At 61.5% G+C, this 57,671-nt stretch carries 43 protein-coding genes and 1 pseudogene (1 of these 44 running past the window's edge); 13 read left to right on the forward strand and 31 right to left on the reverse strand.

Annotated elements, in window-relative coordinates; translation table 11 throughout:
• Positions 1-332: 332 nt before the first annotated feature.
• The 7 genes from AVO45_RS10730 to hsdR all read right to left on the reverse strand — a co-directional run bounded on the left by AVO45_RS10730 (position 333) and on the right by hsdR (position 9,213).
• Complete coding sequence (locus AVO45_RS10730; RefSeq protein ID WP_068346808.1) at positions 333-1,277, reverse strand: hypothetical protein; 945 nt, start codon at positions 1,275-1,277, stop codon at positions 333-335.
• A gap of 119 nt (positions 1,278-1,396) precedes the next feature.
• Positions 1,397-1,924 carry a hypothetical protein gene (locus tag AVO45_RS10735; protein ID WP_068346810.1) on the reverse strand — a complete coding sequence of 176 codons (528 nt, stop codon included), beginning with the start codon at positions 1,922-1,924 and terminating at the stop codon, positions 1,397-1,399.
• Positions 1,925-1,962: 38 nt separating this feature from the next.
• Complete coding sequence (locus AVO45_RS10740) at positions 1,963-3,699, reverse strand: restriction endonuclease subunit S (protein ID WP_068346812.1); 1,737 nt, start codon at positions 3,697-3,699, stop codon at positions 1,963-1,965.
• Entirely contained in the window at positions 3,696-4,775 is a 1,080-nt protein-coding gene (locus tag AVO45_RS10745; protein ID WP_082688754.1) for an endonuclease NucS domain-containing protein, read from the reverse strand. The genes AVO45_RS10740 and AVO45_RS10745 overlap by 4 nt, the downstream gene beginning before the upstream one ends.
• A complete protein-coding gene (locus tag AVO45_RS10750) occupies positions 4,772-6,211 on the reverse strand; it encodes a class I SAM-dependent DNA methyltransferase (RefSeq protein ID WP_240482121.1) in 1,440 nt (479 codons plus the stop codon). The genes AVO45_RS10745 and AVO45_RS10750 overlap by 4 nt, the downstream gene beginning before the upstream one ends.
• Before the next feature lie 9 nt (positions 6,212-6,220).
• On the reverse strand, positions 6,221-6,754 hold the full coding sequence (locus AVO45_RS10755; protein WP_157770139.1) for a hypothetical protein: 534 nt from the start codon (positions 6,752-6,754) through the stop codon (positions 6,221-6,223).
• Positions 6,754-9,213 (reverse strand): EcoAI/FtnUII family type I restriction enzme subunit R, encoded by a 2,460-nt coding sequence (hsdR, locus tag AVO45_RS10760; RefSeq protein ID WP_068346820.1) that lies wholly within the window; start codon positions 9,211-9,213, stop codon positions 6,754-6,756. Before hsdR ends, AVO45_RS10755 begins: the two co-directional genes overlap by 1 nt.
• A 418-nt stretch (positions 9,214-9,631) precedes the next feature.
• On the opposite strand from hsdR, the gene AVO45_RS10770 reads away from it, so the two are divergent.
• On the forward strand, positions 9,632-11,431 hold the full coding sequence (locus tag AVO45_RS10770; RefSeq protein WP_157770140.1) for an SUMF1/EgtB/PvdO family nonheme iron enzyme: 1,800 nt from the start codon (positions 9,632-9,634) through the stop codon (positions 11,429-11,431).
• A 363-nt stretch (positions 11,432-11,794) separates the two neighbouring features.
• Here AVO45_RS10770 and AVO45_RS10775 read toward each other — a convergent pair whose 3' ends face one another.
• Positions 11,795-12,625 carry a hypothetical protein gene (locus tag AVO45_RS10775; RefSeq protein WP_157770141.1) on the reverse strand — a complete coding sequence of 277 codons (831 nt, stop codon included), beginning with the start codon at positions 12,623-12,625 and terminating at the stop codon, positions 11,795-11,797.
• 154 nt (positions 12,626-12,779) lie between these two features.
• On the opposite strand from AVO45_RS10775, the gene AVO45_RS19720 reads away from it, so the two are divergent.
• Genes AVO45_RS19720 through AVO45_RS10795 form a run of 4 tightly spaced genes read left to right on the forward strand, consistent with a single transcriptional unit; the run spans position 12,780 to position 18,124 of the window.
• Positions 12,780-13,430, forward strand: a complete 651-nt coding sequence (locus AVO45_RS19720; RefSeq protein ID WP_068346826.1) for a hypothetical protein — start codon at positions 12,780-12,782, stop codon at positions 13,428-13,430.
• Positions 13,427-15,367, forward strand: coding sequence for a Mu transposase C-terminal domain-containing protein (locus AVO45_RS10785; RefSeq protein ID WP_068346828.1), 1,941 nt, complete (start codon positions 13,427-13,429; stop codon positions 15,365-15,367). The genes AVO45_RS19720 and AVO45_RS10785 overlap by 4 nt, the downstream gene beginning before the upstream one ends.
• Positions 15,364-16,347: a TniB family NTP-binding protein gene (locus AVO45_RS10790; protein ID WP_068346830.1), complete on the forward strand. Its 984-nt coding sequence runs from the start codon at positions 15,364-15,366 to the stop codon at positions 16,345-16,347. Before AVO45_RS10785 ends, AVO45_RS10790 begins: the two co-directional genes overlap by 4 nt.
• Positions 16,340-18,124 (forward strand): TniQ family protein, encoded by a 1,785-nt coding sequence (locus tag AVO45_RS10795; RefSeq protein ID WP_068346832.1) that lies wholly within the window; start codon positions 16,340-16,342, stop codon positions 18,122-18,124. Before AVO45_RS10790 ends, AVO45_RS10795 begins: the two co-directional genes overlap by 8 nt.
• A gap of 246 nt (positions 18,125-18,370) precedes the next feature.
• On the opposite strand, the gene AVO45_RS10800 is transcribed toward AVO45_RS10795, so the two are convergent.
• From AVO45_RS10800 to AVO45_RS10865, 15 genes are all read right to left on the reverse strand, one after another.
• Positions 18,371-20,740: a hypothetical protein gene (locus tag AVO45_RS10800; RefSeq protein ID WP_068346834.1), complete on the reverse strand. Its 2,370-nt coding sequence runs from the start codon at positions 20,738-20,740 to the stop codon at positions 18,371-18,373.
• Positions 20,737-22,236 (reverse strand): hypothetical protein, encoded by a 1,500-nt coding sequence (locus AVO45_RS10805; protein WP_068346836.1) that lies wholly within the window; start codon positions 22,234-22,236, stop codon positions 20,737-20,739. The genes AVO45_RS10800 and AVO45_RS10805 overlap by 4 nt, the downstream gene beginning before the upstream one ends.
• Positions 22,233-24,233, reverse strand: coding sequence for an McrB family protein (locus AVO45_RS10810; RefSeq protein WP_068346838.1), 2,001 nt, complete (start codon positions 24,231-24,233; stop codon positions 22,233-22,235). The genes AVO45_RS10805 and AVO45_RS10810 overlap by 4 nt, the downstream gene beginning before the upstream one ends.
• Positions 24,233-25,831, reverse strand: coding sequence for a coiled-coil domain-containing protein (locus AVO45_RS10815; RefSeq protein ID WP_068346840.1), 1,599 nt, complete (start codon positions 25,829-25,831; stop codon positions 24,233-24,235). The genes AVO45_RS10810 and AVO45_RS10815 overlap by 1 nt, the downstream gene beginning before the upstream one ends.
• Positions 25,800-28,946, reverse strand: coding sequence for an AAA domain-containing protein (locus tag AVO45_RS10820; protein ID WP_068346842.1), 3,147 nt, complete (start codon positions 28,944-28,946; stop codon positions 25,800-25,802). The genes AVO45_RS10815 and AVO45_RS10820 overlap by 32 nt, the downstream gene beginning before the upstream one ends.
• A gap of 267 nt (positions 28,947-29,213) precedes the next feature.
• Positions 29,214-29,831 carry a hypothetical protein gene (locus AVO45_RS10825; RefSeq protein WP_068346843.1) on the reverse strand — a complete coding sequence of 206 codons (618 nt, stop codon included), beginning with the start codon at positions 29,829-29,831 and terminating at the stop codon, positions 29,214-29,216.
• Between the two features lie 51 nt (positions 29,832-29,882).
• Positions 29,883-30,005 (reverse strand): hypothetical protein, encoded by a 123-nt coding sequence (locus AVO45_RS20125; RefSeq protein WP_276202406.1) that lies wholly within the window; start codon positions 30,003-30,005, stop codon positions 29,883-29,885.
• Between the two features lie 56 nt (positions 30,006-30,061).
• Positions 30,062-30,652, reverse strand: coding sequence for a hypothetical protein (locus tag AVO45_RS10830; protein WP_068346846.1), 591 nt, complete (start codon positions 30,650-30,652; stop codon positions 30,062-30,064).
• A gap of 234 nt (positions 30,653-30,886) precedes the next feature.
• On the reverse strand, positions 30,887-31,411 hold the full coding sequence (locus AVO45_RS10835; protein WP_068346848.1) for a hypothetical protein: 525 nt from the start codon (positions 31,409-31,411) through the stop codon (positions 30,887-30,889).
• Positions 31,404-32,696 carry an McrC family protein gene (locus AVO45_RS10840; protein WP_068346850.1) on the reverse strand — a complete coding sequence of 431 codons (1,293 nt, stop codon included), beginning with the start codon at positions 32,694-32,696 and terminating at the stop codon, positions 31,404-31,406. Before AVO45_RS10840 ends, AVO45_RS10835 begins: the two co-directional genes overlap by 8 nt.
• Complete coding sequence (locus AVO45_RS20045; RefSeq protein WP_082688758.1) at positions 32,693-35,347, reverse strand: AAA family ATPase; 2,655 nt, start codon at positions 35,345-35,347, stop codon at positions 32,693-32,695. Before AVO45_RS20045 ends, AVO45_RS10840 begins: the two co-directional genes overlap by 4 nt.
• Positions 35,340-38,657 carry a TM0106 family RecB-like putative nuclease gene (locus AVO45_RS10850; protein ID WP_068346854.1) on the reverse strand — a complete coding sequence of 1,106 codons (3,318 nt, stop codon included), beginning with the start codon at positions 38,655-38,657 and terminating at the stop codon, positions 35,340-35,342. Before AVO45_RS10850 ends, AVO45_RS20045 begins: the two co-directional genes overlap by 8 nt.
• The gene (locus AVO45_RS10855; protein WP_068346857.1) at positions 38,654-41,260 is read right to left on the reverse strand and encodes an AAA family ATPase; all 2,607 of its coding nucleotides are present in this window, start codon (positions 41,258-41,260) and stop codon (positions 38,654-38,656) included. The genes AVO45_RS10850 and AVO45_RS10855 overlap by 4 nt, the downstream gene beginning before the upstream one ends.
• Before the next feature lie 3 nt (positions 41,261-41,263).
• Positions 41,264-42,391 carry a metallophosphoesterase family protein gene (locus AVO45_RS10860; protein ID WP_068346858.1) on the reverse strand — a complete coding sequence of 376 codons (1,128 nt, stop codon included), beginning with the start codon at positions 42,389-42,391 and terminating at the stop codon, positions 41,264-41,266.
• 147 nt (positions 42,392-42,538) lie between these two features.
• Entirely contained in the window at positions 42,539-43,516 is a 978-nt protein-coding gene (locus AVO45_RS10865; RefSeq protein WP_068346860.1) for a helix-turn-helix transcriptional regulator, read from the reverse strand.
• Between the two features lie 103 nt (positions 43,517-43,619).
• Between AVO45_RS10865 and AVO45_RS10870 the strand changes: the two genes are divergently transcribed.
• Positions 43,620-44,267 carry a HEPN domain-containing protein gene (locus AVO45_RS10870; RefSeq protein WP_068346862.1) on the forward strand — a complete coding sequence of 216 codons (648 nt, stop codon included), beginning with the start codon at positions 43,620-43,622 and terminating at the stop codon, positions 44,265-44,267.
• A gap of 184 nt (positions 44,268-44,451) precedes the next feature.
• Here AVO45_RS10870 and AVO45_RS10875 read toward each other — a convergent pair whose 3' ends face one another.
• Positions 44,452-45,234, reverse strand: coding sequence for a 3'-5' exonuclease (locus tag AVO45_RS10875; protein WP_068346864.1), 783 nt, complete (start codon positions 45,232-45,234; stop codon positions 44,452-44,454).
• Between the two features lie 167 nt (positions 45,235-45,401).
• On the opposite strand from AVO45_RS10875, the gene AVO45_RS19420 reads away from it, so the two are divergent.
• Together AVO45_RS19420 and AVO45_RS10885 are read left to right on the forward strand one after the other, a co-directional pair.
• On the forward strand, positions 45,402-45,620 hold the full coding sequence (locus AVO45_RS19420) for a type II toxin-antitoxin system CcdA family antitoxin (protein ID WP_082688759.1): 219 nt from the start codon (positions 45,402-45,404) through the stop codon (positions 45,618-45,620).
• 261 nt (positions 45,621-45,881) lie between these two features.
• A pseudogene (locus tag AVO45_RS10885) lies at positions 45,882-46,229 on the forward strand (transposase); the annotation flags it as partial.
• Positions 46,230-46,808: 579 nt separating this feature from the next.
• Here the strand turns inward: AVO45_RS10885 and AVO45_RS10890 are convergent.
• The 3 genes from AVO45_RS10890 to AVO45_RS10900 are packed head-to-tail and all read right to left on the reverse strand — an operon-like array spanning position 46,809 to position 49,114.
• Positions 46,809-47,921 (reverse strand): CaiB/BaiF CoA transferase family protein, encoded by a 1,113-nt coding sequence (locus tag AVO45_RS10890; protein WP_068346868.1) that lies wholly within the window; start codon positions 47,919-47,921, stop codon positions 46,809-46,811.
• Positions 47,921-48,595 (reverse strand): DsbA family protein, encoded by a 675-nt coding sequence (locus AVO45_RS10895; protein ID WP_068346870.1) that lies wholly within the window; start codon positions 48,593-48,595, stop codon positions 47,921-47,923. Before AVO45_RS10895 ends, AVO45_RS10890 begins: the two co-directional genes overlap by 1 nt.
• 12 nt (positions 48,596-48,607) lie before the next feature.
• Positions 48,608-49,114, reverse strand: a complete 507-nt coding sequence (locus tag AVO45_RS10900) for a DUF721 domain-containing protein (RefSeq protein ID WP_068346872.1) — start codon at positions 49,112-49,114, stop codon at positions 48,608-48,610.
• A gap of 81 nt (positions 49,115-49,195) precedes the next feature.
• On the opposite strand from AVO45_RS10900, the gene mutY reads away from it, so the two are divergent.
• Both mutY and AVO45_RS10910 read left to right on the forward strand, forming a co-directional pair.
• Entirely contained in the window at positions 49,196-50,251 is a 1,056-nt protein-coding gene (gene mutY / locus AVO45_RS10905) for an A/G-specific adenine glycosylase (protein WP_068346874.1), read from the forward strand.
• A gap of 61 nt (positions 50,252-50,312) precedes the next feature.
• Positions 50,313-51,446 carry an alkane 1-monooxygenase gene (locus tag AVO45_RS10910; RefSeq protein WP_068347381.1) on the forward strand — a complete coding sequence of 378 codons (1,134 nt, stop codon included), beginning with the start codon at positions 50,313-50,315 and terminating at the stop codon, positions 51,444-51,446.
• Positions 51,447-51,455: 9 nt separating this feature from the next.
• On the opposite strand, the gene AVO45_RS10915 is transcribed toward AVO45_RS10910, so the two are convergent.
• The 4 genes from AVO45_RS10915 to AVO45_RS10930 all read right to left on the reverse strand — a co-directional run bounded on the left by AVO45_RS10915 (position 51,456) and on the right by AVO45_RS10930 (position 55,408).
• Entirely contained in the window at positions 51,456-52,838 is a 1,383-nt protein-coding gene (locus AVO45_RS10915) for an adenylate/guanylate cyclase domain-containing protein (protein ID WP_068346876.1), read from the reverse strand.
• Between the two features lie 150 nt (positions 52,839-52,988).
• Positions 52,989-54,092: a site-specific DNA-methyltransferase gene (locus tag AVO45_RS10920; RefSeq protein ID WP_068346878.1), complete on the reverse strand. Its 1,104-nt coding sequence runs from the start codon at positions 54,090-54,092 to the stop codon at positions 52,989-52,991.
• 106 nt (positions 54,093-54,198) lie between these two features.
• Complete coding sequence (locus AVO45_RS10925; protein WP_068347383.1) at positions 54,199-54,816, reverse strand: ribonuclease HII; 618 nt, start codon at positions 54,814-54,816, stop codon at positions 54,199-54,201.
• A 106-nt stretch (positions 54,817-54,922) separates the two neighbouring features.
• On the reverse strand, positions 54,923-55,408 hold the full coding sequence (locus AVO45_RS10930; protein WP_068346880.1) for a hypothetical protein: 486 nt from the start codon (positions 55,406-55,408) through the stop codon (positions 54,923-54,925).
• Between the two features lie 175 nt (positions 55,409-55,583).
• Between AVO45_RS10930 and AVO45_RS10935 the strand changes: the two genes are divergently transcribed.
• From AVO45_RS10935 to AVO45_RS10950, 3 genes are all read left to right on the forward strand, one after another.
• Positions 55,584-55,871, forward strand: coding sequence for a hypothetical protein (locus AVO45_RS10935; protein ID WP_205627879.1), 288 nt, complete (start codon positions 55,584-55,586; stop codon positions 55,869-55,871).
• Positions 55,843-56,544 carry a winged helix-turn-helix domain-containing protein gene (locus AVO45_RS10940; RefSeq protein WP_068346883.1) on the forward strand — a complete coding sequence of 234 codons (702 nt, stop codon included), beginning with the start codon at positions 55,843-55,845 and terminating at the stop codon, positions 56,542-56,544. The genes AVO45_RS10935 and AVO45_RS10940 overlap by 29 nt, the downstream gene beginning before the upstream one ends.
• 374 nt (positions 56,545-56,918) lie before the next feature.
• Positions 56,919-57,671 carry the beginning of a DUF427 domain-containing protein gene (locus AVO45_RS10950; protein WP_068346887.1) on the forward strand. Its footprint extends 852 nt past the window's final position, so the window shows 753 of its 1,605 coding nt (coding positions 1-753); the start codon lies at positions 56,919-56,921; its stop codon lies off the right edge, out of view.

The raw sequence follows: 57,671 nt of genomic DNA on the forward strand, positions 1-57,671 counted from the left end.
ATGAGGAACTTCACCATCGCAGCGAAAATTAGCGCTTCCGGATTGGGTTCGGAGCCGCCATGCGGCAGTACAGTAGATTCTGAGGATTTGACGCAATCTTATTGTCCACTCACGCCATTCTGCATCGATCAGGACGCACCCGCAGTGAATGTCTGCAGTCCGCCCTTTGTTGACGGATACTAATCACTCCGTTTCTCCAGATTGAAACGCATCTGTGAAAGTCGATTAGAAGTTTATTCAGTGAGAGCTGTTCCTGACGTGCGATAAACTTCCATTGTGATTTTCCGAACTGCCGGAGGGCAAAAACTGGGTTAACTGTGGATCTTTCGTGTTCAAAAGCGGGACATGCCAGGCAAGGACCAGCAAAGGCTCTCGGCTTCATCAAGTGCACCCCAAAAGAACTCTTTGCCAAGACTCTCGAGGCGCCCGGAAGATCGTTGCTTGAAGAGTTCTTCGACTTCTTCTGCGGACTTCTTGTCAGGGAAAGCCTGCGAAATCAGACGCAATGCCCACTTCCCGCAAGCCGCCGGGGGAATCCCTGCGCTCAGTTCTTCACACCGGCGCTTTGGTGCAATGGATACGCCAATTTTCATGGCAACCGACTTGTCGCCAAAGGCTTTCTTCCTGCCGATGAACGCGTGGCCGTCCCCATCATAGACGGCGAGATAAAGGTAGGTGTCGCCGTCCTCATAGACGGCGGTCCTTTCGCCTGCGCTGCCTGGAAAAGCACGCGAAGGCTTGAAAACCTCAGCGAACGGCTTCACCGACTCCGCCTCCGACTGCACGGGAGGTTCGCCAAAGACATTGACCTCTCGAACCCGGATTTTCAGAGCTTGGGCAATTTCGTCCGGATCGAGGTCGGTTCCATGAACCGCAAGGGCTTGGCCGGCTTCCGGCCGGTAGGAATTGAAGGCAATCGTGCTGATCATGACCTTTTCTTCCGCGCGCCAGGCCCGGCGAACGGGGAGCCCGTAGGTCCATTTGTCCGCCCACCCCTTCTCCTTCTTGCGCTTCAGGCCAAGCTCAGACGCTTTCTCGTAATCCATGATGGGCGTTGCATCGATCTGCACGAAACCGAGCACATAAGAGCGGAGGGACTGCTCGGTTTCCTTCGCGTTTGCTCCGTAGATCATGATGAGATCGCCATCATTCAGCTTGCCCAGATAGCTGTCTCTGGCGCTTTCCTGGGACCAGCCGATATAGCCGTCTTCCTCGGGGTTGAAGCCATAGAGGGAACGGATCCAGATTTGTTTTCCGTCGGGCAGCCCTGTATTCATTCCGGTTTTCCCAAATCAAAGTTGTTTCAAGCTTCTCAGCCATGGGGTTTGCAACGCGATTTGGACGTGTGAACTTGCTACCACCAAGGCTCAATGCCGTCGGAAATAACGGCAATAATTCATCGGGTTGCAGGAAGCCAATTTCGGTGCTTGCGATAGTTCGAGACTTTGCGCGTCAGCCTGTCGAACGCATCACGCGCGATCAGTTCAGCTTCTTCCGCTGGACGTCCCCTTCTGCCTGTCTGAATGGCTTCTCTGACCACATCCCACGGCAATATCTGGCGCATCATCCTGCCATGCGGATCTCCATCCATTGGATTGAGCCGCGCCGCTGCCGCCGCCTGTTTCTCGGCCTGTTCAAGAATATCGTTGGGCACGCCGGCACTCTCGGCCAGCCAGAACATTGCGGGGCTGCATTTCAACCGCCCCCACATGCCCCTGGCATCAACCGTCATCGGGTCCTTGCCTTTCATCCGAGCCTGACATTCCTGAACCACCATCCATCCCAGCATATGCTCGCGCTGAGATCGGTACCACTTGTCGTGAAACCCTGTTCCAATGCGAATGCGTTGTTCCAGAGCAGTCGTGCGTGGGGGGTGTTCCGGGTATGCGGCCATATATGCCTTGAGTTCCGTGATGCTTATCATGTCGAGATCTAATTTTTGGATTGGGACAAAATGCAGTTCTACTCCGCCGCCGCCAGCACGTTGGCGGAGGGCTCCAGCGCCTCGTGGAGGAGGGCTTCGAGGAGGCAGGTGCGGGTGGTGTCGGCGGTGGTCAGGGCGGCCTCCAGCCGGTCGCAGAGGGCCATGAGGGCATCGACCTTCGCCACGATGCGGTGTTGTTCGGCGAGAGGGGGAAGGGGAATTAGGACTGTCTCGAGTATGCCGAGATTGATGTTCTTTTGCGCAGTCGCTGGGGCGAACTCGAACAAGTTCGCTTTTGCTGTTCGAATGAAATACTCAAAATACTTCGCACTATCGAACATTGAAGCAGGAACAAGACCGACAACGCTGTCGGGAAAACAAGCGTCGAAGTCAAGAATCCCACTATCGGCAATATTGGCAGCAATAGTGATGCACATTGTGCCACGGGGCCAAAGCATACTTTGAGCTAAACCCACATCATTATAGAAACTGGTGCTGGATGTGATTAAGCCTTTGGATCGTGCGACATCGCCTGTCTGAACAAATGGAATTTTCCCATCACTGTAAAGCGCAGGGTCATTTCTCGGACGGTGCTTGGATTTGCCACGCCCAAAAATTCCGAGTTCTGGGAACCTCGCCCAAACCCAACCCACTGGCAACTCGAACGGCACCAACTCTGAATCAATCGCTGGTAAGCGCTTTGGTTTCTTCATCTTGCCGGCTTTCGCCAACACCGCTTGCTCAACTTTAATTTGCTGCAACAACTCCGACGCCGGTTCATCCTCCGGATCCTGCTCGACCAGCTTCCCGCGGACGGCGAGGTTGAGGATGGTTTGGCGGAGGGTTTTGATCTGGTCGGGGCGCTTGGTGAGGGCGGGCAGCGCTTCGAGGGCGAAGCGGGCGTGGGCGGGGAAGTCCTCGGGCGTGGTGTCGGGGGCGGTCAGGCGGGCGAGGCTGGCGGCGGTGAGCTTGTCGCGCGTCTCCTCGCGGGTCTTGCGGGCCTCCTCCAGCCGATCACAGAGCGCCATGAGCTCATCGACCTTTGCAACGATCCGGTGCTGTTCGGCGAGAGGGGGGAGGGGAACAGTTAGCTGCCTTACCTTGTCTGCATTTAGGTTCTGAACAACAGCGCCAGATGCGGCCTCCGCAAACGAGCGCTTTGCGTGTTCCGACAGGAACAATGTATAGAGGAATAATTTGCTGATAAGTTTCTCGGGCGTCCGAATGACCAGCCATCCATCGTGGATGCAGCCTTCGACATTCGTGATGTACGGGAAGCCAAAGCTCATTGAGTTTGATAACAGCAAGTCCCCTGGAACCACGAGCCGAGATTTCGCAAGGCCCTCTGCCTTAATGCGCTCTGCGGTGTTATCGATGTAGATGCTGCCGCGAGTTGAATCGCCGATTTTAATCCATGGAATTCCATTTGGTTCGTCCGTTAAGTACGATTTAATTGGGCGGGGCGAACCACCTCGTGCAATAGCTGCTACATCATCCAAATAGCACCAATGCCAGTTTGTGGGGAGCTGGAAAGCAAACGCTTCCTGATTCCTTTCGAATTTCCCCTCATACCGCTTGAACTTGCCGTCACCGACAATTTGCGCTTTCTCTACCTCGATCCGCTTCAATAGCTGCGATGCAGGCTCATCCCCCGGATCCTGCTCCACCAGCTTCCCCCGCACGGCCAGATCCAGCACAAACCGCCGCAGCCGCACGATGGCGTCCGGCGCTTCGCTGATCTGCTCATACAATTCCAAAAAACGGTCGGCATTCATGGCTTAGAGAACTCCTCAAAGGTCGGGCCGTTCTTGAGGCGGAATTCGACCTCGTAGGATTTGAACGTCACTGAGGGCACGACCGTGAGCGCGTAGTGCAGTTGCGGGTCGCCTTCGGTGGCGACGACGAGGCCCTCGACCGTTTCGCCACCTTCAACCAGATGTTTCTGCACCCAGCCCATATAGCGGAGCACCTGACCGACCACCGCGTCCGATGATTTCTCGCGCTTGAGTTCGATCACCAGCCAGCTCGGTTTGCGTTTATGCTTGGCCAGCAAGTCGATGCGCCCGATGGGGGTGCGGAATTCGTAGCCGGCCTCGGGCTCTCCGTCGCGGGTGTAGATATCCCACTCCTGCGCAAGGTCCAGCATGTCCCAATTGTCGAACATGTAGTCATGCAGGTGGCGTTCGAGGGCAAAGCGGGTGGTCTTGGTGGCTGGAAGAGCGTTCTGAGTTCCCAGTGGGGGAACTGCAGGCTGATCGACGTTCTCTTCGTCATTGTCATCTTCAAGATACCACCAGATCGAATCAAGGGTCCAAAGGTCGACATCAAGTTCATCCGCCAGAGCGACGAGGACTTCGTTCACTGCGGCATAGCGTTCGCCGAAACTGGCACCCCGAGGTGGATGAGGGAGCAGGCCGAGAGCGTCCAGACCATCATTCGATGTGTTGTTCCACACGCCGTATTTTTTGGGATAAGCGACATGAAGGATTGCGGAGATGATCCCTTTCCCCATGCCTTTTATCTCAGTAACAGGTTGCATCCGGTCTGCTATTGGACGCGTCTCATTAACTAACTCAGCGAGTGCTGCACGGGTTGCGGTCATGTCGGCGCATACACGGTTTACCTGACGATGCAGACCGGACCAGTGGTGATTGTTTTCAATACGCAGAAATGATCGAAGGACGTCTTCTTCGAGGTTTTTAATGCGATCGGGTTGGAACGCGGGGCTATACCGCGCAAGGACCTCATCCTGGGATTCGAGGATTTTAGCGATCTCAAGATCCTCGACCATCGCGGCCTTGGCCGCCCGCAGTTGCCCCAAGGCATAGTCAGAAAAGCTGTGAGTGTTCATCGTGCCAGAGCCTCAGTCAGAATGGCTTTCAGCTCGGTGCGCAGGCTTTCGACTGAGGCCTCAGCCTTGGTCAGATCGTTCAGCAGTTCTTCTGGATCGCCATGATCATCCTCGACGATATGTGGGTTCTTGATGTCGAGGTTGAAGTTCCGCTCGCGGATCTCGTCGATCGAGACTTTCCAGGCGCGGTCGTTTTCCTGCCGCCCTTCACGCTCGGCTCCGCCCCACCATGCGGCGCAGTCGTCCAGATGTTCCAACCGGATCGGCTTGGTCATGGAATAGGCCTTCTGCCCCTCGGGCACGCGGTGCTCCCAATACCAGACCTCTTTCGTTGGTGAGCCCTTTTCAAAAAACAGCAGATTGGTGCCGATCGAGGCGTAGGGTTTGAAGACCGAGTTCGGCAGCCGCACGATGGTGTGCAGGTTGCATTCGGTCAGCAGGTGTTCCTTGAGCCGGGTCTTGATCCCCTCGCCAAAAAGCGAGCCGTCGGGCAGCACCACCGCGGCGCGGCCGCCCTTTTTCAGCAGGCGGATGATCAGGGCGAGGAAGAGGTCGGCGGTTTCGCGGGTCTTGAAGGCGGGGAAGTTGTTCTCGATCCCGTCCTCTTCCTTGCCACCAAAGGGCGGGTTGGTGAGGATGATGTCGACGCGCTCGTCCTTGGTCCAGCTGATCAGCGGGCGGGCCAGCGTGTTGTCGTGTTTGACCCAGGATGGTTCCTCGACATTGTGCAGCAGCATGTTGGTGGTGCAGAGCATGTGCGGCAGCGGCTTTTTCTCCACCGCGCGCAGCGAGGCCTGCATCAGTGTCTCGTCCTCTGGGCGCTTGACGTAACGCTCGCGCATGTGGCGCATGGCGCAGGTGAGGAAGCCGCCGGTGCCGCAGGCGGGATCCATCAGGATTTCGCCGGGCTTGGGGTCGACCTGTTGCACCATGAACGAGGTGACCGCGCGGGGCGTGTAGTATTCGCCGGCGTTGCCTGCGTTCTGCAGGTCGTTCAGCAGCTGTTCGTAAATATCGCCGAAATGCTGGCGTTCGGTGAGCGAGTTGAAGTCGACTTCGTTGATCTTGTTGATCACCTGCCGCATCAGGTGGCCGGACTTCATGTAGTTGTAGGCGTCCTCAAAGACCGATTGCACGACGCGGGCGCGCGGCGTGGTGGCCGGCAGTTCCTTGAGGGTCGGGAAGAGTTCGCTGTTGACGAAGTCGAGCAAGGCGTCGCCGGTGATGCCCTCGGGGTCGGCCGCCCATGCCCGCCATTGCAGGTTGGCGGGGATCGGCGAGACGTAATCGTCCTTCATGACCTCAAGCGCTTCGTCCTGGTCGTCGATGATCTTGAGGAAGAACATCCAGACGAGCTGCGACAGGCGCTGCGCATCACCGTCGACGCCAACGTCCTTGCGCATGGTGTCCTGGATGGATTTGATGAGGTTTCTCATGGACATAGCTCAGGCGACCTTTTCAATGATTATGACTTCCTTGCGAACAACGCAGTAAGTTTGACCGTTAGTTCGACGATCTCCCGCATAGATATCCTCTCTGGGCACCTTTGTGTTGGAGGACAAACGGTCTGAATCAATGAACTCGATCTTGCTTCGCTTCGGAAGCGCCACCAACCAGTGCAGGTCCGGTTTTGTCAGTCCGACTATTGCGCTTTTCCCTTCGCGGTTTTCCGCGAACAATCTATCGAATGCTTGCCAAAACTCGTCGTTGGACTTGGGTTGGTTCGCGCGGAAGGGATACGAAACATGAAATCTGTCTAATCCCTCAACTTCACCCAGGCAGAACTTAATCATGGTCTCAAGATCGCGAAGTGATGTGCCTTCCCAAAGGGTGCTCGGCCAGCGTGAGCGCGACAGTGCACGACAGCAAGCTTGAAAAATTTCGTTTTCGTATCCGGCGTTGAGTTTCAGAAAAGAGTTCACAACTGCATATACACCGCACAAGCCATCCAAATGGCCTTGCTGTTTTGCTCCCGACATCAACTAACCTTTTTGTAGATGGCGTCCTGCAGGTCTTGAACCGCCTTCTGATAGGCTGCTTTTCCCCCAAATGCGCGGACAAGTTCAAGCGGTGTTCCCATGTGCGCGAAAGGATCAATCTTGAGCACATTGGTGTCGTCGAGATTGAGCACGCCGTCATCAGCGTATTTGTCGAGAAGCGCCTCGAGCACGGCCCGCGCCGTGTCCCCATATCTTCCGAAGGCATCCTGTTTCTTGACGTTGTTGGCCCGCTCCTTTCGGGTCAGAGGCTTGGCGTCGAAGGCGACATGGCAGATCAGGTCGAAGGGATCGAGATCCTTGCCGAGTTCAGAGCCGATGATTTTGAGATCGAGGCCCTCTTCGGCAAGTTCTTCAATAATGGCCTGTTTGCGCTCCTCCTCGTTCCAGCGCCGAAGGAAGTCGTCCATCGTGGCGAAGCGCTTGGTCAGGTGCTTGCGCGTGAAGTCCTTGAGGCTTTCAGTGACGAGCTTGCCGTTGGAGTCGAGATATTCGACCCGTTCGGCGAGGATGGTGGCGCCGATGCCATCGACATAGATCTTCTTCTGCGGGCCGGTTGGTGGGCTCGTGTCCTGACCAGGATCGATCCATGAGCCCTCCGGGTCCACTGGATCGATCAGGTCTTCACCACCATCCGACCCACCTTCATCCTCGCCTGGACCGGGAGCCGGTTCATCAGGCGGCATCATCGGATCATCCGGGCCCGGCTGGTAGATCTGAACCGGATCACCGTCGAAGTCAGGATCGGCGAAGTGGTTCGTCGCACCGCGGAAATCCATCAGAGTGAAGTAGTATTTTCCTGTATCGGTATGGACCCGGGTGCCCCGGCCGACAATCTGCTTGAACTCGGTCATCGAGCCAACTTCCCGGTCCAGCACGATCAGCCTGCAGGTCTGCGCGTCCACGCCAGTGCTGAGCAGGCGCGAAGTTGTTACGATGACCGGGTAGTCGACCTCAGGATCGATAAAGTTGCTGAGTTCGTTAAGTCCTTCCTTGTCGTTCCCAGTGATCCGCATCACATAGCGCGGGTCTTTGGCGACGAGGTCTTGGTTCTCGTTGACGAGGGCTTGGCGCATCCGCGCCGCGTGTTCCTGGTCGACGCAGAAGACGATTGTTTTCTGGTAACGATCACCACTTTCCTTCAGGAACTGGGTGACGCGCTGGGCCACGAGTTTCGTGCGGTCATCGATGACGAGCGTTCGGTCGAAATCCTTGGCGTTGTAGATCCGGTCCTCCACCTCGTTGCCGTCGCGATCGAGTTGCCCCGGATCTGGGCGGTAGCCTTGAACGTCCCGATCTATGTGGCACTTGATAACCTTGTAGGGCGCGAGGAAACCGTCATCGATTCCCTCTCTCAGGGAGTAGGAATAGATCGGCGCACCAAAGTAGTTGATGTTCGAAACATACTCCGTTTCCTTCGGGGTCGCGGTCATGCCGATCTGGGTGGCACTGGAGAAGTATTCGAGGATTTCCCGCCATGCGGAGTCGTCGGCAGCGCTGCCGCGGTGACACTCGTCGACGACAATCAGGTCGAAGAAATCCGGAGACAATTCCTTGTAGATTTTCTGCGCCTCAGTGGGGCCGGTCAGGGCTTGGTAAAGACCGAGGTAGATTTCGTAGGCGGTGTTGATCCGGCGTTTCTTGTCGATAGCCAGATCCAGGGTCTCCACGCTTCCGTCCGCACGTTCGATGGTCTTGGAATGCGTCGAGAGCTTGGCCATCGCCCCCTCGAAGGGCCTGAAGTCGTTTACCATGGTCTGATCGACGAGAACGTTCCGGTCGGCCAGGAACAGGATCCGTTTCTTGGCACCCGATTTCCACAGCCGCCAAATGATCTGGAAAGCCGTGAAAGTCTTGCCTGTCCCAGTCGCCATGACGAGGAGAAGCCGGCTCTGCCCTTGCGCGATTGCCTCGACCGCGGCGTTGACGGCGTTCATCTGGTAATAACGCGGCGTCTTTCCGGTGTCATGGTAACCGTGGAACGCCACCCCCGCCTGGGCCTCATTCATGCCTTTCCAGGCTTCATAACGGCGGAGCAAACTCTCCGGAGACGGAAACTCGTTGAGACCAATCTGCGTTTCCATGGCGGCCGAAAATCCGGTCTTGTCGTGGAAGACAAATCCATCGCCATTTGACGAGAAGGCAAACGGGACACGCAGCATTTTTGCGTAGGTCAGTGCTTGCTGCATTCCATCGCCGATGGCGTGCTTGTTATCCTTTGCCTCGATGACAGCGATCGGGATGTTCGGCTTCAGGTAGAGGACATAGTCGGCCCGTTTCTGCTTGCCGCGCGCCACCAGCTTTCCGCGGACGATAATGCGCCCATCCGTGAGGGTCTTCTCCTCAGAAATCTGCGTTTGCAGGTCCCAGCCCGCGCTCTGGAGCGCAGGCGTGATATACTTGCTGCAGATGTCTCTTTCGGAAAGAAGTTGTTTGTCCATGCTTCACACTCGTCACGTTCTGTAGGCAAGGTAACGAAGGCACAGATTGATACAAGCACTGGTTGCTTTTTCAGTTGGAGCAAGCACTGATTGTCACAGATTTCAGAGATTCTTCCAGCGTCATGGCTGGATAGCCGGACAGAACAGGCATGTGAGAAGCGCACCGCTTTGGGTTTTTTTTATGGCGCTTTGAAATGACACCCAAGAGAATTTTCAGAAAACGAAAAACCGTGACCGTAGAGGGTATCCACTCTGCTTGCACGTGTGGGTTGACAACGTCGATTAGCACTCATATGTGTCAACGCAGGCTATGGTCGGCCTGGGGCAGCTACGAAGTTCGGTGTGGCTGACAAAGAGACCTACAGCTGTCGCTGAGCCAACATGTTTTGCCACTCCCACCGAACGCGGAGAGGCTAATATGCTTTCAACAACATCAAACTTTGCACCGAAATTCCTTCCGTTCGACAACTTTCACGTCGCGGAACTAACTGGAATTGAGCCGGATTTTCTGCGCGGTTCAGCGCGTCGTCTCGCGAAAGACCGAGAGGATATCAAACACACTACCGTCCTCAACTATATCTGCAGAGAACTCGGTTTTCGGGGTGGCTTCGCGGGCTTCAAAGAGACACAAGTGGCCAAACTTGAGGAGTTCAAAAAGCGCCATAACTTGCAGATCGCTGGCCTGCGCGATCCGAATACTCTGGACAGGCCAATCGAAGTAGACTTGGCCCAAATTTCGGATCGGTGTTTCGGGTCAGGAAGACAGTGTCCTACTCGTGTCTTCACGGGTGCAGGTGTAGACTGGTTTGACTTGCTCGAGGCGGCCGTGGGCATTCCTGGATTTGAGGTCAGGAACCGGTTTACCGGAGCGACAATTCGCGACACCTCAGAAATACCTATAGCTCGGCGCGACATACCCATGAATTGGATCATCCAACATGAGGATCGGATTCTTTCGTTAGATGCTTGTTGGATGCTGAGCACGCTGCTTGGTGACCAGTTGCTTCAATACGCACGCGATCCCGGCGAAACGGAAACGACTTTTGTCGCGAAGGTCTACTTTCCCAATTACATGGGGGCCGAGGAAATTGAACTGGAAGAAAAACGCTACCGTGGAGCGGCCGAAATTCTGACCCGAGTAATACCAAAACTGAAGCGGGGATGGGTGGACGTATTGCCGTTCAATGAGAAGCTGATCTTTCTTCGCGATTGGGCTGGGGGATATGATTTTGTTTTTCCAAAACTCAGAAAAACCAAGTTCAACCACAACATTCACCTTCCCTATTTGAAGAACGCCGATGTCCCGAAATCGGATGATCTCTATCATTTTCGGAGATGGGCCTATTTCGAGAACGATGGATGGTTGGAACTGGATCAGCACAACGCTGAGCAGCATTACTATGCGAATGGGAACCAACCGCGAAGTCACCCCGGCGAGGAGCAAGTTCTCCGAACCTATCTCATTGAGAAGGGGCGTTACATAGCGCCTGCAAGAGGCGCACCTTTGGCCGATGGGTTCAACGAGGTCATCATTGAGGGCAAGCGTCTCGCGGTTTCGGATCCAATCTCGATCAAAGAGTTTCGGCACTTCATGATGCATGAGAACGAACTCTACACCCGCTACCGTCCTTTTCCACCCGAGCAAGATGATTGGCGTCAATGCAATCTTGACGATGACATCCAATCCGCTCCGGCATCAGTCACGTGGTATGACGCTGCGGCGTTTGCCGCGACTGTCAGCAAGGTTCGAAAACTGCCGGTCAGACTTCCGACCGAAAAAGAATGGCTCGCAATCACAAAAGAGTTTCGCTCCAAACTTCGGGCGGTCCAGGTTGATTTCGAGTATCTCAACGCGGGCCGTATCGTTGAGACCGGCAACAGGGATGAAAAGCATCAGTTTTTCGGGACCAAGTATAGATGCAATGAATCCAAGCTTCCCTGGGAACGAACAGATGATGGTGTGCGTTTCCTGCGAGCAATTGACTTCGGTGAATGGCTTTCGCTTCATGGGGCGGCGATCAACAGCTTGCACGCTGGGGCTATGAATTCGGCGCCACTGCATCTCGCGGCGATCCCTGATTCAATGTCCGAGGAAGGAACCGAGTCCCCTCGCTGGGGAGACAGAGTTTCAGCCGAGCGAGACAGGATGGCTCCACATTCAACTGGTGCCTACAAGAGAATGCGTATCGGATTCAGGCTTGTCTACGAACTTGAGTGAAAATCCACCCGGTAAAGATCCAAAGCACTCAACGGGCGGGGCCTTGCCGCCCCCCCAAAAAAAACACTCAGACAGATGCCGTGCGGATCTGACCAATCGGCAAGAAATGCGAAGGCAGCAATCAATCAAACTTTCAGAGGAGAAAATACAATGGGAAAAGGTCAAGGAAATGGTGGTGGCTGGCCGAGCACAACTGGCAACCCCTCCGGCGGCGGGCGTTCGAACGGCCCCGCGGGAGGTGGAAAAGCGAAGTAGATCGAAAGGCGGGGGCTTCAAGCCCTCGCCACTTTCTCAAGGCCGGTTTTGGCTTCCTGCAGGGACCGACAGAGCATCTACTCCGACTTCGTGGACGGTCTCGGTTTCCTAATCCTTCGTAACAGTAGATTCCCACGGCTTGGCCTTACCGTCGCCAACCAGGAAAATCTCCAATGGAGTGACGCCGCACTTGATTGCCATGGATTGGAACTTGTCAATTCGTGGGGCGGCATCAGACGGGAAAAACAGCCAGGGGGAAAATCCCTGATTTTGCCAGAGCGCGCAGTTTCCCAGTAGAGAAACCAGATTGGTGGTCGGCTCCTTGGAGGAAAAGTTTTTCACTTCTGCAACGATTGTCGGTTTTCCATCCACGCTCACCACGAAGTCACATGGAGGAACAACAGCGCGTCCACTCGATACTTCGGGTCTTGATGGAAAATTTTCGCCCTCGAGCAATTGCGCAAGCAAGTTGCTGACTTCCTCCTCCAGTGCTTCAGCTTTTCTTCTCTTGATTTCAATTGGGCTGAGTTTGTCAGGTGCTACTGGCTTTGGACGGTATTTTTTGTTTAGCTCGACGACTATGTCCGCGAGTTGCGGGCCGCTAAATTTTCCTTCGAAAACATCACTGGAAATTTCCTTTCCGACTGATGGATCGAGCCTATGGATTGTCCGCAGTTGAAGCGCTTGCGTTAAGGGAAAAAGTTCGGGCGGATTTTCAATGAGCTTCGGGTAAAATCCCTTCACCCAAGTTGTGGCATCTATGATTTTCCGGATGGTGTGAATGCTCTTCCCATACCGCGCGGCGCACTTTTCCATGATGCCCGCCTCTGTCATGCCACCCGAATCATCTCGGGCCTCCATCGCGCCCAGTATCTCTTTTCCGACCTGAAGCCAGTGTTTGCCATCGTGGGCGGATGATATTTTTCTCTTTCTTTTCAATGATTCAAACCTGAGCCACAAATGACTTGATTACACGGTGTAATGATGTGTAAAGTCCCGCCATATCCAAACACCCTCCCCAACATCATTGAGACCTATGAAGCTCCACCCACATGCAGAGCCTGTGGCTCGTCGTATTCATACAAGAGGAAAAATGCAGAAAGCCAGTTTCCTGTCTGGCAGCAAATTTCCCGGGATTGTCCAAACCGAAAGCAGCATGGAAGCAACAACTGCCATGCTTGCTGAACTTGATCCTCGCGTCAGGAAAATACAACCGCAACCCTGCACGATCGATCTTCTTTCAGGGGAAGTTTTTTCCTCGAAGACCGCTTGCCTCGATCGGTTCTCGGGAACTGGTCACATTCCCAAGCCCTTCACGCCGGATTTCCGAATTACCAAGATTTCCGGTGCAACAGTTTTCCTCGAAACCAAGCACTGCCACTGGATCAAGGTCAATCCAGAATACCAAGACCTTCCGGTTTTGCTGGGCACGATCGGTCTCGATCTGCAACTGGTCACCGACGAACTTCTGTTCGGTCCCATACAGTGGAATGCTCGAGTCCTGGCGCGCTATGTCCGAGGTCAGAAACCTCCCCAAGAAGCTTGTGAACTCCTTGCAGCTGCAACAGAGCGCGGAACCGTGCTCGGAGCACTTTTAGACGACGGATTCGACAAGAAGACCGTCTATGCGGCCATCGCTCAGGGCTACCTCGCCTGCAACATCGTCAATTCCAGATTTTCTTCCAACACCGCGGTTCAATGGGCCGACGGCGACCTGAGCTACCTGGAGGTTCTACCGCTATGAAAAAGGACTTCAGAGACTACATCGGCGCAACAGTCATCCTCGACGATCAGCAATATTCGGTTGGTAGCCTGTTCTCCGATAGAGGCATCGTCGAGCTTCAAAGCGAAAAGGGAGGCGACGCGGAGATTTCGCTTGAGAGATTCCGTGTGCTGATTGCCAACGAGAAGGTGCTCTTCGACAACAACAGGCACGAGCACGCCAACCGGATCTATTCACCAGCGCAGCGCGAAAAGGCCCGCTGTATACGCAGATTGCTCAATCGGGACGACCAACTGCTCGCGCAAGGCCTGCCTTGGGCAATGCGGCACCGGAAACTGACCGAGGAATTCGCCAATGATCCCAAGTTTCTGGCAGCAGGAATCGGGGTTCCCAGCATTCGAAGCATCCAGAATTATCGCAAGATCCGAAGGGATCTTGGTGACGCCGGCTTGGTCCCGAAGGATCACCTGAAGGGGAATCGCACAGCGCGGCATGATCTGTTGTTCGAAGAGATCGTTCTGGATCTCTTGGAGGAATTCTATCTCACTTCTGACAGACTTTCGATTTCAGAGATCGTGGCCGTAGCTGGTAGGCGCTATCGCGATGCCTGCAATGAAAAGCGGAAAACGCCCAAATGTTGCGGGTACAAGGCAGTCAAGTCGATTACCGACAATCTTCCGTGGTTGCGAGTGACCAAGCAACGTCTCGGCGGTGATGAGGCGAGGCAGCGGACCGTGTTCGCGCAGGACATCCTGAAGGTCGAACAACCTTTCGATAGGGTAGAGATCGACTGCACGACAGCTGATATCTTTGTCGTAGATGACGAAGGCAACGTGGTGGGACGCCCGACGATCTGCGCGGCCATTGATTCCGCGACGGGCGTCATACTCGCAATGCAGCTGTCCCTCAGTGCTCCCTCGCAATCGCTTGTTGCCCGAACCCTGAAGGAAATGTTGGTGCCGAAAGACGACTCGTTTTTTGACCGGCACGGAATTTCCAACAGATTTCAGGCGTATGGCCGCCCACTGACAATCGTGACCGATCAAGGGTCCGAGAATGGAGGCGATATGATCGAAGCCTTTGTCACTGCCGGCTCGACGGAATGGCAGAAGAACCTGCCAAAGCACCCGTGGAAAAAGCCCTTCATCGAACGGTTGTTCCGGGAAATAAGTGCATTCCTGCAAAAGCTGCCCGGCGCAACTTGCACGGCGGAGATCAAAAGGCAGGATCGCACCGAAAAGGCCATGAAAGAGGCTTCGCTTACCCTCGATGACCTTGAAACCATGCTTCAGGTCTGGCGCTACGACAGCTATGGGATGAAACCTCGAAGGCGCGTCATGAACCCGCTGCGTTCACAAGAAAGCCCCACCAAATGCTGGCGGCGTCTTGAAACAACTGGGTTTCTCGACGCGCCCTATACCGCCAGTGAGGTACGGAACATGTTCATGGTCCGGAGCGAAGCCCGAACGCTGTTCCGTTACGGGATCAACTTCAAGAGGTTGATCTACGCTGGTCCGGAACTATCCAGCATCATTGCAAAGATCGGAACCGGCCGAAAAGTCGAGGTCTGTTTCGATCCGCATGACATCCGAGAAATCGCCGTTCTGGACCCCGACACCGGCCGCCATGTTCCAGTCCGGACAAAGGATCCTGAGATGCCGGCCATCTCGTTTGCGGAACTCACCGAGATTCTCGAAAAGACCAAACCGGACCCTGAAGAAGAAATCGCCGCCCGCCTGGTACTCGCGGAGCTTGCCATGGCAGCGGACAAAGCCGGCAAATCCAACAAGGGGCTGAGATCCAGGCGCAAAGCCGAGATCGGGCGCAGGAAGGCAAGAGAAGTCAACGCCCGCTCTCTGCACGACAAGAAGGTCGAAATGCCGTTGGTCGATGAAGCCCATGCTATTCCCAAGCCATTGAAGCGACCGGAGAGTTACACGCGGATGGTGCCCCGATGACAAACACACTTGCCGAAACCATTGCAAAGGACCTGCGCAAAACGGTTCTTCACGACAAGTATATCAAGGCAAAGAATGAAGTCCTGGCGCTGGCGGGGCTTAATGACGAGCATTCGGGGCTCATCATACCGCTCCTTGGCCCCACTCGATGCGGAAAGACAGAGCTCCTTCAGGATCTGAAGACCACGCTCGAAACCAGGCAGCAATCTTCACGGCTGTTTGCGGAAAGCGATTTTGTTCTTGGACGTGTGCCGCCGATCCCGAATGGCAAGAGTCTCAATGGCGCGATCCTGGCCGCCTTGGGTTTCAGGGTCCGCCAGAAGGAACCGACCAGCAGCGTTCGGGACCGGGTCATTTCGACGATCCAATCCGATGGAATCCGCTTCGTCGCACTCGATGAGTGCAATCACCTCGTCGAACGCGGGTCCGACCTTTCGCTGCGAACGGCGGCTGACCAGTTCAAGGCGCTGGTTGATGCGACCGGAATCACACTGATTCTTAGTGGCCTACCTCGCTTTCAGAAAATAATCGACGCCAATGAGCAGCTCCGGGACCGTGCCACCCGAACGGTGAACTTCCTTCCCTACAATTGGAGCATCGAGGAAGATCGAAATGAGTTTTTCCGCGCGTTTCTGACTGTGCTCGACGTCTTCGCGGTGCATGGTGTGCGCATCGAGCTCGATGACGAGGATTGCGCGCGCAGGACTTACGGCGTGACGTCTGGCCGTGTGGGCATGATGCTGCGCCTGTTCTCAAGTATTGCGAGAAACCTCCGCGAGCCTGTTCTGGATCTTGCAGCGGTGTCCGAAGTGTCCCAGAGCCTGCTTCAGACGTCGAGGCAGCCAGAAATCTATTTCGGCGAGCAGCCGCCCACAGATGCCACTCTCGTCCGTTCATACACTTCTCTTCTCACGGAAGCCGGCGTGAAGTTCACGCCTGCCAATCTTCTCGAGTTTTCTGCGGCGGTAGAACATGCGTAACGGCAGATGGCGACTGGTTGACCCTGAGCAGGACGAGAGCCTGAACGGATATCTTCACAGGCTGGCCGCGGCCAACGGGTTTCCCGAGACGGCCGAGTTCATCGCCTGCTTCGGGCTTCGATATGGACGCCAGATGATGGAACGGATCGAAGATCTGGCCCGAGAACTCGGCCAAGATCTCTCCCTGATGCAGAACCTGGCGCCGAGGGCAAGGCCAGAGGACATCCGGCTCGAATGGCATTTTCACAGGACGAATATCGCTCCCGTTTGTCCGGATTGCATCGCAAATGGCCATGTGCATGATCGGGCTTGGCAGCATGTATTTGTAACCGCCTGTCCTGCCCACGGCACGCGCCTCATCGAAACCTGCGACCGGTGCCAAGAACCGCTTCGCCCGTTGACGGGTTCCTTCGATAGCTGCTCCTGTGGATGGCCATATCGGTCGTCTTATCGTCACGGGGCGACCGAGTGGGAACTGCAGATCAGCAAAGTGCTTTGCCGTTCTGACCAGTCTGAAACCGTCCTTTTTGAGCGCACACCGGCGCGGATTGCGGCCTTCCTGCAATTTCTCGGAAGTCACGCGAAGTCACACCAAACGGGAAAGCCGGGGAAAACGCCCCTCCCAAAAACCGTGGGGTCTGCAGCCGCCTTTCTGGCGCCTGTCGGTGAAATGCTGACCCGGTTCCCGGAAGGGTTCGATGACCACATTCGGGAACGGTTCGAGACCGCCCCGCCCGAAGCGACCACGATCCCGATGGCGCTCGGAAAATGGTATCAGCGCCTCATGTCATTCAGAGAAGCGGAGTTCAGGACGTTTCAGGAACGTGTGCCAATCGTAGCGAGATCTTTTCCGGTCCTGAGCGGAGAAAACTGCGATGATGGAGATTGGCTATCTGTGAAAGCCGCGGCAAGCTTGATCGGTGTTGGTGTGACACGCCTCACCAAGGCCATTGATGATGGAAAGCTTCGCGCCAGGACTTCAACTTCCCAATCAGGCCATCGCCAATACCTGGTTTCACGCGAGGTTGCGAATCGTGCGGCCGGGGTGCGTAGCGATACGATCGGATCAACCGAGCTTCGCGCGATCTGGGGGATCTCCAAAGCACAACTTCACCTGCTCGACGAGGCCGGCGTTCTCGATAAAATCACGGCCGGCGACGGATATGGAGTCGCCGACGGAAAATTCTCCAAATCCCGAGCGGAAGAGGTGGCTTCGGCCCTGCGCATTTGCCTCTCTGAGCCGACAGGTGACATAATCAGGTTTGGCGAAATCAACCTGCGCAAAACAACTGATCGCATGGCGGTCGCGCAGGTGTTCCGGGCGATCTTTGATGGTATCCTAAATCCGATCTATGCGCCGGAATCCGCGCGTTTGAACGACTTCGCATTCTGCAAAAGGGAAGTCGAACATGCGATGGCGACCAGTTCGAAACCTCTCGGCATGACGATCGAGGAAGTCGCAAGCATCCTCGGACAGAAGCCTCAATGCGTCGGCTGGTGGGCCAAAACTGGCCTGCTGAAGTCTACTCAGGCTCCGCATGCAGGGAAGGAGCGGCGGGTGGTATCCCGAGAAGCCCTTTCCGCGTTTCAGGCCGAGTTCATACCGGTTTCAATGCTGGCCAGACGCACCGGCCGTAGTTCGCGCAAGATCTTGAAAACTCTGAAGACACGCGGGATCGAGACACACGGTTCGTTTGCCGAAGGCAATACCACAAGAGGGCACCTTGTGAGGGTAGGGGATCTGTTGGATGCATTATTCGAGCCACAAGCTCGCTGAATTTCAACGGCATGTTCGGAAAGCCGTCATTCGTCAGGATTGGCGAAAAGCCTCTCAAAGAGTTGTCAATCTGAGGACCTTCCAGCGGACGAAGGGTGACTGAAGTCTTAATGATCCTTCAAAATAGTTCCGTAGGGGTCGGTGGATAGAGAACAGAGAAATCAAACTCTGGATAAACTGGGTTGGTTCAACCCAAAACACTTCCCAACCGAGAGCCTGTGTCCATTTTTTGCTACGCCCAGACCTTCAGGCGTCGTCCTTGGCACTGCTGCGCGTAAAGCTTTCCAGATCGACCAGAAGATTGGGGTTGGTGCCCTTGCCTTCCAACTCTTTGCAGACGTCGTTCAACACCTTCACATAGCGTTCGAGATGCGATTTTCCGTCCACCTTTCTGGCCAGATCGTCTGCCAGAGTTCGGGTGGCAGCCAGCAGCCGGTCGGCGGTTTCGTCGCGGCCGGCGACCAGCGCCCAAGGCTCATTCAATCGCCAGCGCAGCAATCCCACCAGAAGATAGGGGCCATAGGAATAGCGCGTGGTGAAATCGCGGCCCACTGCGTCGTGCACCTTGGCTTCGGCGATGTCGGCGAGTTGTTCCACCTCGTCCCGCGTCAACAACATGGGCGCGGTTTCGGTGCGCGACAGCAGGAAGGCGGCGCAGGCCATCTGATCCTTTTTCCAGCCGTCTTCGGGCAGGCTGAACAGGTGATCGAAGGCGCGCCGTTGGTCCCGTTCGTCGCGGGCCGTGCGCCCGACCCCCTGCAACAGAAGCGTGCGGGACTGGTGGTGTGCAAAGAACACATGGCGTCCGTGCCCCGCCTCGAGCGCATCCAGCATGGCCGGAACCACCCATTCGGGACATCTGGCAAACAGCCAGGTCAGGAATTTCAGCGAATGGTTGTCGCGGCTACCGCCTCCGTCCAGCCGGGCCCGCACATCCGCCTCGGCCAGTTCGGTCGCCCGGTCCAGCAGCTGCCGCCCCTCGTCCGGCAGATCGTCGGGCAGCTCGCCGTCGCTCGAGACCGCATAGCGGCCTTCGGGCCGGTTCGACAGTTTGCTGGCCAGCAGGTTCCAGTCGGGCCACAGCGCGGGCACCTCCTGCTGCAGCAGTTCCAGCAGACCGGGACGGTTCCGGCGCGGATACCAGTTGTCGGTGCCGCAGGGCAGGACCAGCCGGTGCGGGATGGTGGGCATCTCGGGGGTCAGACTGTCGATCAGCTCCGGCCAGCTCTGGCTCAGCTCTTCGGCGCTGTCCCAATCCACCACCACCGGCCCGGAAAAGGCCGGCGACATCAGGGTCAGCCGTGCGGCCCCGGCGGCGGGGGTCTGCTGGACGTGCAACTCGACCCGCTCGGCCGAGGTCTGAGGCACCGGCAGCCTCACCTCGGCACGGCGCGGGGCAGGTGCGGTTTCCTTCTTCAGATGCACCTTGATTTCGGACGTGCCCGGTTGCAGCCCCAGAACCGCCGGTCGGGTGCTGCGATAGGGTTGGCCGGCCGGCAGCAGCGCGTCCTTGGGGATCAGGTCGTAATTCTTCGCCGTGTCGCCATCCTGGACGATGGTCGAGATCTGCGGAAGAAAGTCGAAATAGACCGGTTGGTTGGCGGACAGGCGGCGGGCGGCCTCGAGCGCCCCCAGCGCGACCGCATCGGGCGCAAGCGCGTAGATGTCGCGCCCCGCCGCCGCAACGAGCGCTTCGTGGATCTGCCGACGGATCGCGCCCCGCGTCGGCGTTTCGAACAGGATCAGATCGCAGCCCTGCACGCTTTGGGCCACGCTGTCGGGAATGGCGCAGGGCGCGGGGCGGAAATCCGGGGGCGGCACGATCAGCTCCCAGCTGGCGTTCCATTTCCGCAACGGTTCGGGCGGACAGTCGAAGCCCAGGGCCAGCCTGTGCGGCAGATCCGAGGCGATCAAGTGATCCGCGCGATCGGGGTTGGCGCAGCAGGCCCGCAGGGCGGTGACGGCCTGATCCAGCAGCGGTTTCAGGCCAAGGCCGCAAGGGTGCAGCCGGCCCGTGTCGCGGCGTTCGGGCGCGATCAGCGCGCCGTGCCGCAGGCGCAGGGTCTGCGTGACGAAGCCGCCCGCATCATGGCCGATGATGCCGATGTTGCGCACGTCGGACCAGCCGATCCGATCCAGCCGTTGCAGGGCCGCCAACACCGCCAGAACCGGTCGCCAGACCAGAACCGTGCGCCCCGGCCGCAACTGGCGCAGGGCCTTCAGCAGGGCCTCTTGACGGTGTTCGTCCAGATCCGGCAGATCGGGGATGGCCAGCGCGACCGTGGCCTTGCGGGCACCCGCCATCGCCTTCAGCGCGGCGGCGATCGCATCACTCTGCGACGCGGGGTCGGTCAGAATATCGCTCACCCGGAGGCGCGGTTGCGTCCCGATGTCGCCCCAGCCGCCGCCGCGGCCATGCGGAGCGCGCGCCGCCTGCATGCCACCGATCAGATCGGTTTCGGCACCGGAGTCCTTCAGCCGCACGACCACGCCGCCCGCGCCGCCATTCACGACCTGGTCCCTGTCTTCGACGGGCTCCTGCCCCGGAATTTCCAGCCAGTTCCGGGCGGCGAAGTCGCTCCAGCCGTTCAGATCATAGCCGACCAGACGTTTCATGCGGCCTCCGCCGTGAACAGAGAGCGGACGAAACCCGCCAGCGCCTGCTTACCCTGCCGCAGCGCCGCGCCGCGCGCATCGAAGACGATGCCGCGGACCCGGCTGCCGCCGCTGGTGGTCTCGTGGCTGTCGAAGGTCGCATCGGCCGGGGCAAGGATCACCCCCTCGCGCATCACCTCATGGGTGGCGTGGCGGCGCAGCATCTCGATCAAGGTTGCCGCCTGCTGCGTTTCGGTGCGCAGATCCATCGGTTCAAAGCTGTGCGGCGTCCAGACCGGCACCCGTCGTTCGATTGCGTCCGAATTCAGATCGGTCACCCGCAGCCAGACATGCGCCCGCGCGGCGAACTGGATGCGGGAAACCCGTTCAGGGCGGGCCTGGACCTCGACGATCAGGCCGCTGTCGCGCAGCCAGAACACCGCCAGAGGCCGGTCATGCAGGAACCGGCGCCCCTGGATGGCCTCGTCCAGCCAGATCAGAGGGGCCTGCGCCAGAAGCTGGGCCTCGTCCAGACCGTGCAGGGCCAGCGTGACCGCCAGAACGCAGAAATCGGTCCAGCTCTGGGCCTGCCACGCCCACAGCTCGTCCTCGGCCTTGTTCTGCCGCAGCAGTTTGTCCCAGGCTTGGCGGATCGCGCGATAGGCGCGGTCCTCCATCAGCACGTAATTGTCGGTCACGTCCGGGTCCGCCACGCCGACATTCAGCTCGCGCAGCTGGCGCGAAAGGCGGCGGCACAGGCGCTGATAGGATTCGACATTGCGATAGCGCTGACTGCTCTGAGCCGTCTTGTGTTCGCGCAGCCATTGCCTTGCAAACCGCTCGGCCAGCCGCAGATAGGCGTGGAACACGCGGTTCTCGAGCGTGTTGAAGTTCTCGTGCCGGGCAATCGCAAGAACCCGCTGGTCGGCGCCGGCCCGTTCGGCGATGCTGCGGCCCGGCTGGCGCACCATCCACAGCATCGAGGCCCGGTCCATTTCCTGCACCCGGTCCAGCGGCACCATCTCGCGGTTGCGGCGCAGCACCCGGCGAATGCGTGATTCCAGTTGCAGAACATGGGGCCGGGTCTGCTGCGACTGGCGCACGATCTCGGCCATGCGCGGATCGGCTTCGTTTTCGGCCCGGTCCCACGCCGCCTGCAGGCGCGGCCACAGGTTTTCGGGGTCGTCCAGCGCGCCCTCGACCTCGTGGATGCGCGCCAGCACCCGGTGCATCCGCGCCGAAGCGGCAAGGGCCACCCTTTCGTCCTCGGTGCGCGGCTCGAGCCCGATCTTGGGGCGCGCGGGCAGGCCGGTGATCTGGCACGGGGCATTTGACCGGCCCGTCTTGGGATAAGGGTACAGGCGCAGCTCGGCCCCGTCGCGCGCCAGAAGAACCGCATGCCGGGACTGGGCGCCGTGGCTGCCCGAAGCCTCGCCCAGCAGACAGTCCGACGGACCGAGCACCGCCGCCGCGGGGTCCTCGGTGCGGTGCGACCAGGGCCTACGGATCAGCTTCATCCGCGCGCCACCCCGCGCCAGACGAACTGTCCGGTCTCGTCCTCGGCGTGGCGGACGGACTCGCGGATCGCCTGAGCCAGATCGGGGTCGCCCAGATCCGCCTCGACATAGCCGGCGAGGTTGTCCAGCGGTCCGGTCAGGTTTTCCACCTCGACGCCGCGCAGCTTGGGCAGCAGCCGCATTTCGACCTGATCGGCCAGCGCGGCCTGAAGGTCGCGGTGGCCGTTGTCCTCGGGGTAGTTGGCGGCGTAGGCCATGATCGCCCGCCCCAGCCTGTGTCCGAAGGGGCGACCCAGTGCTGTCATGTGGCCCACCATCTTTTCGACGTGGTCTTCAACCTTGGGACGGTCGGACCCCAGCGTGTCGATGTCACGCACCCAGGCGCGCCACTGGCGGCGGGTCAGGGCCCGGGTTTCGACCGGCGTGCCCTGGGTCTGCCCGGCTTTGATCGTGCGTGGCGCCGCAAAGCGCAGCACGTTGGCCCGGTCGACCACCTTGTCCGACAGCGACTGGGTGCTTTCATCCTCGTTCATGGTGCCGGCGAACAGCACGTTGTAGCCAGGGAATATCCGCGGCGCCTGCCCATCCGGCATGGGAATGTCCAGGTTCAGCTCGGCATCCTTTCGGGCTTCGGCGCGGTCGGTCTCGTCGATGCCGGGGCGGCTTTCCAAGCGGCTGAGGAAGTCCGAGAAGTAATATTCGACCCGCGCCAGGTTCATCTCGTCCAGCAGCACCAGCAGCATCCGGTCGTCAAAGCCGCCATCCGCCGGACCATTCCATTCATCCATGTAATACAGCGCCTGCGCCAGATCGGTGGGCCGGTATTTGCCTTCGATATAGTTGTAGAACCCCATCAGATCCTGCGGGCTGTCCCATCGCGGCTGAACCGGGACCTGCAGGAACCCGATCCCCATCGCCTGCGCATAGCGGCGCGGCAGCTGGCTTTTGCCGGTGCCCGAAATCCCCGCCAGAACCGCCATCTGAGTGGTCTCGTTCACCTTCATCGCGGTGTGATAGGCGCGGATCACCCGGCGGTGATAGTCCAGCCCCAGCACCTTCATGTGCACGGAAACGCGGTGCAGCGCCTCGGCTTCGGTCTCGCGCGCGTGTTCGTCCCAGCCCTGCATGTCGCGCAGCACCGGCGGCAGCGACCTGAGCTCGACCAGCGGGTCGGCCTGCTTGCCGCCCCCGCCCGCCGCAAGCCCGGCCTTGTCCTTCATCGCCTCGATCTGGGCCAGCAGTTCTGCGCGCTGTGCGTCCATCCGGGTCAGTTCGGTCTGGGCCGAGGCCAGCCGGGCCGCCTCGTCGGTATGGGCCGCGCGGATCTGTTCCAGCCGCTCCTCTGCGGCGCGGGTACCATCTTCGGCCTCGTCGCGGCGGGCGCGGAAGGTCTCGACCTCGCCCTGCAGGCGGGCGGCATCGCGCTCGAACCGGTCGATGCGCTCGCGCAGCTCGGCCTCGCGGGCCTTCAGGTTTTGCAGATCGGACAGCTCGCCGCGCAGATCGGCCACCGCCTGTTCCAGCTGGGCGCGGCTCTGTTCCAGCTGCTCCGTCTGGGCGACCAGCCGTTCCGCCTTCTGAAGGCGCGCTTCGACCTGTTCCAGCTCGGCGGCCTTTTCGGTCAGATCGCGCGTGACCTGCGCCAGCGCGGTCTGTGCCTCGTCGGTTTCCTGGCGCAGGGCCAGGATTTCCTGCCGGCGGTCTTCAAGCTGGTTCCATTCGGCCTGCAACTCGGCCTTTTGCCGAACCAGCGCATCCACTTCGGCCTGTTTGAACGCGTAGTCCGCTGCGGTTTCGCGAAGCTTTTGTACTTCGGCCTCAAGATCGTCGCGCAGGTGTTTTTTGCCCGCGATCTGCGCTTCCAACTCGCCCAAGGAGGCCATCGGTCCCTTGATCGTGATGGCATGGTCGGCCCGCCAGGCCACCATCCCCATGATCGCCGCCAGGACGAACAGAACGAATGCCGCAAGCAGCGCCGAGATCAGCAGCGTTCCCATCAGTTGGCCTCCTGCGTCTGTGCTTCGTCGGATTGTCCGGCGTCATTCTGCGGGTCGGGCGCGGCCGGCGCCTCGACCATCGTCCGCATCACCGCAAGCCGCCCGGTGATCGTCGCCAGTTCCTTGCGCGCGTCGGCTGCTGCGGTCTCGGCGGCTTTTTTCTGTGCCCGCAGATCGTTCACCGCGACCTCAAGTTCGATTTTCTCGGCAGACAGCCGTTCTTGCTCGGTCTTCAACGTCGCGGTTTCTGCCGTCAGCGCCGAAAGGCTGGCCATCAGATCCGCCTTCTGTTTTTCCAGACCGTCCCGATCCTGTTCCAACTGCGCAATGGCCTCGGCAATCCGGGCGCGGCGGTCCTGCTCGGCCTTCGTTCTGGCCAGAGCCTGGTTCAGCGCCTGTTCGGCTGCGTCCTTGTCCGTGGTCACCGTCGCCAGCGCGGTCTGTTTTTCGGTAATCTTTCGGTCCAGATCCGCAAGCCGGTTTTGGGCCTGCTGCAGGTCAGTTTCCAGCTTTTGGGCCTGCTGCTGCCAGTCCGAGGCATCCGCCTGAGCCGAGGCCAACTCCGCCTGCGCTTGCAGCAGGTTCTGACGTGCGGTGGTGATTTCGGTTTCCAGTCGGCGCTTTTCCTCCCGGCGCGCGTTGATCTGCTGATTGACCTCGTCCAACCGCGTTTCGGCGTCCTGAACCTTGGTTTCGATCCCTTTCAGGCGGGCTTCTTGATCCTGAAGTTCGCCAACCCGGTCTTCGGCAAGCTCGATATCGCGGCGCAGCCCGTCCAACTCGGCCGTCCGTTCGCGGACTTCGTTCTGCGCGGACTGAAGGTCCGAGCGCGCCTGTTCGATCTGAGGCTGAAGCCGATCGAGATCCTCCTGCGCCTGCTTCGCGCGGCGCTCGGCGGCAACCGCTTGGGCGCTCTGATCGGCACTTTCCTTTTGAACGGTCTTCAAGTCACGTTCGGCGGCGGCCAGTTCGTCTTTCGTCTTCTGAAGATCGGCCGCGACCCGGTCGCGCTCTTGCTTGAGGCGATTCAGGTCGTCCACCTGATCCTGAAGCTGGCCACGGCGGGATTCCAGATCGCGGGCTTCGTTCCGGGCGTTGGTTTTGCGGGTCTCAAGCTGATCGATCTCACGCTGCAGTGCCGCTTGTTGGTCGCGCATCCCGTCCAGAAGGCTTTGAGCCTTGTCGATTTCAGACCGGACCGCGTCGCGGGTAGCGATCTTCTGCTGGGCATCGGTTCGGTCGGCCTCCAACGCCTTCAGGGCGGTCTGTGCCTCTTGGACCTTGGCGTTCAGGCTCTGCAGCTGTCCGATCAGGGTTTCGGCCTGCACCCGCTCGGCCTGCAACCCCGCCAAATCGGCCTTCGCGCCCTCGATTTCCGCACCAAGTGCGGCAAGCGTCGCCTGCCCGTCGGCGATGTCGCGCTCGATCCGGGCGCGGTCGTTGCGGATCTCGCCGAACTCCTGCTCCAGACCGATCACGAGGTACACGAAAGCGGCCAGAACCGCCGCCGTGATGACGGCGCTGCCGATGGCCAGCCAGGCAAACAGATGCGACTTGCGCACGGTGTCAGTCGTTGAGGTCTCGTTCGACGAGGTCAAGGCACCCCTCCATGTCCTGTTTCAACTCATCCACCCAGAACCGCCGCACCTTCCAGCCCAGTGCGCGCATCTGGTGATCACGCCAGTGATCGTCGATCTTGCGGTTGCCGTCGGCATCCTGGTGCCAGCGGCGACCGTCGACTTCGAGGTCCAGCTTGACCCCGTTCGCCCCGAACAGGGCAAAGTCCAGCCGGCGGCCTGCGATTTCGTATTGCGGCTGCGGATCGAGGCCGCGCGCCTTCAGCGCGTGGAACACGATGCGTTCCCAGTCACTTTCGAACACGCCCTCGCCGGAACGGCCACGCGGTTCGGTCGCGCGCGCGGCGAGGCTTTGCAGCTGCCTGATCTTCCCCGAACGCGCGTAATCCAGATCGCCGAACACATGGGCCACCGCCCGCGCTCGGCTGATCGCCACGTTCATGCGCCGCCATTCGCGCACCAAGAACGTCACCGCAGAGGGCGCGGCCCCTTCATGCACGGTGGGCGAAAACAGGATCAGGTCGCGTTCCTGGCCCTGAAACCCGTCAACCGTGCCGACGCGCAGATCGGCCCTGGTCCAGCAAGTGTCCGGCAGCGCCTGTCGCAACGCCTGGGTCAATGCGTGCACCTGCGGTCGGAACGGGGCAATCACCCCGACCGTTCCCATGTAGGCCTGAGTCACCAGAAGATCCTGAACCTCGCGCGTGATCGCGGCAACTTCGGCAAGGTTCACGTTCTGTGCCGTGGATGTCGCCCGGCCCGGGCCGGGCACATGCGTCCACGCCAGGCCCGGCTTGCGCCCCTTGGGCAGTTTCAGCGCCTCCAGATCCGCCGCGACCCGCAGCTTACCGCCGTAGAACTGCGTGTTGATGTAGTCCACGATCCCTTCGGCCGAGCGATACTGATCGCGTAGCATGACCGCCGGAACCTCCGGCGTGCTGCGGGCCAGGTCGAACAGGCTCTTGCGGCCCTGCGAGAACCGGCCGGTTCCCGAATCCGGCAGCCCGTTGGCGGCCATCAGGTTGCGATCCTGGGAAAGCCCGATCTGGGAAATGAAGGCCAGCTGCCGATCGTCGCCCACGATCACCGCCCGCTTTGCCCGCGCCAGCAGGGGCAGGGCCGAAGCGATGTCGCACTGGCTGGACTCGTCAAAGATCACCAGATCGAACAGGCCCTCGTACAAGGGAATGCGCCGGGGCGTACCCAGAACCGAGGCCAGCCACAGCGGGCGGTGATCCAGCACCGTCTGGGCCAGATCGCGGGACATGGCGCCGCCTCCGTGCAGGGCCAGGTCGTCATGCTGGTTCGACAGATCGATGCGCTGACCCTCGGTCAGGGCCGCCCGTGCGACCAAGGTCTGGCGCATGACGGTCTTGGCGAGGGGTTCGATCTGTTGGGTCAGATCCACCGGGTCCGGTGGTGGGGCCAGCCGGGCCAGTTCGGCCCGCAGCGCCCGGATTTTGGCCTCGATCGCGGCGCGGCCCGAGGGCGGGGGAGCGTCCGCGGCGCCGGTCGGGTCAAAGCGGCCCGGCAGCAGCCAGCGCAGCAGACGGGCCAAAAGGCCCCGCGCCTCGGGGCCTGTGGCCGGTTCCGGTTCGGGGTCGTCCGCGCGCAGGTCGAGGGTTTCGATCAGATCGGCCAGTTGCAGGTTCAGCACGCGCCGGGCCTCGACCGTATCGAGCGCTTGCAGGCGTCGGCCCGCCAGGTCGGTCAACTGATCCGCCAGTGCCGGATCGTGAAACCCGGGCGCCCTGCCGGGGTCGTTGACCAGCTGCGCGACCACATCTGTCATGCCCTGATCGATCTCGCGCGCGGGGTCCAGCGTGCGCACCATGAACGGAACGTCAGGCGCGATTTCGGACAGGCGTTGTTCGACCGCGTCCAGCGCCTGGTGGTTCTTCGAGGCCACCATCACCGACCCGCCCCGCAGCAGGGTCGTTGCGGCCATGGCGACGATGGCCTGGCTTTTGCCGGTGCCCGGCGGCCCTGTCACCACCGAAAGCGGATGCGCGGCGGCATTTGCCACGGCGCGGATCTGTTCGTGGTTCAGCGGTCCGACATTGATCGGCGGATCCGCGGGGATCTCCCCGTCATGTTTCAGCCCCAGCAAGGGGCCCAGGGCGGTGCGGGCGATCTTCTCGGGCGCCCAGGTGGCGATCTGGTCGAGGTCACGCACCGCGCCCGCCGTGAATGAACTTTCGGTGGGCAGAAACAGCCCCATCGCGTCAAAGATGCCCCCATCCGCCGGGTCGAGGCTGGTGGCGAAGCGGCGGCCCGTGATCTTGCCGCGGATCGATTTCGCCGCGGCCTCGCGCAGCCGCAGCAGGAAATCATCGCGCGACAGCCCGGCCCCGCCCTGACCGGCAAAGATGTCGCGCAGGGCCCCGGCCGTCCAGGCGGTTCCGGTTGCGGCGGCCCGGATCCAGTCGGGGTTGACCATGACGTCATCGACCGCGATCCGGATCACCAACTGTTCGCCGCTGCGCTCCCACGTGGCCGCGATCAGGCCGACGGGCCGGATCGCGGGCGCGCCGCTTTTGCGGCCGATCGAAATGGGCCAGCCGATGGCCAGCGCCCGGTCATTCGCCTCGCGGCGGGACAGAGCCTCGCGGAAACTGTCGGGCAGATGCTCCAACGTGACCCGGATGATGCCCGTTTCGCCGTCTTCGGGGAACGGGTCGCCCGCGCCGCAGATCAGCTGATACGCGGTTCCGTGCCGGTCATCGGCCTGTGTCAGCGCGCCGCGCGGATCGCTTTGCAGCGCCGCACGATAGTATCGCAGCAAGGCAATCGGATTGATCTGTGCCGTGTCCGCGCCGTCCTCGGATCCGGCGGTTTCCCGGTCCGCCTGCCGCGAGAAACCCGCCGGAACCGCCTGAAGCACCGCGCCCGGATCCGCGCCGGCATCCAGCCCTGCCCCGGTTTCGTGACGCCCGGCCGCCACCACCGTCCGGCTGACCGCCCGCCACTTGTTGTCATGACCAAGGGTCACGACGCCCTGCTTCTGCAAGGCGAGCAGTTCGGCCAGGATCTGCTCGCGCCGGGCGGCGCTGAACTCAACATCCAACAGCGCGTACAATTCGTCGGTCGTGCGACCGCGGGGGAAGGCTTCGACTGTGCGCAGCAGGGTGCTCAAAGGCGACGCTCCATGCACGTTAAGCGGGTTTTCACGCGATCCGGCCCCGTACCTTCTGAATGTTAACCGTTTGTTTCAAAAGTGTTGTTCCACCCGACAGTTCGAGGCGCGGATGAACAGATGCCAAGTTTCAGTCTGACATGCAAGGGTTGGTTGTCCTGACCATGCGTCGGTGCCGAAGCGCGAAAAACCGACTGCGCGGCATCTGCCGACAGGGCGACGTCTTCCGCGCAAGTCGGCGTCAGGCCGGGTCCTCCGGCCCGCTGCTCAGGCCTTTTGGGGCGGGATGCACAGCTTGTCCTTGATGGGGCCGAAAACTTTTTCAGGGGCATTGCCTTTGATCAACGCGCGCAAAGGATTCACGAGGTATCCATCGACGGCTTCAGGTCTGTCGAGTGCTTCGAGCTGCACCGCGTAGAACCAGCTGCGGTCGTCGTCGCAGTAGACCCAGAGACTGCCTCTCGGGTTGCCGTCTTCACTTTCGCCCGCGCCCTCGGGGTTGGCAGTGTCGAATTCCCACCGGTCGTCCGATTTCGGGGACGGGCAATACCCGACCAGAACCTTGGCTTGCCGCCCGTACTCCCAATCGTCGCCGTGACCCGGATCGGAGGTCAGTTGAATGGCCAGAGTAATGTAGCCCAGCCCCTTCTTTTTTTCCTTGTCCTTCCCGACGTTCAGGCGCTCGTTCACCTTGTAATAGGCATTCCAGACGGGTCTGACCCAATCCCCGCCTTCATAGGTGTTGCTGTCAAATTCGATGATCAGACCACCTTTACCGGTTTCGTCAAGTTCAACCGTGTCGAACGCGTCATACAGCTTTTCCAGGTTCACCTGCACATCCAGCAGGTTTCGGGTCGATTGCCAGAGGGCTTCGCTTGCACTCATCAATTCATTTCTTGTTGAAACGTGGTTTTGTCGTGGCCAACCTGTGCCGCGTCATTGCGCATCGCAGCCGGTGCCATCGTTGAAGAAAAACGTGACGGCAGGCGGCATGGCCAGGTCCAGCCATTTGCCCAGCACAGCGCCCTGACCTGTGCCACTCAGGAAGGTTGCTGCCACGTCGGCTCAGGCTTTCAGGCCCGGGACGGTATCCGATTACATCGAGACTACTTCAGTTAATCAAAATGTGACATTTCGACAAAAAAACCCTTGCTGACCTTTGTGATCTGCACAATTTGGTATCTGACCCGCCCATCGAGCTCTACGAAATCGCCAACTCGCGCTCCGAGCAGATCTGCCGAAATCGAGTGGTCAGGGTGACGAAACGTCACTTTTTGCGTTGGGTCTGTCGAAGGAGTTTCCGATACGCTTACGAAGAGAACGCCATCTTTGCCCGGCTTCTTCAAACATACGATGTCATCGAAATCTACCGTTGTTGCGCGCCGTTCCGCTTCAAGTTCAGCTTCCAAAGTTTCAACACGCAATCTGAGAGCCACCAGCTGTCGCTTTGTTTGCTCAAGAGCTTGTTTCGTCTGGTCGTGACTTCGCATCTGCCTGAGCAGACGCAGAATGGTTTCATCCTCGCTGCTTCTGGACTGAAGTGAAGCGATCCGTTTGGAAACTCTTTCCTGCAATTCTAACGCATGCGGCCGCGAGCGGTGCTTTAGTTCTTCCGACAACTCCAGCAGTTTTTTCAGGTTCCCGAAATGCTGTCGGTATTCGTATTCCAATTCCTGCGTGGAATAATGAAAGTAGGTCCGGTTCATTTGTCTCAGCTCAATAATTGTGCAGCCCTGCTGGCAGCCTCGGTTAAGCGAAGATTTCTTCTCGCAACGAGGCAGATGCGTTCCGAGCAACGTCGAAACAAATAGATCCTTGCGCGGGTGTAATTTTTCACCGTTGATTGTCGTTTTTTAGAGCTCTCATTGCAATCACTGCATGAAACATCGTCGTCCTACTCAATCAGTTTTCTGCCAATTCAGCGCGCTGCGCGCCATTCGTCAATCGGTGTTCGGCCCCTGTGTGCCGACATCTCGTCGCAGCTCGACCTTGCGCGGTGCCGGGTCGGTCAGGCGGGTCAGCAGGGCCGCCAGATAGCGGTGCCCATCCGCCCAGGACCCCTCGGTCCAGCGCGCGTCATCGGGGGTCAGGCGGCCGCTGCGGATCTCGGCCATCAACAGGCCCGGAAGCGTGTCATAGGCCGCGACCGGCAGCGCCCGGGGCGGCAGCTTGTCCAGGAACCAGCGCACCGTGTCGGCGGCCTGCCCGAACCGGCAGGTCATCAGGAAGCGTTCATTGGACATCAGCAGGTTGCGCCGCAGGATCGGCACATCGTCCTGCGTGACCTTCAGGCCCGACAGAACCGCCGCGACGGCGTGACGCTTGGCCGCCGTCAGGCCCCAGAACGCGGCGCTCCAATCGTCGGGGAACAGCTGATCCAGCCGCGCGGCCAGCGGCGCGCAGGCCGCGAAGGTGCCGGCCGCAAGGCGTCGGTTCAGGGTGTCGTCAAACAGTTTTTCAAGCATCCGTCATGCTCCGTTCCATGATCGGGTCCGGCATCAAACCTGGGTCGGTCAGCGGGCCGAGGCGCGGACCTTCGGGGCCGGGCGACAGGTCCAGGCTGGCCACCTGCAGGGCAAAGCCGCTACCGTCGACCACCCAGTCCCGCCAGACCCGCGTGCCCTGTCCCGCAACCGCGGGATACAGCAATACAAGCCGCGTCGGCGTCGGACTCCGTCCGTATCCCTGACCGTAGGCAAGCATCTGATAGATGTCGGATTGCGACACCCCGGCCTTGTCCTCGGATAGGGTCAATCGTTTCCACTTGGTATCCACGATGAGGGTTTCGCGCTCGGTTTGCACCAGAATGTCCGGGCGCAGCGCGAACAGGCCGCAGGTCGTGACGCTCTTGCCCCTGGCCTGAATGCGCGCCCGCCGCCCCATCGCCCGGCGGAACAGTTTGGCGGTGTAGTTTTCGAACAGCTCGTTCATCGGAAACAACAGGGCAAACCCCTCGTCACTGCCCCGCCGCGCCGATTGCGATCGGCCGGCCAGCAACAGGCGCGCCATGCGGTACATCCCGTGCCAGGCCGTGTTGGTCCGATCCAGCACGACGCGTTCGCGCAGAGGGTCGGGGCTGCGGCCGACTCTGTCCATCCGATCCAGCGCATCGTTCAGCATGGTCAATGTTGCCGCCAGCGCCGTGCGGCGGACCAGCATCCGAGCGGCGGCCGCCACGACACGGGTCAGGGGGATATCCGGGGTCAGTTCGTCGAACCGGCAGGCCAGCCGGTCGGGGCGGACCGCATGTGCGGAGAACTGGCGTTTGACGTCCAGCGCCCCGCGCAGAACCGGCAGGTCGTCGGCCTCCGTCCGATAGCGACGCGGCAGCCCGTTGCGCAGCGTGTCCGACAGGTGCCGGGCAAAGGACAGGATCACCACCTCGAGCAGGTCCAGAGACTGCGGCGCAAAACCCGCCTGCCCCTCGGACCAGATGCGCAGGTCATGGGCCACGTTCAGCATATGAACCAGGGTCGCACGCCCGTCTTCGCCGTCGAAATCCAGTTTGGGCAGGATTTCCAGCGTCACGCCCGGCGCCGCCAGAACCCCGCAGATCTGCCCTGCCTTCAGATGCGCATGGCGCCGCGCGAGAATGTCCTCGGGGCGGCACCTGAGCCGGTTGGCGTAGGCGGCCGCGAGGCGGCACAGGCGGTCGGCCTCGGTCGGGGTCACGGCGCCTGCGCCGTCGCCGACCGGAATCTGCTGCCATTCGCGGCACGTCAGGCGCTTGTGACCGGTGAAGGGTTTCATGCCGCGGCCTCGGACGCCGCGGTGCCCGTCAGCAGCTCCTGATAGGCGGCGGGGCCGAACACGCGGTTGACCTCGTAGCGATAGCGGATCTCGCCATAGCCATCGTCCAGACCCGGCGGCGGCGCCAATTCGACCCGGCGCAGAAAGGCATCGCCGCCGCCCAACACGGCCCGCACGCGCCCCAGGTCGTCATGGAAGTACTCGCGCAGAAGGGGGATGATCTTGTCAGCCATGATGCGATCCAGTGCCGCAATGTCGGCAACCCCCATCATCCAGCCATGGCCGATCAGGTGATCGGGCCCGATCAGGTATTCCAGCCGCGCGTTGATCGTTTCCAGAACCGCCCGCAGGTCGATGCCCTGCACGGGCTCCACCAGGGTCGGATCGGGTGCGACCGACTCGAATCGGAAGCGCCGGCGCAGCGCGGTATCCAGAAGCGCGATCGAGCGGTCGGCCGTGTTCATCGTGCCCAGGATGTGCAGGTTGCTCGGCAGCGAGAAAGGTTTGCGCGAATGCGGCAGGATCACCGACAGGGCGTTGGCCGCGCCCTCGCGTTTGTCTTCCTCGAGCAGGGTGATCAGCTCGCCCATCACCTTTGACACATTGGCGCGGTTGATCTCGTCGATGATCAGGACATGGGGTGGTCGATCCGCCGAGGACTGGATCCGATCATCGCCAGATTGAAGATAGGGCAGCAGACCTTCCCAGCGGATCTTGCTCGGAACCATCCGATAGATGCTCTGCTGTGAAAAGCGGCTTGAATAGATGTCTGCAACATCAATACCGTCACCGCTTGCGTCGATCCAATGCCATTCGACCTTGCGACGATGATAGTAGTGATCGTTGGCCCGGGGCACAAATTCGTAGTCTCCGGTCACGATGCCGATTGCTTGAGCTTTCAGGTTGCCGTGACTTACCACGACCACGTCGCCTTTCTTCATGGACGCACGAAGTTGCGCCGTCTGCACAATATTCGGATCGTATCCACTGGCGGTTTCGTTTCCGGGTAGGCTGCGCCAATGTTTGTAAATGGTGTTGAAATTGTCGAACCGGGCGTCTGACCAATCGACTTCACCGCCATAACCCAACAGCACATAGCCGTTCTGGAAACACTCCTCTCGCAAGTATTCCTCTTCCTCGAAGCCTGCGCGTCCGAGGGACATTTTGAACACGTTTCGTCCGGCTCGGTCGAACTTAGTTCCCTGGGAAACCGGTCGTGTACGCGCGCGGTCGGAGATGGTCTTGAGTACACCATCGACGGCCTCCAGCCGGAACCCGGCCTGCCCCTCGGCACCCTCATCCGTCACCGGACGCAGGCCCTCGACGAATTCCTCGTAGCCATAGCTTTGGTGGAAGGTGACGAAGGCAACCCGGTTTTCCGCGCACAGTTCGTGATAGCGTGCCATGATCGCGGCGCGCCGCTGCCGCGGGTCCGGGTGATCGGGCACGGTTCCGTCGCAGATGCGAACCGCGCGTTCGGCGGTGGCAAAGGTCTTGCCGGTGCCCGGTGGCCCGTACAGGATGGTGTTCAGCGGTTGGGACACGGAAGCCTCCATGGTGGGTTTTTTCGATGTTTCAGCGCTTTCAAGCTTGGGGGTGTGATCGTGGATCACCCACAATGCCGACTGCACGTCCAGCAGGTTTCGGGGGGCCAGGCCGCGATCCGCGAAGGCCTGTTCGACGGCTCGGGCAAATTGCAGCTCGTTGGCGAATTCCTCGGCCGTGTCGTCTGAACGCGGAAACGCCTGGCCCGTGGCCTCTCGAAAAAGCGAATCCAACGCACGGCGGCGGAAATAGACGGCCCGGTCGGGGTGCAGCAGCATGGCGATCAGGCCGGCGATCTGTCGTGGATGATCCTGCTGTGGGGCCGGGCAGTTCTGCATCCATGCGTCGATGAATTGCGAGACGAACTGCCCGTCGTCCATATCCGGTGCGTGAAAATACCGGCGGATCACCCGTCCCAACTGGGCCTGTGGCCAAGGTTGCTTGAGCGGATTGATCGTGCGCCAGTTCAACAGGTTGAACCCGTCGAACACGGCCACCACGGTCGCGGCATAATCCTCATCGGTCGCGCAGCGGTTCAGCGCGGCGCGCAGCTTCTCGGCCTTGTCCAGCTTGTAGGCGGTCTCGGTTTCGTCGAATGTTTCGTGCGGCGGGTCGAAATGGTGGAACCCCGGAAATGCGGATTGCAGAACCGCGACCCAGCGGTCGATCGTTTCATCATTCAAAATCATGTCTTTCATCAATCCCAATGCGGCAAGTGCGGCCCGGATACTGGGCAGCGAGTTGTCGAGCAGATCCCAGGCCGATCTGTCGCGGAACCCGTGGTTTTTCAGCCCCGAATGGCGCCCTTCCCGGTCGGCGACGGCGTCCCAGGGCGGTTGCTCGCGTAGTTGGAACCCGGCGTCGCGCAACCGGTCCGCCAGCCCGTCGCAGAACCACAGTTTCGGGCGGGCCTGCTCGTAGGCGATGGCAACGGGCTGGTGATCGGGTGTGACCAGGCCGCCCATCTTCTGCGCCATCGTGCAATCGGGGTTGGGCCTCAAGGCAGACGCCTTGATCAGCGCAACCACCGCGCGCCGGTCCTGCGACACACCTTTCTTGGCCTCCACGATCTTTACTTGCGCGTCCATCGCGCTCCAGTCAGTCATCGTCACCTCCAAGGGATTTCAAAGCCGCCAGCGCGTTGACCAAGCGCATCTGCTCGACCGTGTCGCACAGGGTGGCGGCCAGCTGCGGCGCGGCGAAGACGAGGCTCAGCGCCTTGGCGCGGCTGATGGCGACGTTCAGGCGCTCGCGTGAGAGCAGGAAATCCAGCCCGCGCGCGGTTTCCGCCGCCGAACTGGCCGTCATCGATATCAAGGCGATCGGGGCCTCCTGCCCCTGGAACCGGTCCACCGTGCCCACGCGCACCCCCTCCAGCGCCTCGGTCAGAGCGTTGACCTGCGCGTTGTAGGGGGCGACGACGATGATGTCGGATCGTGTGATCGGGCGGGTCGTGCCGGTCTTGTCGGTCCAGGTGCCGCCCAGCAGGCGATCGACCGTGGCGCGGATGGCGGCGACCTCTTCGGGGCAATCCTGCGCACGCCCCTCATGCGGGACGGGCACCAGAAAGGCGCCCGCGCGGGGCAGCCCGTTCGCCGTCACCGCCTGCCGCTCGGTGTCGGGATGGGCGGTCAGCGTGCCGGCATAGAACTGGTCCGAGACATAGGCGGTCACGGCCGGGTGCATCCGCCTTGTGGTGTCCAGATACAGGCCGCGATCGGGCGACAGCACTGGCTCGTCACCCATGATCCAGTCCAGGCACGACAGGTCGGCCGGATGCGGATGCGCGCCCTGGATCACCTGCGGCAGCTGGCGCGGATCGCCCACCAGCACCAGGTTGCGCGCCGCCCGCGTCATCGCCAGCGCATTGGCCAGCGACACCTGCCCGGCCTCGTCCACGAACAGATAGTCGAAGGCATCGGCCAGATCGTCGCGCGCGAACAGCCAGGCGGTGCCGCCGACCACATGGGCGCTGCCGTGCAGCGGGTCGCCCGACGAGCGGGTCTGGCGGATTGCCTCGAACCCCTCGGGCAGAGGCGCGGCCCCGGCCTTGTCCTTGTGGGCGATGGTCAGGTCCTCGACCGTCAGATCGATGTCGTCATCCTCAAGCGCCCGGATGCAGCCCATCAGCACGTTGCGGATCGCCTCGTGGCTGTTCGAGGCCACGCCCACCCGCTTGCCCCTGCGCACAAGCGACAGGATGGCGCGGGCGGTGACATGGGTCTTGCCGGTTCCGGGCGGGCCCTGCACCGGCAGCACGGTGTCGTCCATCGCGCCCACGGCGGCGATCAGGCGCTCGACCGGTTCGCCCGTGGCCCGCAGCGGCGAGGGCCCGACAAAGCGCGGCGCGGCGCGGGCAAGAAGGTCTTCGGCGGCGCGGTTGCGGCGCGGACCGCATTGATCGGCGATCACCGCCGCGATGGCCGAGGGGATCGGATGCGGGTTGATGGCGAAATTCGGCAGCAGGTCCAGCCGGTCGCGCAACACATCAGCGTTCTTGTTGCCCACCTTCAGGGTGACGGTGCACGCCGTGCGGTCCAGCGCCGTAATCGTCACCGAAGCCATCGTGCCGTCGCCCCGATCCACGCAGGCGGTGGCATCGCGGCGCAGTTTCGTTTCCTGAAACGGATAGCGATAGCTGCGCTCGACCGAGGATTTCACCGGTTGCGCCGGGCCGGTCGCGCGCAGCCCCGCCAGACAGTCCAGATCATCGGCCAGATCGTCGAAATCCTTGCCCGCGGCATCGAACACCGCCCAGGCGGCGGGCTTGGCCTCGCGCGTGTGGAACTGCCCCAGATCATACAGCAGCTTGCGCCGGTCCTCGGGCAGATCGGCCCCGGCCAGCCGGTCGCGCAGCTGGTCGGCCTCGGCGTCGGCCTCTTCGGTCTTTTCGGTGGTTGCCTCGCCCAGCTCGTTCCATGTCGCCCAGTCGGGGCGCAGCCCCAGCAGCCAGTCGCGCAGCATCTGGGTCGAGATGCAGTCGATCCGGTTGTACTCCTCGATCTCGTCCAGAATGCCCTGATCGCCGGTCTCGCGCCAAGCCTCGTAGGCCACGACCGAGCCACCGGCGGTCTTGACCTCGCCGGTGCGGGCGATGTCGTAGAAGGCTTCCATGTCCTTGATCGAATAGCTTTTCTCGGACGCGATGATCCCGCCGCGCACCACCGCGAACAGGTCCACGAACCGCCCCTCGCGCAGCCAGCGGTCCAGCTGCGCCTCGCCGAAACCGTACTGCGTGCACAGCCGTTTCAGCGAAGTGATCTCGTAGGGCGCATAGTGATAGATCCGCGCCTGCGGATGCGCCGCCAGCCGGTCCGAGAAGAAGGCGAACAGCTGGATCAGGGCGTCCTTCTCGGCGGCATGGTCATGCGCCCAGAAGGCGGTGAACTGGGCCCCGTCCCAGACCCCGTGCAGATATTCCAGGCCTTCGGCTCCGTCCTCGCGATAGAACGGGTCGCCCTCGATGTCATAGAACAGATCTCCCGCCTGCGGCCGTGGCAGCAGGTCGAACCCCTTGCCCGCGACATGGGGGCGCAGCTCGGCCCTGGGCGGGCCGGATTTGCGGGCCTGCTGCAACCGCGCCTGCGTCACCAGCTTGTCCAGCGTCGGCGCCGCGATCCGTGGAACGCGCTCGGTCCGCTCGGCCAGCGCGGCCATGGTGGTGACCCCGGCGGCTTCGAGCCGCTGAACCTGCGGGCGGGTGATGTTGGCGACCTGGAACAGGCTGTCCTCGTTTTCCCAGACCTGCTGGCAATGCTCGCGCCAGCGGCACAGGCCGCAGGTCTTGCAGGGCACCGGGCGCGTCGGATGCGGGTCGGCCACGAACCGTTCCAGCCGCCACCGCGCGGCGCGGGCATAGGCGGCGTATTCCGACAGGCGAAAGCTGAACCGCTGCCCGTTGCCCAACTGCACATGGGCGCGGTCGGGCGCAAGGCCCTGAACCTGCGCCAAGAGGTCGGAATACAGGACCAATTGCAGCACATGGCCCGGCGCGGGTTTGCGTTTCAGCTTGGTGTCCACCACCTCGTAGGAAAAATCGCCCAGGTCCGAGGGCCGGTCCACCCGCTCCAGAAAATCAGAGTATCCGCCCCACATGTCGCCTTCGAGCGCGCCCTGAAAGATCACCTCGGGGCCGGCGCGCAGGGCGGTCAGCGTGTCGGCCACCGCCCGGTCAAAGGGCACGCCGTCGGTCTCGATCCGCGCGATGCTGCGCCCCTGTTCGGCCAGGCGGTGCAGATGGTCGGCCTCGTGCGCGTCGCCGTGGCGTTGCAGCAGTTCGGCATCCGCGCTGTCCTCGACCGGGTCGGGGCCCGCCCCTTGCAGCCGCTGCAAATCCAGCGTCGTGGCATGGGCGCAGGCCATGAAGCGCATCAGATCCGAGGCGGACAGGCGGATTTGGCCATCATCCAGCTTCATGCCGCGTCTCCTGCTTGCGTGATGGCCAAGGCCGTGCCCCCCAAGGCGCGGAAGGCCCGTTGCCGGCATGAGAACACGATCACCTGCAGATCCTGCGACTGCCTGGTCAGGGCGTCGAACATCTGCTCGATCCGGTCATCGTCGGTATAGACGATGGCATCGTCCAGAATGACCGGCGCCGGGCGGCCGTCCCTGGCCAGGATGCGGGCAAAGGCCAGCCGCACCAGAAGGGAGATCTGCTCTTGCGTGCCGCCCGACAGCACGTCGAACTCCTCTTCCTCGCCGCGGCGCGTGATGCGGGTGATCAGCCCGGTATCGGCGTCGATCACCGGCTCGGCGTCTGGCCAGATCATCCGCAAAAGCGGCAGCAGCTCGCGGTGGACAGCGGCGACATAGTTCTCGCGCGCGGTGTCGCGGGCGGCCTGCAACGCGCGTTCCAGTCGTTGATGCACGGCAATGTCGAACCGGATCCGCGCCAGCCGGTCTTCGGCCTGCTTCAGCTGGTCCTCGGTCAGGGCCAGCTCCTCTTCGACCGCGTTGGAAGAGACCACCGAGATGCGTGAATTCAGCCCGGCGTACTCCTCGCGCAGGCGGGCGATCGTGTCAGTGGCCGATTTGATCACCGACTCGGCCCGCGTCATCGCGGCCTCGGCCGCCGCCAGATCGGGGGCATTGGCCAGACGAGCCTGTTGCGCCTGCCGGGCCTGTTCCAACGCGCTGGCGGCCTCCTGCTGCAAAACCCGCAGATCGGCCAGTGCCTTGGCGGGATCCTGATGGGCTCCCAAGGCCTCCTGCGCCCTCATGGCTCGGTTTTCGGCATTGGCCATGTCGACCTCGGCGCGGGTCAGGCTGTCCTTGGTCGCATCCGCCGCCGATCGCGCGGCCTCAAGCGCTTCAGAGGCTTCTGCCAACGTGTCCTGGGCCGCCATTTCGGCGGCTTCGGCCTGTGCCACGTCCGGCACGTCTCCTTCGGTCTCCACCGGCTCGGGCAGCGCATCATGCTCGGTGCGCAGGGCATCCAGTCCGTGCGGGGCCAGCGCCCTGAGGTCGGCCTCGGCCTGCCGGAGTTGCGTTTCGATCCCGCGACGCCGAGTCAGGGACTCTCGTGCCGCGGCAACGTTGTCCATTCCGGCCTCGGCCAGCGCGGTTCGCAGCGCGGCTTCGGCCTCGGCCACCGCGCCGTCATCCGCCTGCGCCGCACTGATCTCAAGCCGCCCGATTCCGTCAAGATCCAGCGTTGCCCCGGTCAGGACCGGATGCCGCCTGCCGCCCTCCACCGGCTGGCCTTCGCTGGTGATCCGGCCTTCGCCGCCGGCGCAATAGGTGACGCTGAAGGCCGCCGCCGCGTTCTCGTGGCTCTTCCTCGCGATGCTCAGGTCACGGGCCAGCTCTTCCAGCTTGCCCAGCGTTTCCGGAGCGATTTCGCCGCCCACCTGCTTGCGCAGCTCTGCGATGCGCACGCCCAGCTTCTCGGCCTGTGCGATACGCTCCTTGAGTTCGGTGCGTCGGGTGGCCGAGGCTGCGGCCTCTTTCGCCCGCATGGCCCGCCGCAGATCGGATGCCGCCCTTTCGACCGCCTTGCGGGCCGTGTCATGGACCTTCTTCGCCCTCTCGAGTCGCTTTTGCGCCTCGTCATTCTGGCCGGTGCGCTCATCAACGATCGCCTTGGCCTTTTCCACGGCTTCATGGGCGGATCTGGCCTCGGTGAGGATGCCGTCCAGCGCCTCGATTTGGGCATCGCAGGAGTCCAACTGCGCCGACAACCGGGCGATCTCGTTTTCTCCATCCTTCACTTTGCGGTCATGCGCACGCGCGGCCTCAAGAGTCTCTCGGGCCTCCTCAAGCGCTTTGGCGCGCTCGTGATGGGCTTCGGGCGCGTCCAGCTCGGCCAGCTCGCGCCGCACCTGGCGGCGACGCTCCAGATCCTGTTGCAGGGCGCGCATGTCGGCCTGCAGCTGGTCGCGACGTTCGGTCAGCGCCTCGACCTCGGTCGTGGCCTGATCCAGCCCGCCATTCCTTTTCGGCCTGCCGGTGCCGGTCAGGTGCTGACCCAAGAACGCGGCGCAGTTTGCCAGCGCGGCTTCCATCCGCCGCCCGCCGGTCATCGCCTCGACCTCGCCCGCGACCGAGGTCATGATGTCGCGCCGCGCCTGCTGTTCCTCGCCGCCGCTGTCCAGCCCGACAACCCCCTGCCGCACCCACAGAAGCCCCGCCGGGCCGCCATCCGAGGGCGGTTTCAGCAGCCCCGACAGCATCGCGTCGGCCTCGGCTTTCTGGGCGACCAGAACACCGTCGCGCCACAGTTTCGCATCCTTGCGCCCGGCGCTGGAGCTCCAGCATTTCATCAGCTTCCACTGCGCGCCGTCGGCCTCGAAACTGACCGTGACCTCGGGGTCGCCGCCCACACGGGGCACCAGCGCCTTGACCGTCTTGTCGAACGATCGGTGGCTGACGAAGAACGCCGCGTGCAGCGCCTCGAAGAAGGTGGATTTGCCATGCTCGTTCGGCGCCACCAGCACGTTCAGGCCGGGGCCGAACCCGTCGATGCGGACCGGGTCCACGAACCGGCGCACGTTTTTCAGGGTGACCGAGGTGATCTGCATCGCTCAGCCCTCCCGCACCAGCGACCACAGGCGGTTCAGCGCCGCCTGCGCCACGCGCCGGTCCTCGGCCGAAACCTCGGACCCCTGTGCCTCGGCCCGCAACTCCTCGGCCGCTGTTCGCAGTGCGCCGCCCGCGGCGATCAGGTCCAGATCGTCGGCCTCGTATTCGGTGGCCAGCTCGTCGTCGCGCAGATCGAACAGGGCAAAATCGGGCGCGGCCCGGCGCACGGCGTCCTCGAAGGCGGCGCGTTCGGTCATGCGCAGATAGCCGGCGGCGCGCAGCTGCACCAGCACGTCGCGCCGCGCCGCCCGGTCGGACGGCAGCAGCCGGTCCAGCTCGGCGCCCAGATCCATGCCCGGGCTCAGCATCAGCTCGGGTGCGCGCCAGTCGAAGCGGCCGGTCTGAACCGGGGTGATCTGCGGCATCGCGCCGGGGCCGTCGATCGTTACCGCAAGGCACTGCCCTCGGCCGCCATGTTTGAACCGGTCCCGTTCCGGCGTGCCGCTGTAGCAGGTGCGCTCGCCGATGGTCAGCTGGCCGTGCCAGTCGCCCAGGGCCAGATAGTCCAGCCGCGCGGTGCGGGCGCGGTCCGGCGGGATCAGGGCGGAGCCGTCAAAATCCTCGCCGAAGGACACCACCCCGCCATGCGCGAGCCCGATCCGCAGCGCCCCCTCGGGCGTTTCGGCCCCGGCCATCCACGCGGTCAGGTCCGTGCCCGGAAACTGACGCGGCAACGGCGCGGGCAGCAGGAACACGCCTTGGGACATCTCGACGGGCTCGGGGCTGCGCAGCAGGCGCACGTTTGTGGAGCATTCGTCCTCAAAGGCTGCCCACAATTCCTCGCCCTGCAACGAGTCGTGGTTGCCCGGGATGATCCACCAGATCACGTCGCTTGCCGCGCTCATCGCGGTGGCGGCCTGACGGCGGACCTGCGCCGACGGGCCGGTGGTGTCGAAGAGGTCGCCGGCGATCAGCACGTGGCTGGCGCCGTGGTCCCGCGCCGCCTGGGCCAGGCGGCCAATCACCTCGAACCGCGCCTCGATCAGGCGGCCGCGCAGGTCCTCAGGCATGGAGCCGAACCCTTTGCCAAGATGCAGGTCCGAGCTGTGGATGAAACGAAAATCGGCCATCAAGTCTTCCTCGTCAAAACACGTCGCAGCGACAAAATGCACCGCCGCCGCATTCCGATGTGACATCGGGGGGTGTCAAAACCTGTCGCAGGGGGTGACGCCTGCCGCGAAAAAATACTGGAAATCCGGAACAAAGATGAAACATGATCAGGGAAGTGCGTCAAAATCGCCGCGCCGGGCCGGGTGGACCAGCCGAGCCAGCGCCTCGGGCGCCACCACCTCGACCGAATCGCCCCATTGATACAGGTGCCAGGCCATCTCGAGCCAGCCGCCCGCGTGAAAGCGCACCTCGAGCCGCCCGTCCTCCAGCAACCGCGTGGTCTGGCCGGGGTGGAACTGCCACGAGGCCGCACGCTCGGCCGCGTCGGGGGCAAAGCGCCAGATCACCTCGCCATACTGGCCGTCGTCATGGTACGAGCCGAAGGCACGGGCGGCGTGATCGGCCAGGTTGAAGCCTTCGTCGCGGGCGAACCACTCGTCGGTCGCGGTGGCCTCCTCGATCCGGTCCAGCCGGAAATGGCGCAGCCGGGCATCCTTGTCGGGCTGGCGCGCCACCAGGTAGCGCCGCGCGCCCAGCAGGATGCCGTAGGGTTCCAGCAGGCGCCGCGTGCCCGTGTAACGGATCCACAGCCGGTGCGGCCCCCGCAGTGCCTCGGAAATCGCATCCACGATCCCGGCTTCGATCCGGGCCACAGGGCCGGGCCGGGCCGCCATGCCATAGGCTTCCAGCAGCGCTTCGGCATCGGCTTCTACCCGTCGCGCGCTGGCCGAAGGGATCGCGGCCAGCAGCCGTTCCCGCAGGCCGGTCAGCGCTCGCCTTTGCCGCAGGTCGGCCGGGTCGTCCAGCCGCGCCAGCGCCACCTCCAGCGCCTCGAGCTCATCGGCGCCGTTCAGCGCCAGTGACGACAGGCGGTTGGGTTTGAGCACCCAGCGGCGCGTGCGGTCGGGATCCTCGATCACGTTGACGGAATGGGGGAAGGCCTCGTGCAAGGCCTGGGTCATCCGCTGCGCGGTGCGTCGGGTGACGCCGAACGCCTCCTCGATCTCGCGCAGGCTGACCCCGCGATGACGTGCGGCGGCCATGTCCGCCAACCGCAACAGATCCTTTGCCTTTTCGAATGACATGCTCTGCACCGCCCCGGTTTTTGCTTGCCCGGTGTACAGCAAATATTGCACCCGCTATCGAGAATTGCCAGTCTGAGTTGAAACGCATTGAGGATATTCCCGCATGTCAGATTTCGACCGATTGAAAACCCGTCAACGCGCGATCCGCGACGGCTTCCCGTCTGACTTCGGCCTGCGCATCCACCGCGCCATCAGCTGGCTGGGCCGGGCCGAGCGCGAAACCGAGGACCCCGACGCCGCCTTCCTGTTCTACTGGATCGCCTTCAACGCCGCCTATGCGGCCGAGCAGGATCTGGCGGGTGAAAAGGATCTGTTCCGCAGCTACCTGCAGAAGGTCGTGGCGCTGGACCACAGCCACCGCATCTACGATGCCGTCTGGACCGGGTTTCCCGGCCCCATCCGCATGTTCCTGCAAAACCGGTTCGTCTTTGGCCCCTTCTGGCACCATTTCAACGGGATCGAGGGCTTTGACGACTGGCAGGACCGTTTCGCCACCTCGAAACGCCGCTTTGCCGAGGCGCTCAAGGCCAGGGACACGCTGACCATCCTGTCGATGCTATTCGACCGGCTGTATGTTCTGCGCAACCAGTTGATTCACGGCGGCGCCACCTGGAACAGCGGCGTGAACCGCGACCAGATGCGCGACGGCACCGCCATTCTGGCCTTTCTGGTGCCGGTGTTCATCGACCTGATGATGGACGCCCCCGAGCAGGACTGGGGCGCGCCCTTCTATCCGGTGGTGCAGGCGTGACGGCGGCAACCCCAAAAGGGGTTTTGCGCCGCCCCGTGGCCGGAAATCGTACCGCCGTTGACATCTATTCATTGAGCCCGCCTTTCGAGCGAACATGGCCTGAGTCTGTCCCCACCCTTCTTCGAAACCGACAAACTCGCCGTCCTGACGCTGTTTGAGAAGGCGCTTCAGAAGCACCTTTTCGTCATTCATTTTCTTCACCACCACCCTCCGAAAGCTTCAATTCCTCTTCGGGCATGGATTCAACGAAGTCTGGCCCCACGCCCTTCTTTTCGGGCAGTCCCGCTCGATACGCATAAGCCAGGTTCGCCGCATCCTGGCCAGCGCGGTGTATGACCTTCCTGTTCATGCGACTCTTGTATGCGTGATGCAAACGCCCCGGTGCAACGATGCCATCCTCGTGCGAGAAAGCGATCCAAAGAATCCGGTCAAAGTCGTCGACCTGCATATGCGGCGGCTCTTCTATTGTGCTCATTAGCCTATCAAGCCAGCGCTGATCGAATTCGGGGGCATCAGAGACAAGGGTCCGTCCGATCGTGATAGCTCGAAGCCATTGCGCCACTTCTTCCGCCGGCTCAGCCTCGTCTAAGTCAATGCGCGGGATGTTGTGAACCGTTTCGCTCTCTGGATTCCAGTCTTCTTCAGGCCAACTCGGATCCGGCTTGATCAGCTTGCTTTCAACAAAAACCCGGTTGCCATCGAGCCAGGCAATTCCAACTTCGACCGGCCAGGATCGTGGGCTAAGGGACGATGCTTCAAAATCTATGAAAACCAGCCCCTTCAGATGGACTATCTTGCCGTCCTCATCGAGACCGACGCCAACACCAAGTGTCCGCTGCTTCGCAAAGAAAGTTTTCTCGTCCGGCCCGGGGTTGCTAAGAGCCTCCAGCAGCTTATCGCGTTCGTCCTTGTCCATGAAATCAGTATAAGTTGCGGCATAAATCGGAGCAAACAAACGTGGCTCCATCAGAATGCAACGCGTTGATATTGCGACAATTCTAATTTCGCAGCACAGCGGAAAGCTTTGATTTTTGGTTTCAAATGGGCGGCGTAGCGTAACCAAGCCCTTTTCAGTCGACCAAGTTTCGCTGCGTCCGCTTGGCGTGACCTACGCCTCTGCTCTATACTCATTTTATGTCGAAGAAGCTTCAACATCTCAGCAGATCTGACCTCATCGCGCTGATTGAAGAATTTGCGCCGCGAGAAGAGCTCGCTCTTCGCGTTGATGAGTTGCTTGAACTGAAGACCGAAAGAGCAAAAGAATGGCAGCGCGAGAACGCGGGCGCCTTCTCTGAACATCAGCGGTGGCTTGAAGAGAATGGCCATCCGCTCGCTAAATTCTTCAAACCCTAACAACTAAGCTCTTTCGGCCACTCGCGACCTTCTTCGGATTGATTTTCGCTTCCGCCAAAGATTTCTCATTCATCCCAACTTCGCCGACGATCTAAACATCTGTCGTGGCTACATTCTTGCGCGCAACAAATGCTCTTACGTGGGCGAGTTCAGCACCACGCCGCCCATGGAAAAGCGAAACTAACAGGCTGCTGAAGAAGTCGGCTCTCGACGCGGCCTGAGGAACTTGATTCACCCACAGCACAATTTCGGCGGGGGTTGATGAAGCGCGGGACGGACGAAGCGAGCGGATCGCTTTTCAGCTATGTCGAATTGGAAGAGCGTATCCCCGCGCGGCAACCTCTCCGCATGATCAGGCAGGTGGTCAACGACGCGCTGACCAGTCTGGATGCCGACTTCGAGGCGGTCTACACCGATATCGGCCGCCCCTCGATCCCGCCGGAACGGCTGATCCGGGCCAGCCTGCTGCAGATCCTGTTCTCAATCCGCTCCGAGCGGCAGTTGATGGAACAGATGCAGTATAATCTACTGCTCCGCTGGTTCGAGGGCCTCGGGATCGATGATCCGGTATGGGTGCCGACGGTGTTCAGCATGAACCGCGACCGGCTGCCCCGGTTGCTGGCGGAATGAGGCTGGAGGGGGGGCGCAGGCCAGCTTCCAGCCACCCAATCCGGAAGACCGATAAGAGACCTCAATCCACCACAGAGAACTGCGTCCCGCTGGCCTGACTAATTCAGCGGCCTGACAAGAGATACTGCTTCCATGAATCGAAAAACTGTGGTTTGAATCTAATGCGAAAGAGCCTTTCTTCTTGGTAAGAAAAGATTTTTTCTGAGCGCAGCATTATAGGCAAAACGCGCAGTCTTATGCGCAACTGCCGCGAAGATATTTGAGGAAATATCGCCTGTTTTTCTCTTTGAAATCAATGAAGGCTGCGCAAGCTTTCGCGGCGACATACAGGAAGTGTTTGACGGATCGCAAGCCTCCAACGCGCCCCGGTGGCGGGAGATAGCTTCAGACGCAGGGCAGCTGCGCGCCCACTCAACCCTTCCTCGATCAACTTCTGAAACCGCGCCCGAAGCGCCTCCGGCAAAGGTGCTGACATGATCAATCCTCCCAAGCAGGGTGAATCACAGATCAGCCATCAAGGGAAGCCCAACGATTCAGGTTTTGAGCCGGACGCTTTGGTCAGTTGTCCTCGCCCAGCTTGGGTGCCGGGCGCGTCAGGGCCAGATCTGCATCGGAGAACACGAAGGGGGAACGGACGCCCGGCACGCCGTCCAGTTCGATCTGCATGCCGCGCGCCACGACCTGCGGGTCAGCCATCACCTCGTCGAGCGTGTTGATCGGCCCGGCGGGGATGCCTTGCGCCTCGCAGGCCGCCAGCAGGTCTGCCTTGGCCCACTGCGCTGTCGCCCCGTTCAGGCGCGCGATCAGCACGCGGCGATTGGCCAGCCTGTCCTTGTTGCGCAGAAACTCGGGCGCCTCGGCCATGTCATCGAGGCCCAGCACCCGGCACAGCCGCTGATACTGGCGGTCGTTGCCGGTGGCGATGATGATATGCCCGTCGGCGCAGTCGAACACCTGGTAAGGCGCGAGGTTGACATGCGCATTTCCCATGCGTTCGGGTACCTTGCCAGTGCTGAGATAGTTCAGCGCCTGGTTCGCCGTGACCGCCACGGCCACATCCAGAAGCGCCATGTCGACCTGCTGCCCGCGCCCGGTCCGCTCGCGCTGGTAGAGCGCGGCCAGAACGCCGGCCACCGCGTGGATGCCGGTGAACACATCAGTGATGGCGACGCCCGCCTTTTGCGGCTGGCCCTCGGGCTCGCCGGTAATCGACATCAGGCCGGACATACCCTGTATGATGAAATCGTACCCCGCGCGGTGCGCGTAGGGGCCGGTCTGGCCGAAACCGGTGATCGAGCAATAGATCAGGCGGGGGTTGAGCTCTTTCAGGCTGTCATAGTCCAGCCCGTATTTCCTGAGCCCTCCGACCTTGAAATTCTCGATCAGGATATCGGCATCCGCCACCAGCTCGCGCACCCGCGCCTGCCCCTCGGGTGTCGAAAAATCCACTGTGACCGAGGCCTTGCCCCGGTTCGCGGAATGATAATAGGCAGCGGAAACGTCCTCGTCCCGTGTGATGAATGGCGGGCCCCATGCCCGCGTGTCGTCGCCCGCGGGCGATTCAACCTTGATCACTTCGGCGCCGAGATCCGCAAAGGTCTGGCCGGCCCAGGGGCCGGCCAGGATCCGCGCCAGTTCGATGACCTTCAGGCCAGCGAGAGGTGCCGTCATCAGTTCCCCAGTTCCGCTTCGATCAGCTTCTTGAAGTCGGCATAGGGCTGGTTCTCGACCATCTTACCGTTCACGATAAAGGTCGGAGTCGCGTTGACCTCATGCTTCTCGACGTTTTCCTGATACCAGGCTACCAAGGTCTGCGCGTTTTCCCCATCCTGCAGACAGGCTTCGAGCTGATCGTTGTCGATGCCGGCAAGACGCCCGATCTTGCGCAGTTCTTCCACGATCTCGTTGGGCCCTCCAGCACGCGCCCATTCGGACTGGCCCTTGAATATCAGTTCCGTGATCCCAAAGAATTTTTCTGGCCCCGCACAACGCGCAATCGTGGATGCCCACAATCCGTAGCGGTCGAAATAGACCTCTCGATAGATGAATTTCACCTTGCCGGTGTCGATGAAATCCTTCTTGAGCTGCTTGTAGGGGCCTTCGTGAAAGGCCGCGCAATGTGGACAGGTATAAGAGGCGTATTCGATGATCTCGACGGGCGCATCCTCGGCCCCTTGGACCATTTCGACAACCGAAGACGTGTCGATGCTTGCCGCCTGGGTTTCGTCCGTTTCGATCTGCGGAGCGGCCGGCGGCGGGGAAGAAGGCCGGGTCATCCAATAAGCTCCGGCGGCCACGGCGGCCACGACGACGACCGCCAGGGTCACGGTTGAATTTCGGCTCATTTTTGCCCTTTCTCAGCGTTTTTTCTTGGATAATACGTTGCGACCCAGACGTTCAAGAGCGGCGCGCAGATCACCATCATGCACCTCGCTCGCCGCCTTGCTGGCCTCCGCGACAATCTCGGGCGCCGGGGCGGTTTTCGCAGGTTCGGCCTTGTGCGTGAACTGGGCCTGCCCCTCGGCAAACCCCGTCGGCGCGGTCTGGGTGATGCGGATCCGGCTGATCGCGTTGTAGCCATAGGCTGCGTTCACCCTGGCGCGCAGCTGCTCCCTCTGCATTTCCAGCATCGGCGCCTGCGGCCCGGTCGTCAGCACGGTCAGCGTGGCCCCGAACCCGTCCTTTCCATATCCCACCTTCACCGGTCGGGCGATGGCGGCGATGTCCTGCCCCACGATCTCGGCCCAATGGGTCAGCACCCGCGACACGGCAAAGCCCCGGCTTTCCCCTGCCCGGCGGATCTGGTCATTCAGCAATGTCGCGGTCCGCTTGAACCCGCGCGTGGTTGATTGTCTGGACGGCATCTGGTTTCCGACTCCTGTGCGGCTATTGTAGTGAGGCAGATTGCGGGTGCTAGCGAAACCCGACGGGCCGGGGGATAAAACTTGCGTGACAGTATCGACCTTGAAGTGAGCCATGCTCTGCTGGAGTGGTACGACCGCCATGCCCGCGACCTTCCGTGGCGGGTCGGGCCGGTCGAGCGGGCCGCCGGGGTGCGGCCTGATCCCTACCACGTCTGGCTGTCAGAGATCATGTTGCAGCAGACCACGGTCGCGGCGGTGCGCGACTATTTCCACCGCTTTCTTGCACGCTGGCCGACGGTCGAGGCGCTGGCCGCCGCGCCGGATCAGCAGGTCATGGGGGAATGGGCCGGCCTTGGCTATTATGCCCGCGCCCGCAACCTGCTGAAATGCGCGCGGGTCGTCGTGGAGGAGTTCAACGGCCGGTTTCCCGGCACGCACGACGCGCTGTTGAAGTTGCCCGGCATCGGCCCCTATACCGCTGCCGCCATTGCCGCCATTGCCTTTGACCGGCCCGAGACCGTGATGGATGGCAATGTCGAAAGGGTCATGGCGCGCCTGTTCGACATCCACGAGCCGCTGCCCGGCTCGAAGCCGGTGCTGAAAGAGAGGGCCGCGGCCCTGACACCCGCAGTCCGGCCCGGAGACTATGCCCAGGCGGTGATGGATCTGGGCGCCACGATCTGCACGCCGAAATCCCCGGCCTGCGGCATATGCCCCCTTCGCGAGGCCTGCCGCGCGCGGGTTTCCGGCACGGCCGCGGACCTGCCGAAGAAAAGCCCGAAGAAACCCAAGCCCACGCGGTTCGGCCATGTCTATCTGGCAAGGCGCGCAGACGGGGCCTGGCTGCTGGAGCGCCGGCCGGACAAGGGGCTACTGGGCGGCATGCTGGGCTGGCCGGGGTCCGAATGGAACGACTCTCCGTGCGAGGCGCCCCCGTTCGAAGCCGATTGGCGGCCTTTGCCGGGCGAGGTGCGCCACACCTTCACCCATTTCCACCTGATCCTGAAAGCGCACGCCGCCACGCTGCCCGCCGACTTTCAGCCCGCGGATCTGCACGTTGTCGGCAAGCACGAATTTCGCCCCTCGGATCTGCCCACGGTCATGCGCAAGGCCTACGGCCTCTGGCGCGGCCAATAGACTGCTGGGCAGCTTGGCGATGCGGGTTTATGATCCGCGCCAACAGAGATGGATGACCAAGATGATCGCGCCCGAAACCCTGTCTCGCTGGCAATCCGCCCTGCCTTTCTGGATTTCCTTCCTGCTGGTGCCGCTGATCTGGGTAACCGCCAGTCTGGGCGGCTGGTGGCTGCTGCTGGTGCCGGTTTCGACATGGTGGGTCTTTGCGGTTCTTGACCGCCTGACCGGGCTGAACCTGGAGAACGCAGACCCGGACACGCCGGATGATGACCTGCGCTGGTACATCCTGCTGACCAAGGCTTGGGTGCCGGTCCAGTTCCTGACCCTCTATGGCCTGATCTGGTATGCAACCCGCGCCGGGCATCTGGACAGCATCGAACGCGTCGCGCTGTTCTTTGGCGTCGGCATCCTGACCGGCACGATCGGCATCAACTACAGCCATGAACTGATGCACCAGAAGGGGCGGTTCGAACGCTGGCTGGGCGACATCCTGCTGGCGATGGTGCTGTATTCGCATTTCCGCTCGGAACACCTGCTGGTGCATCACCGCTATGTCGGCACGCCGCGCGACCCGGTAACGGCGCGCTACAACGAGGGCTTTCACCGTTTCTACCCGCGAGTCCTGCGCCAGAGCCTGTTGTCGGCCTTCCGCGCGGAACGACAGAAGCTGGCCCGCAAGGATCTGCCCTGGACCGACCTGTCAAACCCCTTCTGGCGGTACTGGGCGCTACAGGGCGGGATGCTGTCGCTGGCCTTCATCATCGGCGGCTGGAGCGGGCTGGCGCTGTTCCTGATCCAGGCCGGGACGGCGATCTGGCAGCTGGAGCTGGTCAACTACGTCGAACACTACGGACTGACGCGAAAGCACCTGGGCGACGGCAAGTACGAGCATGTACACCCGCGCCATTCGTGGAACGCGGCGCACAAGGCGTCGAACTGGCTGCTCATCAACCTGCAGCGCCATTCGGACCACCATTACAAGCCCGACCGCCGCTTTCCGCTGTTGCAGAACCACGATGAAGAGGCCGCGCCGCAACTGCCCTATGGCTATCCGGTGATGACGATTGCGGCGATGATCCCGCCGCTGTGGCGGCGCGTGATGAACCCGCGAGTCCGGGCGTGGCGGCGACAGTATTACCCCGAGATCACCGATTGGAAGCCCTACAACAAGGCGCGAAACCCCATGCCGCGGTAGAAACGCCCTTCACATCGTCCAGATGTTCATGCGTTGGCCGATGCCCCGGATCTCTTGATCTTCTTTCAGTTCGAAGCCTGACAGCAGGTCGGGGTCGGCCCCCGTCTCGCGCAGCACCTGACTGCGCAGTTCGTCGCTCATGATGATCCGCACGCCGTAGTCCCGGGTCAGGGCTTCGAGCTTGGCAGCCACGTTCACCGCGTTGCCGATCACCGCGAATTCCAGCCGGTTCGCCCCGATGTCGCCCAGTACCACCGGGCCGTAATGCAGGCCGATGCCAACCTTGATCTGCGGCTCGCCCGCCCGCTGACGCTCGCGGTTCCAATCGTCGATGACCTTGACCATGGATCGGGCGCAGGCCAGGGCGTTGGTGGCATCCCGCTCGCCCGCCACCGGCGTGCCGAAGGTGGCCATCAGCCCGTCGCCCAGATACTTGTCGAGCGTGCCGTGGTGGCGAAACACCTCGCTTTCCATGCGTGCGTGGAAACTGCGCAGAACCTCGATCACCTCATAGGGATCGCACCCGGCGGCGTATTTGGTAAAGCCCACGATGTCGATGAACAGGACGGCGATGTTTTCCTGGCGCACCTGTTTCAGCGGCTCGTCATTCTGGCTGAGTTCCTCCACCACGTTCGGCGAAAAGTAACGCGACAGGTTGGCCCGCTCACGCTCGAGCCCCGCGTTGGTCATCAGCAGGCGGTTGAGCCTGCGCATCGACACCCCCAGGGTGACCGCGACCATCATGAACACGATCACCTCTTGCAGGCGCATCGGGATCATGAAGCTGTTGGGGTCAAGCATCTCGGCAACGGCCGGATAGCCGGCAAAAGCCGCCGCCGCGGCTGCCGACAGTTCCGGCATCGGCGTCGACAGCCACCAGGCCAGAAGCCATCCCGCCGTCCACATGCCCGCCGTCCACGAGCCGATGGCGATCACCGTGCGCCAGGAATAGGCCAATGTCCCGGCCGCAAGGATGATGAAGAAATACTGAAAGTTGTCGAAGCGATACTGCATCGCCACGGGCCGCACGTCGTCGCTGAACGGGTTGGGAACGACCATTCCGACGGTCATGATGAGCAGATCCAGGAAGATCAGGAACAGTTCGGCCCGCGACTGCCCGACCCGGCCCGCCCGCCGGATGAACCAGCCGTTTGCGGCGATCAGCGCCAGAATGAAATGGTAGTAAAGAACGTCCCAGTTCGGGTTCAGAAACACCAGAAGCGGCGCGGTCAGCGCCATCGCGATCCAGCGCGCCCGAACCGCCAGTTCCAGCCCTTCCCGCTTGTGCCGCTCCAGCGCGGCTTCGGTGTATTTGTTGTCCAGATCGAACGCCTCCGGCTGCGTGATGAAGAACCGCTGGAACCTCGATCGGCTCGGGCTGGTGTCGGTCATGCCTCTTGCTTCCTCGTATCGGAACTGGGGTGGGGCTCTGCGGGCTATCCAAGCACCCCATGCCCAAAAGGAAAAGACCCCGCCGGTGTCGGCGGGGCAAGGTGGTAGTGCCATGTGTCAGGCCACAGGCACCGGCGGTGTTCATCGGGGTCAGTTGTGCATCTCGGCCCGGATCTGCTGACGCAATACGTCGATCGGCACGGTCTTGCCGTCGCGCTTGAAGCACCAGTATGTCCAGCCGTTGCAGGAGGGCGCGTTTTCCAGATGGGCGCCGACCTGGTGGATCGAGCCCTTGATGTTGTCGCCGACCAGCGTGCCGTCGGCCCGCACCTTGGCCTTGTGACGGCGGTTCATCGAATACAGCTCCTCGCCCGGGCGCAGCATGCCGCGTTCGACCAGTTGACCGAACGGAATGCGCGGCTCGGCCCGCTTCGAGGCCGACACCTGCAACGCCTCGCGGTCGAACTTGCGCACCTTGGCGATGCGTTTCTCGGCCACCTTGCGATAGTTTTCCTCGCGCTCGATGCCGATGAACTCGCGTCCCAGCATCTTGGCCACGGCCCCGGTGGTGCCGGTGCCAAAGAACGGGTCCAGCACCACGTCGCCCGGATTCGTCGAACCGATCAGGACGCGGTGCAGCAGCGCCTCGGGCTTTTGCGTCGGGTGCGCCTTGTCGCCGTTTTCGTCCTTGAGCCGTTCATGCCCGGTGCAGATCGGCAGCACCCAGTCGCTGCGCATCTGCACGCCTTCGTTCAGCGCCTTGAGCGCCTCGTAGTTGAAGGTGTATTTCGCCCCCTCGGCCTTCGAGGCCCAGATCATCGTTTCATGCGCGTTGGTGAACCGCTTGCCGCGGAAATTCGGCATCGGGTTCGACTTGCGCCAAACGACATCGTTCAGGATCCAGTAGCCGGCATCCTGCAGGGCCGAGCCCACGCGGAAGATGTTGTGATACGAGCCGATCACCCAGATTGCGCCGTTGGGCTTGAGAAGCCGATGCGCCGCTTTCAGCCAGTCGCGGGTGAACTTGTCATAGGCGGCAAAGCTGGAAAACTGGTCCCAGTGGTCGTCAACCGCGTCCACCCGGCTGTTGTCGGGGCGATGCAGCTGCCCCTTGAGCTGCAGATTGTAGGGCGGGTCCGCAAAGATCAGGTCCACGGACGCCTCGGGCAGACCGTTCATCACCTCGATGCAGTCGCCGGAAAGAATCGTGTTTAAAGGGAGCGCGGATGCGCCCTTTGTCTTGGTCGTCGTCATTTCTCTGCCTCAATTTCCACGGCGCTTTTGCGCTCATTTGGTTGAGACAAGGATGAGTCAAACCGGATTCGCGGTCAATTTCTTTTTTGAATCAGCGGCTTACGATTTACTCTTGATACAAGATATTGTGGACGGGCTTGAACGAACGCCTATGATGTGGGGTCACGCCCAAATTTTGCAGTGCCTCGCGATGCTGTTTTGACGGATATCCGGCGTTGGTTTCCCATCCGTAACCCGGATGCTGTTGCGCCAAATCCACCATCACCCGATCCCGCCGGATCTTGGCGACGATCGAAGCGGCCGCGATCGAGACCGATTTGGCGTCGCCCTTGACCACCGCCTGAGCCGGCAGCGACAACCCGGCGGGAATCAGATTCCCGTCGATCAACAGGTAGTCCGGCACCGGATCCATCGCCGCCACGGCCCGTTCCATCGCCAGGTGCGAGGCGCGCAGGATGTTGAGCTTGTCGATCTCTTCGACGCTGGCCTCGGCAACTGACACCTCGGCCCGTTCCAAGAGGATCTGGTTCAGGGCTTCCCGCCGCTTTGCCGTGAGTTTCTTGGAATCGTTCAGCCCTGCGGGGATGTCCTCAGGGTTCAGAATCACGGCCGCGGCCACAACCGGACCGGCCAGGGGCCCGCGCCCCACCTCGTCGACCCCGGCGACTCTGAGATACCCTTGCGCGCGCAGCGCCTGTTCCAGTTCGTAGTTCGGTGCAGTCATGCCCATGCAAAACCGCGTTTGCGCCCGACAGGCAAGAAAAAAGAGAGGGCGCCTCGGGCGACCCTCCCCCGCGGCACGCTTGTCCGGTGCCGCTTCTGCTCGACTTTCAATAGTTGTAGACGACCCGGTATCCCTTCTGCCGCAGGCAGCGCGGTTCATAGGCGTGGCGCACCTTGGAGCCGTTCCAGAACCCCACCTTGCAGGACTGCGGCAGGCTGCCTGCGTGCTTGTAGTGCTTCTTCAGGCATTTCGGCCCCAGAAGCGGGTGCTTGCCGGGATAGCCTTCATAATGGCGCAGGCACCTTTGGGGCAGGTCATACCGCGCCACGCGGGCCGGCAAGGGGCGAACGTGATGCGGCCCGGAATGCGGGCGGACATGCTGCGGGCGCGGAGGCTCGTAGCGCCGGGTTACGTATTGGTCCCGTTCGCGTTCCCTGTTCTTGTTGTATTGATGAACCGCGGCACCGATGAGGGCGATGGCCGCAAGACCGCCCAGCAGATCCTTCGCATCGGCGGCCCTTGCCTGTGAGGCGGAGACTCCGGTGACGATGATCGCGGTCGATACGATGAGAGCAATGAATTTGCGATGCATGGTGCGGATCCTTTCGAGTGCGTTTGCGATCCCTCAGCGGACCGCGTCGAACATGAACCCACACTGTCCGTCGCCCTTCCCGACAAGCAATATCGACGGCGTGTTATCGGATATCAGCCGCCTCAAACCCCCACTGTTATTGAATATCCCCTCATCCCTGCGCAGGATGTGGCCCATGAAACAGATCCTTGCTTCCTTGGTCCTGACGACCCTGATAACCCTGTCACCCGCAGTTGCGGCAGCGCAGTGCTATGCCGAATACAAGGCCAAGAGGGATTCGCCCCTGCGCCTGCATTATGGCGTCATGGAGGTGTCCAGCTGCTCGCCCGGCGAAGCGAAGGGTGAAGTGGCCGGGCGGCTGAAATCGGCAGGCTGGACGCTGCTGAACGTGATCTCGGTCTTCGGGCCGGAGGGGTTGGAGAAAAGGAAGGCGAATGCCGGAAAATACTATCTCCGTTTCTGATGCCCGGCGCTCGGGCGCGCGGCTGGTCGGAGTAGGAATAGCAGCCATCGTCATCATTCTGGTGACCGCCGCGGCTTTGCTGTTCTGGACCCTGCCGGATGCCAATGCCTTCAACGCAAGGGTCGAGCGGTTGTTCGTCGAGAGCGACCTGACCTCGCAGGCCGAGATCCGGCTGCTCGAAATCCTGGCGCAGTCGGGCACCGCCTTTGCCGACACGCTGGCAAGCTATCGCATGGTGATATTCGTGCTGCTGATCTTTGCCAGCGCCATGCTGATCGCCGCGCTTGTCTTTCTGGTGATGCTGGCCGCCCTGAACCGGCGCATGGCGCAGATCGAGCGCACGGGCATACAGGTGACCTCGTTGTTGATCAGCCGAGAAGAGAACACCGTCTATCTCAACAACATGGATTTCAAGCTGACGCCCGCCGCAATGGAGACGCTTTCAGTGCTGGCGGAATCACGCCTTGATGACGAAATCCTGTCAGGCGCTGAAATCGAGGCGATGGTATCCGGCAAGGAGGCCTCGGAATGCGAAGAGGCCGCCGGCGCCACCCGGATCAAGAGGTTGCGCGATACGCTGGGCAACCAGATGGTCAGCGAATTGCTGGTCAGGAACGTGGCCCGCAAGGGTTACATGCTGGCCATCGACAAGGATGTCATCCGGATGATCTGAGCGTCAGTGGTTGGGGGATTGGCGGCCCCCGACCTCCGGTCGTTTCACCGGCCGCGTGAGAGGTTGGCACGCGCACCGTGCCATGTTGTCGTATATCAGTTCTTCGTGGATGTTCGTGCACCCCTTTCCGGGGCGCGTGACCAGACGTCCGCCGTTGGCGCGGGTCTGGCAAACAGCCATGCAGATGCACTCGCTGCGGTTGGGCCGTTTCGACGTATCCGCCATGGCAGCACCCGAAAGCACCAGGCCCAGAGCCACCCCCATTATCTTCAATCCAGTCATTCCAACTCTCATCTGGTAAAATCCTCGCGCCGCCTCTTGGAAACCGGGCGAAACAGACCATCCTTAAAAGATCTCCTGAAAGGAGGCCGTACATGAACGTTCACGCTACTCCGCAGTCCAAAGGGTATGGCATCGACATCGAGCCCCTCAAGGGCCGTGTCGCGATCTATCGCGGCGACACGCTTCTGGCCGAAAGTTCACGCGCCAAGGTCATGTACGAAACCCGCCTGCCGCCCACGATCTATTTTCCCCGCGAAGACGTGCGGGTCGATCTCAGCGATCCGACAGAGCTGCAGACCTTCTGCCCCTTCAAGGGAACCGCCACATATCACGATGTCCTTTTAGGAGAGGAACGGATCACCAACGCGGTCTGGACTTATGAGACAGCCCTGCCCGAGAGTATCGGCATACAGGGCCATGTAGGCTTCATGCCCAATGCCCATACGCGGATCGACCTTGGTGAAAACAAGCTGCGCAAGGGCGATGACGGCAACATCAGCGGCCCGCTGATCGATTGGCTGTTGCGCGAGGCCTCGGGAATCAAGACACCCGAGGACTTCACACGGGCGCTGGCCGAAAAAATGCTGGAACACGGGATCGCCGTCCAACGCCTGGGCATCCTGGTCTGGTCGCTGCATCCGCTGATTGCCGGAAAACACTACATCTGGGAAAAGGGCGCGGCAGAGATTTCGACTTTCGCACCGACCTACGAAATCTATGACCACCCCGCCTATACCAACAGCCCGCTGCGCCACGTCTCGAACGGACTGGGAGGCGTGCGGCAGCGGTTGACCGATAGCCGTCTGGAAGACAGTTTTCCAATCATGGAAGATCTTCGGGCCAAG

Origin of the sequence: Ruegeria marisrubri (assembly GCF_001507595.1) — a bacterium.
GTDB classification, from domain to species: Bacteria; Pseudomonadota; Alphaproteobacteria; order Rhodobacterales; family Rhodobacteraceae; genus Ruegeria; species Ruegeria marisrubri.

What these genes read in the sequence shown, in the direction of transcription:
- AVO45_RS10730 (WP_068346808.1), bottom strand. Translation starts at nt 1,277, where the DNA reads ATGAATACAGGGCTGCCCGACGGAAAACAAATCTGGATCCGTTCCCTC.
- AVO45_RS10735 (WP_068346810.1), bottom strand. Translation starts at nt 1,924, where the DNA reads ATGATAAGCATCACGGAACTCAAGGCATATATGGCCGCATACCCGGAA.
- AVO45_RS10740 (WP_068346812.1), bottom strand. Translation starts at nt 3,699, where the DNA reads ATGAATGCCGACCGTTTTTTGGAATTGTATGAGCAGATCAGCGAAGCG.
- AVO45_RS10745 (WP_082688754.1), bottom strand. Translation starts at nt 4,775, where the DNA reads ATGAACACTCACAGCTTTTCTGACTATGCCTTGGGGCAACTGCGGGCG.
- AVO45_RS10750 (WP_240482121.1), bottom strand. Translation starts at nt 6,211, where the DNA reads ATGAGAAACCTCATCAAATCCATCCAGGACACCATGCGCAAGGACGTT.
- AVO45_RS10755 (WP_157770139.1), bottom strand. Translation starts at nt 6,754, where the DNA reads ATGTCGGGAGCAAAACAGCAAGGCCATTTGGATGGCTTGTGCGGTGTA.
- hsdR (WP_068346820.1), bottom strand. Translation starts at nt 9,213, where the DNA reads ATGGACAAACAACTTCTTTCCGAAAGAGACATCTGCAGCAAGTATATC.
- AVO45_RS10770 (WP_157770140.1), top strand. Translation starts at nt 9,632, where the DNA reads ATGCTTTCAACAACATCAAACTTTGCACCGAAATTCCTTCCGTTCGAC.
- AVO45_RS19720 (WP_068346826.1), top strand. Translation starts at nt 12,780, where the DNA reads ATGCAGAAAGCCAGTTTCCTGTCTGGCAGCAAATTTCCCGGGATTGTC.
- AVO45_RS10785 (WP_068346828.1), top strand. Translation starts at nt 13,427, where the DNA reads ATGAAAAAGGACTTCAGAGACTACATCGGCGCAACAGTCATCCTCGAC.
- AVO45_RS10790 (WP_068346830.1), top strand. Translation starts at nt 15,364, where the DNA reads ATGACAAACACACTTGCCGAAACCATTGCAAAGGACCTGCGCAAAACG.
- AVO45_RS10795 (WP_068346832.1), top strand. Translation starts at nt 16,340, where the DNA reads ATGCGTAACGGCAGATGGCGACTGGTTGACCCTGAGCAGGACGAGAGC.
- AVO45_RS10800 (WP_068346834.1), bottom strand. Translation starts at nt 20,740, where the DNA reads ATGAAACGTCTGGTCGGCTATGATCTGAACGGCTGGAGCGACTTCGCC.
- AVO45_RS10805 (WP_068346836.1), bottom strand. Translation starts at nt 22,236, where the DNA reads ATGAAGCTGATCCGTAGGCCCTGGTCGCACCGCACCGAGGACCCCGCG.
- AVO45_RS10810 (WP_068346838.1), bottom strand. Translation starts at nt 24,233, where the DNA reads ATGGGAACGCTGCTGATCTCGGCGCTGCTTGCGGCATTCGTTCTGTTC.
- AVO45_RS10825 (WP_068346843.1), bottom strand. Translation starts at nt 29,831, where the DNA reads ATGAGTGCAAGCGAAGCCCTCTGGCAATCGACCCGAAACCTGCTGGAT.
- AVO45_RS10830 (WP_068346846.1), bottom strand. Translation starts at nt 30,652, where the DNA reads ATGAACCGGACCTACTTTCATTATTCCACGCAGGAATTGGAATACGAA.
- AVO45_RS10835 (WP_068346848.1), bottom strand. Translation starts at nt 31,411, where the DNA reads ATGCTTGAAAAACTGTTTGACGACACCCTGAACCGACGCCTTGCGGCC.
- AVO45_RS10840 (WP_068346850.1), bottom strand. Translation starts at nt 32,696, where the DNA reads ATGAAACCCTTCACCGGTCACAAGCGCCTGACGTGCCGCGAATGGCAG.
- AVO45_RS20045 (WP_082688758.1), bottom strand. Translation starts at nt 35,347, where the DNA reads ATGACTGACTGGAGCGCGATGGACGCGCAAGTAAAGATCGTGGAGGCC.
- AVO45_RS10850 (WP_068346854.1), bottom strand. Translation starts at nt 38,657, where the DNA reads ATGAAGCTGGATGATGGCCAAATCCGCCTGTCCGCCTCGGATCTGATG.
- AVO45_RS10855 (WP_068346857.1), bottom strand. Translation starts at nt 41,260, where the DNA reads ATGCAGATCACCTCGGTCACCCTGAAAAACGTGCGCCGGTTCGTGGAC.
- AVO45_RS10860 (WP_068346858.1), bottom strand. Translation starts at nt 42,391, where the DNA reads ATGGCCGATTTTCGTTTCATCCACAGCTCGGACCTGCATCTTGGCAAA.
- AVO45_RS10865 (WP_068346860.1), bottom strand. Translation starts at nt 43,516, where the DNA reads ATGTCATTCGAAAAGGCAAAGGATCTGTTGCGGTTGGCGGACATGGCC.
- AVO45_RS10870 (WP_068346862.1), top strand. Translation starts at nt 43,620, where the DNA reads ATGTCAGATTTCGACCGATTGAAAACCCGTCAACGCGCGATCCGCGAC.
- AVO45_RS10875 (WP_068346864.1), bottom strand. Translation starts at nt 45,234, where the DNA reads ATGGAGCCACGTTTGTTTGCTCCGATTTATGCCGCAACTTATACTGAT.
- AVO45_RS19420 (WP_082688759.1), top strand. Translation starts at nt 45,402, where the DNA reads ATGTCGAAGAAGCTTCAACATCTCAGCAGATCTGACCTCATCGCGCTG.
- AVO45_RS10890 (WP_068346868.1), bottom strand. Translation starts at nt 47,921, where the DNA reads ATGACGGCACCTCTCGCTGGCCTGAAGGTCATCGAACTGGCGCGGATC.
- AVO45_RS10895 (WP_068346870.1), bottom strand. Translation starts at nt 48,595, where the DNA reads ATGAGCCGAAATTCAACCGTGACCCTGGCGGTCGTCGTCGTGGCCGCC.
- AVO45_RS10900 (WP_068346872.1), bottom strand. Translation starts at nt 49,114, where the DNA reads ATGCCGTCCAGACAATCAACCACGCGCGGGTTCAAGCGGACCGCGACA.
- AVO45_RS10910 (WP_068347381.1), top strand. Translation starts at nt 50,313, where the DNA reads ATGATCGCGCCCGAAACCCTGTCTCGCTGGCAATCCGCCCTGCCTTTC.
- AVO45_RS10915 (WP_068346876.1), bottom strand. Translation starts at nt 52,838, where the DNA reads ATGACCGACACCAGCCCGAGCCGATCGAGGTTCCAGCGGTTCTTCATC.
- AVO45_RS10920 (WP_068346878.1), bottom strand. Translation starts at nt 54,092, where the DNA reads ATGACGACGACCAAGACAAAGGGCGCATCCGCGCTCCCTTTAAACACG.
- AVO45_RS10925 (WP_068347383.1), bottom strand. Translation starts at nt 54,816, where the DNA reads ATGACTGCACCGAACTACGAACTGGAACAGGCGCTGCGCGCGCAAGGG.
- AVO45_RS10930 (WP_068346880.1), bottom strand. Translation starts at nt 55,408, where the DNA reads ATGCATCGCAAATTCATTGCTCTCATCGTATCGACCGCGATCATCGTC.
- AVO45_RS10935 (WP_205627879.1), top strand. Translation starts at nt 55,584, where the DNA reads ATGAAACAGATCCTTGCTTCCTTGGTCCTGACGACCCTGATAACCCTG.
- AVO45_RS10940 (WP_068346883.1), top strand. Translation starts at nt 55,843, where the DNA reads ATGCCGGAAAATACTATCTCCGTTTCTGATGCCCGGCGCTCGGGCGCG.